The 57,671-nt window shown below is 34.6% G+C and carries 61 protein-coding genes (2 of these 61 cut by a window edge); 53 read left to right on the top strand and 8 right to left on the bottom strand.

The features are described 5' to 3' along the window. Both PF026_RS00290 and PF026_RS00295 read left to right on the top strand, forming a co-directional pair. Positions 1-405, top strand: partial view of a DMT family transporter gene (locus PF026_RS00290; protein ID WP_270860276.1) — the final stretch only. 489 nt of this gene lie to the left of the window's left edge; the window shows 405 of its 894 coding nt (coding positions 490-894); the start codon falls outside the window, past its left edge; its stop codon occupies positions 403-405. Positions 406-454: 49 nt separating this feature from the next. Then, complete coding sequence (locus PF026_RS00295; protein WP_270863053.1) at positions 455-1,141, top strand: aspartate/glutamate racemase family protein; 687 nt, start codon at positions 455-457, stop codon at positions 1,139-1,141. Between the two features lie 7 nt (positions 1,142-1,148). Here PF026_RS00295 and PF026_RS00300 read toward each other — a convergent pair whose 3' ends face one another. From PF026_RS00300 to PF026_RS00315, 4 genes are all read right to left on the bottom strand, one after another. After that, positions 1,149-2,294 (bottom strand): GTPase, encoded by a 1,146-nt coding sequence (locus PF026_RS00300; protein WP_270863054.1) that lies wholly within the window; start codon positions 2,292-2,294, stop codon positions 1,149-1,151. 160 nt (positions 2,295-2,454) lie between these two features. Next, positions 2,455-3,105 (bottom strand): tRNA threonylcarbamoyladenosine dehydratase, encoded by a 651-nt coding sequence (locus PF026_RS00305; protein WP_270863445.1) that lies wholly within the window; start codon positions 3,103-3,105, stop codon positions 2,455-2,457. 50 nt (positions 3,106-3,155) lie between these two features. Then, the gene (gene surE, locus PF026_RS00310) at positions 3,156-3,929 is read right to left on the bottom strand and encodes a 5'/3'-nucleotidase SurE (RefSeq protein ID WP_270863055.1); all 774 of its coding nucleotides are present in this window, start codon (positions 3,927-3,929) and stop codon (positions 3,156-3,158) included. Then, positions 3,930-4,424 carry a hypothetical protein gene (locus tag PF026_RS00315; protein ID WP_270863056.1) on the bottom strand — a complete coding sequence of 165 codons (495 nt, stop codon included), beginning with the start codon at positions 4,422-4,424 and terminating at the stop codon, positions 3,930-3,932. Positions 4,425-4,502: 78 nt separating this feature from the next. Between PF026_RS00315 and lpxB the strand changes: the two genes are divergently transcribed. The 32 genes from lpxB (at position 4,503) to PF026_RS00475 (ending at position 34,898) form a co-directional block, all read left to right on the top strand. Then, on the top strand, positions 4,503-5,558 hold the full coding sequence (lpxB, locus tag PF026_RS00320) for a lipid-A-disaccharide synthase (protein ID WP_270863057.1): 1,056 nt from the start codon (positions 4,503-4,505) through the stop codon (positions 5,556-5,558). A gap of 28 nt (positions 5,559-5,586) precedes the next feature. Continuing rightward, positions 5,587-6,078: a transcription elongation factor GreA gene (gene greA, locus PF026_RS00325; protein ID WP_270870380.1), complete on the top strand. Its 492-nt coding sequence runs from the start codon at positions 5,587-5,589 to the stop codon at positions 6,076-6,078. 9 nt (positions 6,079-6,087) lie between these two features. Then, on the top strand, positions 6,088-7,095 hold the full coding sequence (argC, locus tag PF026_RS00330) for an N-acetyl-gamma-glutamyl-phosphate reductase (protein WP_270863059.1): 1,008 nt from the start codon (positions 6,088-6,090) through the stop codon (positions 7,093-7,095). 3 nt (positions 7,096-7,098) lie between these two features. Continuing rightward, entirely contained in the window at positions 7,099-7,836 is a 738-nt protein-coding gene (locus PF026_RS00335) for a UDP-2,3-diacylglucosamine diphosphatase (protein WP_270863060.1), read from the top strand. Between the two features lie 28 nt (positions 7,837-7,864). Continuing rightward, positions 7,865-8,488 carry a phosphoserine phosphatase SerB gene (gene serB / locus PF026_RS00340; RefSeq protein WP_270863061.1) on the top strand — a complete coding sequence of 208 codons (624 nt, stop codon included), beginning with the start codon at positions 7,865-7,867 and terminating at the stop codon, positions 8,486-8,488. Next, positions 8,481-9,485, top strand: a complete 1,005-nt coding sequence (locus PF026_RS00345) for a transaldolase (protein WP_270863062.1) — start codon at positions 8,481-8,483, stop codon at positions 9,483-9,485. Before serB ends, PF026_RS00345 begins: the two co-directional genes overlap by 8 nt. A gap of 3 nt (positions 9,486-9,488) precedes the next feature. Next, the gene (locus tag PF026_RS00350; RefSeq protein ID WP_270863063.1) at positions 9,489-10,697 is read left to right on the top strand and encodes a type IV pilus twitching motility protein PilT; all 1,209 of its coding nucleotides are present in this window, start codon (positions 9,489-9,491) and stop codon (positions 10,695-10,697) included. A 499-nt stretch (positions 10,698-11,196) separates the two neighbouring features. Then, complete coding sequence (locus PF026_RS00355) at positions 11,197-11,781, top strand: hypothetical protein (protein ID WP_270863064.1); 585 nt, start codon at positions 11,197-11,199, stop codon at positions 11,779-11,781. Between the two features lie 587 nt (positions 11,782-12,368). Continuing rightward, positions 12,369-12,602, top strand: a complete 234-nt coding sequence (locus tag PF026_RS00360) for a hypothetical protein (RefSeq protein ID WP_270863065.1) — start codon at positions 12,369-12,371, stop codon at positions 12,600-12,602. A gap of 125 nt (positions 12,603-12,727) precedes the next feature. Further along, a complete protein-coding gene (locus tag PF026_RS00365; protein WP_270863066.1) occupies positions 12,728-12,877 on the top strand; it encodes a hypothetical protein in 150 nt (49 codons plus the stop codon). Between the two features lie 100 nt (positions 12,878-12,977). After that, a complete protein-coding gene (locus tag PF026_RS00370; protein ID WP_270863067.1) occupies positions 12,978-13,514 on the top strand; it encodes a 50S ribosomal protein L25/general stress protein Ctc in 537 nt (178 codons plus the stop codon). An 8-nt stretch (positions 13,515-13,522) separates the two neighbouring features. Further along, a complete protein-coding gene (gene pth / locus PF026_RS00375; RefSeq protein WP_270863068.1) occupies positions 13,523-14,185 on the top strand; it encodes an aminoacyl-tRNA hydrolase in 663 nt (220 codons plus the stop codon). Between the two features lie 2 nt (positions 14,186-14,187). Then, on the top strand, positions 14,188-15,249 hold the full coding sequence (locus PF026_RS00380) for an LptF/LptG family permease (RefSeq protein ID WP_270863069.1): 1,062 nt from the start codon (positions 14,188-14,190) through the stop codon (positions 15,247-15,249). Between the two features lie 46 nt (positions 15,250-15,295). Continuing rightward, positions 15,296-16,501, top strand: a complete 1,206-nt coding sequence (gene lysA / locus PF026_RS00385) for a diaminopimelate decarboxylase (RefSeq protein WP_270863070.1) — start codon at positions 15,296-15,298, stop codon at positions 16,499-16,501. Then, the gene (locus PF026_RS00390) at positions 16,498-17,280 is read left to right on the top strand and encodes an HAD-IIA family hydrolase (protein ID WP_270863071.1); all 783 of its coding nucleotides are present in this window, start codon (positions 16,498-16,500) and stop codon (positions 17,278-17,280) included. Before lysA ends, PF026_RS00390 begins: the two co-directional genes overlap by 4 nt. Further along, the gene (gene pheA, locus PF026_RS00395; protein ID WP_270863072.1) at positions 17,267-18,346 is read left to right on the top strand and encodes a prephenate dehydratase; all 1,080 of its coding nucleotides are present in this window, start codon (positions 17,267-17,269) and stop codon (positions 18,344-18,346) included. The genes PF026_RS00390 and pheA overlap by 14 nt, the downstream gene beginning before the upstream one ends. Continuing rightward, positions 18,343-19,443 (top strand): histidinol-phosphate transaminase, encoded by a 1,101-nt coding sequence (gene hisC, locus PF026_RS00400; RefSeq protein WP_270863073.1) that lies wholly within the window; start codon positions 18,343-18,345, stop codon positions 19,441-19,443. Before pheA ends, hisC begins: the two co-directional genes overlap by 4 nt. Then, on the top strand, positions 19,443-21,284 hold the full coding sequence (dxs, locus tag PF026_RS00405; RefSeq protein ID WP_270863074.1) for a 1-deoxy-D-xylulose-5-phosphate synthase: 1,842 nt from the start codon (positions 19,443-19,445) through the stop codon (positions 21,282-21,284). The genes hisC and dxs overlap by 1 nt, the downstream gene beginning before the upstream one ends. A gap of 71 nt (positions 21,285-21,355) precedes the next feature. Continuing rightward, on the top strand, positions 21,356-21,766 hold the full coding sequence (locus PF026_RS00410) for a Fur family transcriptional regulator (protein WP_270877192.1): 411 nt from the start codon (positions 21,356-21,358) through the stop codon (positions 21,764-21,766). A 57-nt stretch (positions 21,767-21,823) separates the two neighbouring features. Beyond that, positions 21,824-23,215, top strand: coding sequence for a CYTH and CHAD domain-containing protein (locus tag PF026_RS00415; protein ID WP_270863075.1), 1,392 nt, complete (start codon positions 21,824-21,826; stop codon positions 23,213-23,215). Then, positions 23,215-23,925, top strand: a complete 711-nt coding sequence (ubiE, locus tag PF026_RS00420; protein WP_270863076.1) for a bifunctional demethylmenaquinone methyltransferase/2-methoxy-6-polyprenyl-1,4-benzoquinol methylase UbiE — start codon at positions 23,215-23,217, stop codon at positions 23,923-23,925. The genes PF026_RS00415 and ubiE overlap by 1 nt, the downstream gene beginning before the upstream one ends. After that, entirely contained in the window at positions 23,926-25,089 is a 1,164-nt protein-coding gene (gene xseA / locus PF026_RS00425; RefSeq protein ID WP_270863077.1) for an exodeoxyribonuclease VII large subunit, read from the top strand. A 12-nt stretch (positions 25,090-25,101) separates the two neighbouring features. Further along, positions 25,102-26,178: a phosphoserine transaminase gene (serC, locus tag PF026_RS00430; RefSeq protein ID WP_270860250.1), complete on the top strand. Its 1,077-nt coding sequence runs from the start codon at positions 25,102-25,104 to the stop codon at positions 26,176-26,178. Between the two features lie 408 nt (positions 26,179-26,586). Then, positions 26,587-28,641 carry a TonB-dependent receptor gene (locus PF026_RS00435; RefSeq protein ID WP_270863078.1) on the top strand — a complete coding sequence of 685 codons (2,055 nt, stop codon included), beginning with the start codon at positions 26,587-26,589 and terminating at the stop codon, positions 28,639-28,641. Beyond that, on the top strand, positions 28,601-29,608 hold the full coding sequence (locus tag PF026_RS00440; protein ID WP_373566986.1) for a FecCD family ABC transporter permease: 1,008 nt from the start codon (positions 28,601-28,603) through the stop codon (positions 29,606-29,608). The genes PF026_RS00435 and PF026_RS00440 overlap by 41 nt, the downstream gene beginning before the upstream one ends. Beyond that, the gene (locus PF026_RS00445) at positions 29,605-30,378 is read left to right on the top strand and encodes an ABC transporter ATP-binding protein (RefSeq protein ID WP_270863080.1); all 774 of its coding nucleotides are present in this window, start codon (positions 29,605-29,607) and stop codon (positions 30,376-30,378) included. The genes PF026_RS00440 and PF026_RS00445 overlap by 4 nt, the downstream gene beginning before the upstream one ends. A gap of 5 nt (positions 30,379-30,383) precedes the next feature. Then, positions 30,384-31,175 carry an ABC transporter substrate-binding protein gene (locus tag PF026_RS00450; RefSeq protein ID WP_270863081.1) on the top strand — a complete coding sequence of 264 codons (792 nt, stop codon included), beginning with the start codon at positions 30,384-30,386 and terminating at the stop codon, positions 31,173-31,175. Then, positions 31,172-32,557: a radical SAM protein gene (locus PF026_RS00455; protein ID WP_270863082.1), complete on the top strand. Its 1,386-nt coding sequence runs from the start codon at positions 31,172-31,174 to the stop codon at positions 32,555-32,557. Before PF026_RS00450 ends, PF026_RS00455 begins: the two co-directional genes overlap by 4 nt. Then, entirely contained in the window at positions 32,554-33,069 is a 516-nt protein-coding gene (locus PF026_RS00460; RefSeq protein WP_270863083.1) for a flavodoxin family protein, read from the top strand. Before PF026_RS00455 ends, PF026_RS00460 begins: the two co-directional genes overlap by 4 nt. Positions 33,070-33,084: 15 nt before the next feature. Beyond that, on the top strand, positions 33,085-33,738 hold the full coding sequence (locus PF026_RS00465) for a MotA/TolQ/ExbB proton channel family protein (protein WP_270863084.1): 654 nt from the start codon (positions 33,085-33,087) through the stop codon (positions 33,736-33,738). Then, on the top strand, positions 33,731-34,135 hold the full coding sequence (locus tag PF026_RS00470) for a biopolymer transporter ExbD (protein ID WP_270863085.1): 405 nt from the start codon (positions 33,731-33,733) through the stop codon (positions 34,133-34,135). The genes PF026_RS00465 and PF026_RS00470 overlap by 8 nt, the downstream gene beginning before the upstream one ends. Continuing rightward, positions 34,128-34,898 carry an energy transducer TonB family protein gene (locus PF026_RS00475; RefSeq protein WP_270863086.1) on the top strand — a complete coding sequence of 257 codons (771 nt, stop codon included), beginning with the start codon at positions 34,128-34,130 and terminating at the stop codon, positions 34,896-34,898. Before PF026_RS00470 ends, PF026_RS00475 begins: the two co-directional genes overlap by 8 nt. A 41-nt stretch (positions 34,899-34,939) precedes the next feature. Here PF026_RS00475 and PF026_RS00480 read toward each other — a convergent pair whose 3' ends face one another. Beyond that, positions 34,940-35,677, bottom strand: a complete 738-nt coding sequence (locus tag PF026_RS00480; protein ID WP_270863087.1) for a HugZ family heme oxygenase — start codon at positions 35,675-35,677, stop codon at positions 34,940-34,942. Between the two features lie 147 nt (positions 35,678-35,824). Here PF026_RS00480 and PF026_RS00485 point away from each other — a divergent pair, with 147 nt between their 5' ends. Then, complete coding sequence (locus tag PF026_RS00485) at positions 35,825-37,048, top strand: MFS transporter (RefSeq protein WP_270863088.1); 1,224 nt, start codon at positions 35,825-35,827, stop codon at positions 37,046-37,048. On the opposite strand, the gene PF026_RS00490 is transcribed toward PF026_RS00485, so the two are convergent. Next, complete coding sequence (locus PF026_RS00490; RefSeq protein WP_270863089.1) at positions 37,045-37,416, bottom strand: HIT family protein; 372 nt, start codon at positions 37,414-37,416, stop codon at positions 37,045-37,047. The two genes, PF026_RS00485 and PF026_RS00490, sit on opposite strands and share 4 nt — an antisense overlap. 73 nt (positions 37,417-37,489) lie before the next feature. On the opposite strand from PF026_RS00490, the gene PF026_RS00495 reads away from it, so the two are divergent. Next, positions 37,490-37,873 carry a hypothetical protein gene (locus PF026_RS00495; protein WP_270863090.1) on the top strand — a complete coding sequence of 128 codons (384 nt, stop codon included), beginning with the start codon at positions 37,490-37,492 and terminating at the stop codon, positions 37,871-37,873. On the opposite strand, the gene PF026_RS00500 is transcribed toward PF026_RS00495, so the two are convergent. Continuing rightward, a complete protein-coding gene (locus tag PF026_RS00500) occupies positions 37,870-39,195 on the bottom strand; it encodes a sugar transferase (RefSeq protein WP_270863091.1) in 1,326 nt (441 codons plus the stop codon). The genes PF026_RS00495 and PF026_RS00500 overlap by 4 nt on opposite strands. 153 nt (positions 39,196-39,348) lie before the next feature. Between PF026_RS00500 and tagD the strand changes: the two genes are divergently transcribed. From tagD to polA, 16 genes are all read left to right on the top strand, one after another. Beyond that, positions 39,349-39,753 carry a glycerol-3-phosphate cytidylyltransferase gene (tagD, locus tag PF026_RS00505; RefSeq protein WP_270858741.1) on the top strand — a complete coding sequence of 135 codons (405 nt, stop codon included), beginning with the start codon at positions 39,349-39,351 and terminating at the stop codon, positions 39,751-39,753. Further along, complete coding sequence (locus PF026_RS00510; protein WP_270863092.1) at positions 39,750-40,991, top strand: Wzz/FepE/Etk N-terminal domain-containing protein; 1,242 nt, start codon at positions 39,750-39,752, stop codon at positions 40,989-40,991. Before tagD ends, PF026_RS00510 begins: the two co-directional genes overlap by 4 nt. A gap of 23 nt (positions 40,992-41,014) precedes the next feature. Further along, positions 41,015-42,253: an oligosaccharide flippase family protein gene (locus PF026_RS00515; RefSeq protein ID WP_270863093.1), complete on the top strand. Its 1,239-nt coding sequence runs from the start codon at positions 41,015-41,017 to the stop codon at positions 42,251-42,253. A 50-nt stretch (positions 42,254-42,303) separates the two neighbouring features. Beyond that, positions 42,304-42,633: a type II toxin-antitoxin system RelE/ParE family toxin gene (locus PF026_RS00520; RefSeq protein ID WP_270863094.1), complete on the top strand. Its 330-nt coding sequence runs from the start codon at positions 42,304-42,306 to the stop codon at positions 42,631-42,633. Then, a complete protein-coding gene (locus PF026_RS00525) occupies positions 42,620-42,910 on the top strand; it encodes a helix-turn-helix domain-containing protein (RefSeq protein ID WP_270863095.1) in 291 nt (96 codons plus the stop codon). The genes PF026_RS00520 and PF026_RS00525 overlap by 14 nt, the downstream gene beginning before the upstream one ends. Position 42,911: 1 nt before the next feature. Then, positions 42,912-43,901 carry a glycosyltransferase family 2 protein gene (locus tag PF026_RS00530; protein WP_270863096.1) on the top strand — a complete coding sequence of 330 codons (990 nt, stop codon included), beginning with the start codon at positions 42,912-42,914 and terminating at the stop codon, positions 43,899-43,901. A gap of 12 nt (positions 43,902-43,913) precedes the next feature. Next, on the top strand, positions 43,914-44,603 hold the full coding sequence (locus PF026_RS00535; protein WP_270863097.1) for a LicD family protein: 690 nt from the start codon (positions 43,914-43,916) through the stop codon (positions 44,601-44,603). 5 nt (positions 44,604-44,608) lie between these two features. Further along, on the top strand, positions 44,609-45,805 hold the full coding sequence (locus tag PF026_RS00540) for an EpsG family protein (RefSeq protein WP_270863098.1): 1,197 nt from the start codon (positions 44,609-44,611) through the stop codon (positions 45,803-45,805). An 18-nt stretch (positions 45,806-45,823) separates the two neighbouring features. Further along, entirely contained in the window at positions 45,824-46,816 is a 993-nt protein-coding gene (locus tag PF026_RS00545) for a Stealth CR1 domain-containing protein (RefSeq protein WP_270863099.1), read from the top strand. 8 nt (positions 46,817-46,824) lie between these two features. Continuing rightward, complete coding sequence (locus tag PF026_RS00550) at positions 46,825-47,646, top strand: glycosyltransferase (RefSeq protein WP_270863100.1); 822 nt, start codon at positions 46,825-46,827, stop codon at positions 47,644-47,646. 382 nt (positions 47,647-48,028) lie between these two features. After that, entirely contained in the window at positions 48,029-48,568 is a 540-nt protein-coding gene (locus PF026_RS00555; RefSeq protein ID WP_270863101.1) for a hypothetical protein, read from the top strand. Beyond that, positions 48,565-49,398 (top strand): prolipoprotein diacylglyceryl transferase, encoded by an 834-nt coding sequence (lgt, locus tag PF026_RS00560; RefSeq protein WP_270863102.1) that lies wholly within the window; start codon positions 48,565-48,567, stop codon positions 49,396-49,398. The genes PF026_RS00555 and lgt overlap by 4 nt, the downstream gene beginning before the upstream one ends. A gap of 62 nt (positions 49,399-49,460) precedes the next feature. Next, positions 49,461-50,180 (top strand): fumarate reductase cytochrome b subunit, encoded by a 720-nt coding sequence (locus PF026_RS00565; protein ID WP_270863103.1) that lies wholly within the window; start codon positions 49,461-49,463, stop codon positions 50,178-50,180. A 15-nt stretch (positions 50,181-50,195) separates the two neighbouring features. Next, positions 50,196-52,187: a fumarate reductase flavoprotein subunit gene (locus PF026_RS00570; protein ID WP_270863104.1), complete on the top strand. Its 1,992-nt coding sequence runs from the start codon at positions 50,196-50,198 to the stop codon at positions 52,185-52,187. Continuing rightward, a complete protein-coding gene (locus PF026_RS00575; RefSeq protein WP_270860225.1) occupies positions 52,180-52,911 on the top strand; it encodes a fumarate reductase iron-sulfur subunit in 732 nt (243 codons plus the stop codon). Before PF026_RS00570 ends, PF026_RS00575 begins: the two co-directional genes overlap by 8 nt. Positions 52,912-53,038: 127 nt before the next feature. Further along, complete coding sequence (gene polA / locus PF026_RS00580) at positions 53,039-55,678, top strand: DNA polymerase I (RefSeq protein WP_270863105.1); 2,640 nt, start codon at positions 53,039-53,041, stop codon at positions 55,676-55,678. 258 nt (positions 55,679-55,936) lie between these two features. Here the strand turns inward: polA and PF026_RS00585 are convergent, their stop codons facing one another. Next, entirely contained in the window at positions 55,937-56,848 is a 912-nt protein-coding gene (locus PF026_RS00585) for a methylenetetrahydrofolate reductase (protein WP_270863106.1), read from the bottom strand. A gap of 99 nt (positions 56,849-56,947) precedes the next feature. Here PF026_RS00585 and PF026_RS00590 point away from each other — a divergent pair, with 99 nt between their 5' ends. Beyond that, positions 56,948-57,671, top strand: partial view of an ATP-binding protein gene (locus tag PF026_RS00590; protein ID WP_270863107.1) — the start only. 1,562 nt of this gene lie beyond the right edge of the window; 724 of the gene's 2,286 nt are visible here — the first part of the coding sequence; the start codon lies at positions 56,948-56,950; its stop codon lies off the right edge, out of view.

The following is a 57,671-nucleotide window of genomic DNA, read 5'->3' on the forward strand; positions in this document are numbered from 1 at the left end:
ATTTTTTGTTTGCTTAGCGCAGTTTGTGTTTGCGTTTATAATCTTGCACCAAAAAAACTAAATCAAAAATATCCTGTTGTGCTAAATTTAGGTTGGGGTATGGTGCTTGGCGGAGTAGTTTTGGGTTTGTTTTTGCAAGTTTGGAATTTAAAAGGTATTAGCGATTTTAGCGGATTTTTAGCACTCATGGGCGTTGTGTTTTTTGGAACGGTTTTAGCATTTAGTTTTTATATGATTGGGGTGAAATTAATCGGCGCACCAAAAGCAAGCCTAATCGCCGCGATTGAGCCAGTTAGCGCAGCATTTTTTGCACATTTTTGGCTTAAAACGCAGTTTGTGTTTTTAGATTTTGTAGGCTTTGTTTTGATTATTTCGTGTATATTTTTATTAGCGAAAAAGGGTTAAATTTACCAAATTCGGTTAAAATTATCTAAATTTTTCAAGGAGATTTTTTTTGAAAACTATCGGACTAATCGGCGGAATGAGTTGGGAAAGCACGGCTACTTACTACAAAATCATAAATGAAGAGATAAAAGCTCATCTTGGAGGTTTGCATAGTGCAAAAATTCTGCTTTATAGTGTGGATTTTAGCGAGATTGAAGAGTGTCAGGCAAAGGGCGAGTGGGAGAGAGCCGGTCGTATTTTAGCTAGCGCTGCTAAACGCCTAGAACTCGCGGGAGCCGATTTTATCGCTATTTGCACCAACACAATGCACAAGGTTGAACCACAAATCAGTGCGAATTTGCAAATTCCCATTTTGCATATCGCCACAGCCACTGCTGATGAACTAAAAGCCCAAAATATCGATAAAACCATACTTCTTGGCACGAAATATACGATGACGCAGGATTTTTATAAAGAAAAATTAATCGAACAAGGTATAGAAGTTTTTATCCCAAATGATGACGAGATCGAATTTATAAATTCGGTCATTTTTAATGAGCTTTGTTTAGGAAAAATATTGTCATCTTCAAAAGAGAAATTTTTAAAAATCATCGATAGACTTGCGAATTTAGGGGCAAAAAGTGTGATTTTAGGTTGCACAGAAATCGGACTTTTGATTTCGCAAAATGATTTGGAAATTCCGGTATTTGACACGACGATAATCCACGCTAAAAAATGCGCCAAAATGGCGTTATAATGGGATTTTAATCTCCCATTATAAGCTTATTTGTGATTATATATTTAATCTTTTGGCGATTTAAATTTGAAACAGGATCGAATTCGCCCTCATAAATTCCATCGAAATTTTCGTCCAAATACCTAGTGTAAATTTCGCCGATTAACTTCGTCATTTTTGCCGCCACAGACGAATTTATAATCCCGTCAGTTAGCAAGTCATTAAACGGCGCAAGTCGCACAATATCGCCGTCGATTGATTTTATTTCAAATCCAACGCCGATAATACGGTCAAATTCAGAGAGAATTTTTAAAATATCTTCCCTTGAAATTTCTAGATTATAAATCGAAGTGATATACTCTATCATATATATTTGCACCGGCAAAAGTAGCGCAATATCCGAAAATGCGATGTTTTCAGCCGTCATACTGGCTGCTAAGACTGAGTGTTTTAGCGTGATTTCAAGCGCAACCGTTTTTTTAAGATTTTTATTATAAGTTTGAAATTTGGCAAACATAACCTTTTTACTGGCAGCAAGGCGTTGAATTTCAAAAGTTTTTGTAATCAAATCATCAATGCCGCTGATTTTTTTAATAATACCGTCATCATCTTCTACTTCCAATGCCCTTACTCGTTGTAAAACGGAAGTCGAAATTTCTAAATTTGATTTTACTATATCTGAAAATTTTTCTCCGTTGTAATCTTTGTCTTGTTGAGCTTTTGTGATAACGGCTATGATTGGTATATTTTTATCTTTTATCATATTAAATAGGCGTTTTTCTTTAACTTCCAAGCGCCTACCGCTTTCGGCGATACAAAACCAAACTATATGAATAGGATCTCTTGAATGGGCCTTTTGCTCTATAAAGCTCTTAATATCGTCAAGCGTAGCTTCAAAATTGCTCATTTCAAGCCCTTTTGTGTCATAGATACTAAAAAATTTGTTAATCTTGATTTCAACGATTTTTTTAGTAATAGGTTCGCCCGAACCAGTCCTAACAACATTTCGTCCAAAAATCGTATTTATAAGTGTGCTTTTCCCGACACCAGTTTTGCCGACAATGAGAACATTTAATTTGTCAAGTTTTTTTTGATTTTGGATTAGAAGTTTGACCTCCATAGGAACTTTTTTTTCGATTTCATTTAAATCTACAATTATATCTTCAACGCTCATTTTACACCTCTTAAATTTTTCATATAATTTTATCATAAAATAAAAGAAAATTTTAAAAATTAATATTAAATTAACAAAATTTAGTTAAAAAATAGATTTTTTTTGAAATTTTATAAATTTATTTAACAAAAAATTTATAAGTAAATTTTTGATGATATAATTACTTTTCTATCAAATTTCGCACCACAAAACTAGCGATAAATAGCCCAAAACTAGCCGTTACGCCCATAAAAGAACCTAGTTTTTTGCAGTTTGGCTCTTCTTCTGAAAAAACGCAAGGAAAATCGCCTTTAAAACCAGATTTTTTAAGCTCATAACGAAATTTTCTAGCAAACGGGTCGCTGTGGGTTTTCCAAATAGAAGTGATTTTAATTTTACTAGGATTTAGGCGCTTTGCCGCTCCAAGTGAGCTAATAAATTTGATATTTTTTTCACTGCATTTAACGGCAAGTGCGATTTTAGCGCGAATATCATCAACGGCGTCAATAACAAAATCAAATTTGCTAATATCAAATTTTTCTAAAAATTCATCATCGATTTTAGCAAAAATAGGCGTTACACCGTCAAATTTTTTCGCAAAAACTTCGCATTTTTTTTCACCCAAATTTTCGCTTCCAAACTGCCTGTTTTGATTTGTAATATCAAATTTATCGCAGTCAATCACGCTTAAATTTATTACGCCTGAGCGATATAGACATTCTATGGTAGCGCCGCCTACGCCGCCACAGCCACAAACCAAAACTTTTGCATTTTGTAGTTTTTCAAAACTTTCGCCAAAAAGCCAACGAGAGCGGGTAAATCTATTAATAATTTCTGTGTTTTGGCTTGAATTACGAAGCGATTTCGAGCAGGTTAAATCATCTATAATAGCCATTTTTCCACACTTTTTAGCTCATTATGTGCCGTTAAATTTAGACTTATTGGCGTTAGCGTTGCATATCCTTCGGTAAGTAAGCCAATGTCGGTATTTAAATTTAAAGATTTATCAAAATTAAAATCCGTTAGACCTAACCAGTGGTATTCCCAGCCACGCGGATTGCGATTTGTTTGGGCGTCGGTGGAGTAAAATTTATCTCCACAAGCAACGACTTTTAGCCCCTTAAATTCGGCTTTGCCAACAGCCGGAAAGTTTAAATTTAAAAATTGTTTTGACGGCAACGGAAAGCCGTTTTTAAAGATTTTTTCCACCAAATTTAGCGTGATTTCACAGGCCAAGTCAAAGCCGTATCTATCTAGGCTATCGTTCATATAAAATTGACTTACCGCTAATGATGGAATTCCTTGTAAAACGCCTTCCATAGCGCCACCACAAGTGCCGGAGTAGGTTATGTCTTGGGCGACATTTGCGCCGTGGTTTATGCCTGAGATGATGAGATCTGGTTTTTTTGCGTTAAAAAGCATTTCTAAGCCCAAATAAACGCAATCTGATGGCGTAGCGTCATCAAGCTTAAAAAATCCGTCATCAAGCTTGATAAATCTAAGCGGTTTTGTAAGTGTCAAAGAGTGCGAACAAGCCGATTTTTCCGAGCTTGGAGCTACGATTGTAACATTTGCGATTTTTTTTAGCGCACAAGCAAGTTCGAGCATTCCCCTTGCTTCGAAACCGTCGTCATTTGTGATTAAAATTTCCTTCATTTATAAACCTGCTTTAACGCAAATTTGCTCATCGACTTTTAGTTCAAAAACGGGACTTTGCGGGTATTCATAAAAATATCTATGCACTTCTCTTTGTCCGTGTTTTAGCGAATTTCGTGCAGTTTGCAAACTACAAACCCTACTAACTAAATCTTTTTCGGCAAAAGTCATAAATTTTTCTCTATCTTTCATCGATAAATTCGCATAAGCCGAACTTAATGAGTAGTTAAAAATCACATTTTCATTTTCGGCAAAAATCTCTTCAAATGTAACAAAGCCATCAATTTTTGTTCGCACTTTTGTTCCGCCTAGCTTTTTTGCGACATCTTCGACACTTAATTTGGCAACTTCACTTGGGCTTTTGCCTTTTATTAAATTTTCATAATAAGCTATTTCTTGCGGAGTTTGTTCTATTACTCTTTTTTCGTATTTTGGCTCGTTTGTGCAACCTATTAAAAGAAAGCAAGTTGCAATTAAAAGATAAATTTTTCTCATAAACTTTCCTTAAATTTAAAATTTAGCAATTTTAACATATCTTTGCTATAATTTCTGTAAAAAATTTATAGGAATTTTATGAAACGATACCTTGTTTCTTGTTTGGAAGCTTCGGCAAATTTGCATTTTGAGCAGGTTTTAAACGAGCTTGGCGAGTGCGAAATTTGTGGAATTTTTGATAAAAAATTTGAAAAATTTGGCAGCGCGATTTATGATAGCAAGGAATTCTCTGCAATGGGCTTTGTAGAAGTTTTACCACTTATTTTCAAAGCAAAAAAAGCGATGAAAAAAATGGTGGAACTAGCAGATACTTGCGACGGAGTTTTGCTGATCGATAGTCCTGCTTTTAACCTGCCATTAGCACAAAAACTTAAAGAGCAAGGTGTAAAAACGCCGATAACTTATTATATTTTACCGCAGGTTTGGGCGTGGAAAAAGGGCAGGGTCGCAAAAGTGGAAAAGTATTGCGATAATTTGGCTTCAATTTTGCCTTTTGATAGCAAATTTTATAATCGCTCGACTTATGTCGGACATCCGCTTTTAGATGAGATTAAAATTCAAAAAAATAGCTACGAAAAAAACGGAAATTTGGTTTTTATGCCGGGTTCTCGTAGAAGCGAAATCACGCGTTTAATGCCGATTTATAGGGAGCTTTCTCGCAAATTTGCAAATCACAAAAAAACACTTGTGGTGCCGAAATTTTTAATGCCAAATTTGGCTGAAATTTACGGCGATACTAGCTTTTTTGAGATTTCAAACGATACGATAAATTCACTAGTAAATGCCGAATTTGCCTTTATTTGCTCAGGAACTGCCACGCTTGAAGCCGCACTGATCGGCACTCCGTTTGTGCTTTGTTATAAGGCAAAGGCGATTGATATGTATATCGCTAGAAAATTTGTGAAGCTAAAATTCGCCGGACTTGCGAATATTATTTTTGATTTTATGGGCGAAAAACCACTTCATATCGAGCTTTTGCAAGATGAAGTAAGTGCGGAAAATCTGTATAATGCGTATAAAAATTGCGATTATGAAAAATTTAGTCGTGCATGTGCCGATTTAAGGGAGTATTTGAAATTTGGCAGTGCAAAAAATGTTGCAAATTTGCTTAAATTTAAACAAGAAAAAGTATAATTTTAAAAAATTTAATAAAGGAAAATTTATGGAACAAACCGAACCAATGACGCTTTATGGTTATGAAAAAATTACCGCAGAACTTAAAGATTTAAAAACAGTTCAACGCCCAAAAATCGTCGAAGACATCGACATCGCTAGGAGCCACGGCGATTTGAAAGAAAACGCAGAATACCACGCAGCAAGAGAAAAACAAGCCTTTATAGAAGCTAGAATTGCTGAAATCAGCGATATAGTGGCAAGAGCAAAGGTTATTGATCCTAGCTCATACGAGCATGATAAGGTCAAATTTGGCTCAACCGTTACATTTATGGATATTGAAACCGAGATTGAAGAAACCTATGTCATAGTCGGTTTTAGCGAAGCCGATGTTTCAAGACGGCTGATAAATATCAATACGCCACTTGCAAAACAGCTATTAGGCAAGAGCGAGGGCGATGAGATAACGCTAAATTTGCCAAACGGCAGAAAAGATATAGAAATTTTAAGCGTTTCATATAAACCTATCAAATTTGCATAAGGAAAAATGATGAAAAAAGTCGGAATTATCGGAATTAGCGGTTATACGGGTTTGGAGCTTATAAAGATTTTACTTCGCCACGATGAGTTTGAGATTTCTTATCTTGCAGCCACGAGTGAAAGCCAAATTTGTGAAATTTTCCCGCAACTAAGCGGTGTTTTGGATATGAAAGTCGAAATCGCCGACCCAAAAACGGCAGCACAAAAATGTGATTTGGTTTTTTTAGCCTTGCCGCACGAAAAAGCTATGGAATTCGCACAGACGATTTTGAGTTTTGACACTACAAAAGTTGTGGATTTGAGTGCGGATTATCGCCTTTCGCTAGAACTTTATGAGAAAAATTATACGACACATTTAGATCCAAAAAATTTAGCCCACGCTGTTTATGGTTTGGTTGAACTTAATCGCGAAAAAATCAAAACGGCAAATTTGGTGGCAAATCCGGGCTGTTATCCGACTTGTTCGATTTTAGGGATTGCGCCGTTTTTAAAATTTATGGATAATAAAATCGGCGTTTTTATCGATGCTAAAAGCGGTGTAAGTGGCGCAGGAAAGGGCTTAAAAGCTACAAGCCATTTTGTGAGCGTAAATGAAAACGCAAATGCCTACTCGCCAATTTCGCACCGCCACGCAGATGAAATCAAAGAACAACTTTCAATTAGGGCAAACACCGAATTTAACACGATTTTTGTGCCAAATTTGCTTCCATTAACGCGCGGAATGTTAGTTAGCGCATTTGGCGTTTTGAAAGAAAAAATCGACGCAATGGAAATTTTAAAAGAATTTTACAAAGATGAAGAATTTATCCGCGTTAGAAACGAACCAGTGCATATAAAAAATGTCGCAGGAACGCACTTTTGCGATATTTTTGTAAAAACCGACGGAGATAAAATTTGGATAAATTCAGCCATTGATAATTTACTAAAAGGCGCTTCAAGCCAAGCTGTGGCAAATGCGAATTTAATGCTTGGCATAAGCCAAAACATGGCATTGCCAAAAATCTCTCACGGAATTTAAAGCGTGGCAAGAATTTATAAAATTAAAAGCGGTGCGATTTTTTTAAGCGATGCCCACGCAAATACGAACAGAGCGAATTTTCGTGCATTTTTGCAAGAGTTAAATTCGCTTGAAAATGAGAATTTGCCAAGCCAAATTTTTATGCTTGGCGATATGTTTGATTTTTTGGCAAATACGACATATTCGCAAAGATTTTATGAATTTGAGATAAATTTGATAAATGAAATTTCAAAAAAATGCGAGATTTTTTATTTTGAAGGCAACCATGATTTTAATCTAGCAGAGATTTTTTCTGGCGTAAAAGTTTTTGCAAATAAAGAACAGCCCGTGAGTTTTAAAAGCGATATGGACGAAATTTTGCAAATTTCTCACGGCGATATTTTTTTACCAAAACAGACACAAACCGCGCTTTTGTTTTTGCGAAATAAAATTTTTTTAAAAATCGCAAATGCCCTTGATACAATGTTAAATTATGCTATCACAAAAGCTATTTTAAACGCTCAATCAAAGAAAAATTTGGATAGAAAAGCTGAAAATTTTACAAATTTTATAGAGCCAAAAATTCATAACTATACCGCTAAAATCGTGGTTGAAGGGCATTATCATCAAGACAGCGTTTTGGAATTTGGTAAAAAAATTTATATAAATTTAGCTTGTTTTGGCGTTAAACCAAAAATTTACAAATTTGATGATAAAACAAGTAAATTTGATGAATTTTGTCTAAATTTAAATTTAAAATAGTTATAATAAAGCTTTTAAAAGGAAAAATATGATTAAACTTTGTGTTTTTGATTTTGATAGCACACTTATGGACGGCGAGACTATAACCGAGTTTGCTAGAAGTGTCGGAAAAGAAAAAGAAGTTGCTGATATTACAAGAAGAGCAATGGCTGGCGAGCTTGATTTTTTTGAAAGCTTGGTTGAAAGAGTTGCGTATTTAAAGGGCGTTAAAGTAAGTGAAATAGAAAAAATCGCTAAGAATTTGCCTTTCATCACAGGCGCAAAAGAGCTTATAGCTTATCTAAAATCAAAAAATATCAAAGTCGTTGTTTTTAGCGGCGGCTACCACATAGCAACCGATCATGCCAAAAAAGTTTTAGGATTTGACGCTAGTTTTGCAAATATTTTGCACGAAAAAGACGGCGTCCTAACAGGGCTTGTGGGCGGAGAGATAATGTTTGGCTACTCAAAAGGGGCGATGTTAAGAGAGCTAAAATCGCTTTTAAATTTAAATTCAGATGAAATTATGTGCGTTGGGGACGGCGCAAACGATGTTTCGATGTTTCGTGAAGCTGGTCTAAAAATCGCATTTTGCGCTCACGAAATTTTGAAAAAAGAGGCAACGCATTGTGTGGATACAAAAGATTTAAGGGAGGTTATGAAATATGTATAACGAAAAGGTTAAATTTAGCCTTTGGTGCGACTTTTTAGAGCGTGATTTTATCGACGGCGAATTTAACGAGCTTATAAAAAACGGCACGATTAACGGAGCGACTTCAAATCCGTCTATTTTTAAAAACGCTTTTTTAAATTCCCCGGCTTACGCAGAAGCAAAGGAAGAATTTAAGAAAAAAGAGCCAAAAAAACTTTATGAAATTCTAGCTACGCAAGATATTAGAAGTGCGGCAGAAAGCTTACTTAAAAACTACATAAACGCAGATGACGGCTTTGTTAGTATCGAAGTCGATCCAAATTTAAGCAACAAAGCAGAAGCTACATTTAAAGAAGGCAAACATCTCTACGGTGCAATCGGTATGCCAAATGTGATGATAAAAGTCCCTGCCACAAAGGACGGATATGAAGCGATGAGCGAACTAATACGCAAGGGCATAAATGTAAATGCGACTTTGATTTTTTCGCCTGAGCAGACTAAAAAATGCCTTGAAGCCTTTGAAGAAGGCATTGCAGGATTTAAAAGATACTTTCCAAAAGCAAATTTACCAAAAGCGGTTATTAGCATTTTTGTTAGCCGTTTTGATAGAATGCTCGATGAAAAAATGGCTAACGCAGGTCTGCCAAAAGCAAAAGTGGGTATAATTAATGCTATGAAATGCTACAATATCATAAAAGAAGCGAATTTAAGCTTCGTTAAACCGCTTTTTGCTAGCACCGGTGTAAAAGGCGACGAATTAGCAAAAGATTATTATGTGAGCGAACTTTTGTTTGAAAACTGCATAAATACCGCTCCGCTTGATACAATAAAAGCGTTTATAAAAACCGAAAATTCGCCAAAGGTGCCACTAACAAACGAGCAAATCGACGAATTTTTCGAAAAGGTCAAAAACGCCGGAATTGACATGAAAAAGGTTTATAAAAAGTTGCTTGATGACGGATTGGAACAATTCATCATCGCATTTGACGATATAATCAAAGCTTTAAAGAAAGGATAGAGTATGCGAGGACTAGAAGGTAATGAAACCGTTGATTTAAACAACCTAAACTACGCTCAAAGAGATAGGCTAAACAAATACCTTGAATTTATGGTTCAAAACGGCGGTAGCGATTTGCATATCAAATCAGGTAGCGTGATTCGCGGTCGAATTAATGGCGAACTTGTCAAATTTAGTAAAAATATTTTTACGCAACAAGACGGCATTGAGCTTGCAAAAGTGCTTCTTAGAACCAGATTTAGCGATTTGATTAAAAATAAAAGCGCCGATTTTACATACGCATTAAATGAAAATTATCGCTTCCGTGTAAATATTTTCTTTCAAATCGACGGCATTAGCATGGTTTTTAGAACAATTCCTGTTAAAATTCCTACTATTGACGAGCTTGGACTTCCTGAATCGATTAAGAAAATTTGCGATGAGACTATGCGTGGTATCGTTTTGCTAACAGGACCTACTGGAAGCGGTAAAACAACCACAATCGCAAGTATGATAAACCGCATAAATCAAAGCAGAACGAGCCATATCGTAACTATCGAAGACCCTGTTGAGTTTGTTTTTAAAGATGATAAATGTGTCATAAATCAACGAGCTATCGGCGAAGACTGCAACACTTTTGCCGACTCAATCCGTGCAGCACTTCGTGAAGACCCCGATATTATTTTCGTGGGCGAGATGCGGGACTTAGAGACTATCGAAACAGCGCTTCACGCTGCTGAAACAGGACACCTTGTGTTTTCGACACTTCACACCGTCGATGCCAAAGAGACTATCGGACGGGTTATAACTATGTTTGAGCCAAGCGAACAAGAGCGGATTAAAATCACACTTGCTGCTGTTATCGAAGCGGTTATCTCTCAACGCCTTGCCAAAACAACGGACGACAAACGATGTGCGGTAGTTGAAATTTTGCGTAAAAACACTCGTATCAAAGATATGATACTCGAAGGTCGCGACGGCGAAATCCCTGATGCGATTGCCGACGGTCGCAACACTTACGGTATGCAAACATTTGACCAACACTTGCTTGATTTGTATAAAGAAGGACGCATTACAAAAAGCGAAGCACTAGATAAGGCTTCAAAACGAAGCGACCTTGACTTGATGATTAAAAATGCCGATTTAGCCAAAAAACAACAAGCGAATTTGGAAGCCGGAAAGGATATGAACGCCGGTATGGAAGACGAAGTCGTTCAATTAAAAGAGTTATAGAATTAAATTTAGCCTAGCTTTTTCGCAGGACGAGCAACGATAGACAAAAAAGTCTTATCTTATGCCCGTCCTGCGAAAAATCATCGGCATAAATTTATCCAAATTTAGTATCCGTAGGGTGGGCATTCTTGCCCACCATTTTATGCTTTAATCAATCAATTTGTTTCAATGTTGTTATTCTGAGCGAAACGAAGTGAAGCAAAGAATCTTTATTTAAATTTACTATTGAATTATTTTATCTTTTTTCGGTGGGCAAGGATGCCCACTCTACGATACTTTTTTATAAATATTATGTTTCATTTCATTATGTTTTATCACATGATTTTAATTTATCGTTAAAAGTCGTTCTATTTGTTGCGTAAATTTATAAAATCGTATTGCAATACATAAAATTTATCTTATAACATGTATCGCATTACATAAATATAGTATCGTAAGTATGAATTAGGTAAAAATTGAGTAGAATTCAAAGTTAGTTTGAATTTGGAAAGGTAAGAAGTTGAACTTACATAATCGTTGGTTAAATAGCTATATTTATTTGATTTTCTTTTATAGAATTTTTAAAAAACCAATATCAACTTTACATGCGGTTTTATGCATTATGTCGTATGGATTGATTTTTGCTTTTTTATATATGATATTCTTGGGCTATTTAAGCCAACAATCTTACAACCCAAAAACGCTAGAAAATCTCGACATTAACGAAGGAATTTTAAAAACTGTTTGGTATAAAGCAAAAGGAAGCAGTGGGACATTGCGTTTAGATTTAAGCGAAAAAGAACACAAATTTTATCAAATCAGAAAAAATGAGCGAGAAATTTACTACAATCTAAAAGGCAAAAAAATTAAAATTTATAGCGAACCAAACACTTTATTTTATCACGATAGAATTCTGCAACTCCAAGATGAAAATGGCAAAATTTACATAAAATACGATTATGAAAATAAACTCAAAGAACCGCAAAGACAAGACAAAACGACAAGTTTTTGCCTAAAAGGAAGCATATTTTTGTTATTTCTCATTTTTATTTCAAATTTAAAAGGCAATACGCCTGAAAATTTTAGAAAGGCAATTAAGGAATAAAATGGGCGAAATAGCGGTATTTCTAGGAAAAATTGGGGTTTTTTTCTGTGTAATTTCGCTTTTAATTTTAGGTCGTGCATTTTTTCATTTCCAAATCAATGTTAAAAATCTTTTTTGTTTTGGTGTTATCGATTTTGACGAACTTAAAAAAGAAATTCAAAAAATTCAAGAAAGATTAAAAACTAAAAATAAAGATAGTTTTTATCAATCGTTTAAATTTTGGTCTATAAGCATACTATATCTTTTTAGTGTTTTCATTATATTTTGTGCTTATATATTTCTTTATATCGGACTTATTTGTTTAAATTTAGGTTTGATATTAGTTTTGATTTATTACAATTTTTGATAGTTAGTATCGTAGGGTGGGCATCCTTGCCCACCATAATAGAATCTCCAAGAATACGCTCAGTGCGTAGTCAATGAAGCCGTGCAAAAGCAAAACGAAGTGATTAGGAAATTTAATTGCCGTGCAAGTGGCGAGAGTTTTTGTTATTAGGGATTTTAAGTTTGCAAATTTAAAAAATTTATTGAATTCACGCTTGAAATTTAGTAAAATTAAAATGTAAAATCATAAAAAAGGATTTATTATGCAAACTTTTAGTATCCAAACTGATAATATAAATGTTATTCAAGCCATACAAGCCCTTGCTAATCTCGATCCAAATACTATCATAACTTGTGAAAATGAACCCAGACATCTAAGCGAAAAAGATGAAAATGAGCTTCAAAAAATTTATGAAAAAAGTAAAAGTGGAAAACTAAAACTCCACACCGACGATGAAGTAAGAGAAAGATTAGCCAAAAAAGGCATTAAATGGTAATCAAATATAGCGATAAATTTATCGACGAAATCGAAGTAATCGTAAATTTTATATCGCTTGATAGCAAAGATAGAGCAAATGAATTTGCTATGAATTTAAAGAAATAGATTGATGATATTTTTCCTATGCCATATCGTTTTCGCAAAAATCAAAAACTAAATGATGAAAAGGTCAGAGATTTGATTTATAAAGGCTATGTTGTGCCGTTTTTCATATATGATGACCATATAGAAATTCTTGGAATTTTTAAAGAAAATTTGCACAAACTGGCATAGAATTTTATTTAATCAAAACGGCGATAAACAAGTGTAAATTCAACTTGTTTTTATAAATTTTTCGCTATACTCTCAGCCTATTTTTTACGAAAGGACAACGATGTTAGAAGGTATCGTTAGAGAGAGTATCGGTAAAAGGTCTTCAAAAGCCTTGAAAAGAGATGGTTATCTAATCGCAAACATTTACGCGAAAGGATTTGAAAATATAAACGCTGCGTTTAAATCAAATGATTTTATCAAAGCCGTAAGAGCCAAAAAAACACTTCCTTTTGAAGTAAGCGTTGGCGGAAAAACTTACAAAGTCGTAATCCAAGAGTATCAAAAACACCCTGTAACAAACGCTTTGTTACATGTTGATTTGCGTGTTGTTGATGACAAAGAAGTCAGCAAATACCTAATCCCTGTTAAAGTCGTAGGTATCGCAAAAGGTCTTAAAAACAAAGGTGTCTTGGTGCAATCAAAAAGACGCCTAGCCGTAAAATGCGCAGGAAAAGATATTCCAAATGATTTCACGCTTGATGTAACTGAGCTTGATGTGGGCGATTCTATCCTAGTTAGAGATATTGTGCTTCCAAAAGGCGTTAGCATTATCGAAAAAGAATCAGTCGCAGTTGTCGGAGTTTTGACAGCTAAATAAGGCGTAAAATGATACTTATCGTAGGTTTAGGAAACCCGGGAGATGAGTATAAAAATACAAGGCATAATGTAGGATTTATGCTGATTGACGAGCTTATATCGGGCGGCGGTTTCGACGCCGTCGGAAGCTTGTCAAAATTCAAAGGCGAACTTTATAAAAAAGGTTCGCTTCTACTTTTAAAACCACAAACTTTTATGAATTTAAGCGGAAATTCGGTCAAAGCCGTTAAAGATTTTTACAAACCTGAGCGAATTATCGTTATCCACGATGACATCGACCTTAAATTTGGTGCTATGAAGTTTAAATTTGGTGGCAGTAGCGGCGGACACAACGGCATAAAGTCAATTGATAATCTAATTGGCAACGAATACGAGCGAATTCGCATAGGCGTGGGACGAAGCGAAAATTCTTTGCCAAATTCGGCAAATTCTGCGAATTCAAAAAATTCAGCAAATTCTCCGCTTTCGCAAATTTCAAATTTATCAAGTCTAAATTTGCCAAGTTTTAAATCAAACACGGCAAATTTTGTTTTATCAAATTTCAATGCAAACGAAAAAGAGTGCTTAAAAGAGATTTTAAAATATGCTAAAAATGGGCTTTTAGAGCTGATAAAATCAAATATTAACGAAATTTCGGCAAAATTCAACACGAAAAACTGCTTGAAGGATTAAGTTTGAAGCTTTACTCGCGATATGTAGGCTATGTTTATTTTAAATATGTCGTTATTTTGTTTATCGCATTGGAGTGCTTTTATGTCGGTATCGATGTGCTGACAAATTTAAAAGACTTCCCGCAAAGCGCAAACACGGCTCTTTTATATATCGCATTAACCGCGAGTGTAGCTGTAACCTACACGCTTCCTTTAAGCCTGATTTTTGCGTTAATCATCACAGCTTTTAATATGATTCGTAGCAACGAATTTGTTAGTTTTTACGCGCTTGGAGTTAGTAAAAATTCATTTATAGTTCCGCCATTTTTGATAGCTTTAATCATAACGCTTATTTATATCGGCTTAAATAATACCCCGTTTGCATACTCGCTTCGTTTTCAAAAGAATTTGACGAATTTCTCGCAAATTTGGTCGCTTAGTAATGATATGTTTTTGAAATTTGAAGGCAAATATATCTACATAAAAGAGCTAAATCCGGGAGCGAAAGCCGCAAGCGATATTGCATTTTTTGAAGTTAAAGATAATGCTTTGATTTCAAAATCAAGTAGCCAAAAAGGCATTTATGAAGATAAAAAATGGCATTTTAGTGAGTTAAATACTACCATTTTGCCGAGCGAATTTGAGCTTGGAAAAGATGGTTTGAAATACGAAATCCAAAACGACATAACCGCTCTTGGCGGATTTGATCCAAATACAATCGAAAGCGTTTATGATTCTGCAAATGTTTATACCATTTCAGAAGCCGTAAAATCGATAAAAACCTTTAAATCACAAGGTATAAATGTCGGTTCAATTAAAGCAAATTTATACAATATGATTTTCTTTCCGCTTTTTGCACCGCTTATGGTTTTGATTTTGTATTATTATCTGCCAGTTACCGGACGATTTTTCAACCTTGCACTTTTGAGCTTTGGATTTTTTATTGCCACGCTTTGCATTTGGGGCGTTTTGTTTGTTTTGATAAGATTTTCCCTAAACGGCGTGATTATCCCTGAACTTGGTATCATAATGCCAATTTTTGCAATGTTTTTGTTTGCATTATATCTCGTTTTTAAGCACCGTTAAGCTTTTTTCGCTAGAATTTATAACTTTTTTATTTTCAAGGAATTTTATGAATTATAATGAAATAGCCACTAAATTTGGCACACCGCTTTATGTTTATGATTTTGACGCGATAGAAAAAAACTATTTAGCTCTAAAAAATTCATTTAACGCAAGAAAATCGCTCGTTTGTTTTGCCGTAAAAGCAAATTCAAATTTAAGCGTTTTAAAGCATTTAGCAAATTTAGGAAGCGGATTTGACTGCGTTAGTATCGGAGAGGTCAAACGCGCTCTTGAAGCAGGAGCAAATTCTTATAAAATCGTATTTTCAGGTGTGGGCAAACAAGATTTTGAGTTAAAAGAAGCCTTAGAAAACGATATTTTGATGATAAATTTAGAAAGCTATGCTGAAATGCTTCGCCTTGAAAGCGTGGCAAAAGAGCTTGGCAAGGAAGCTAGAATTTCAATTCGTGTAAATCCAAATGTCGATGCGAAAACGCACCCTTATATTTCGACTGGTCTAAATGAAAATAAATTTGGCGTTAGTATCGATGAAGCAAAAAAAATGTATATTTATGCAAAAAATAGCGAATTTTTAAACCCTGTTGGAATTCACTTTCACATAGGTTCGCAACTAACCGATATTGCCCCTATTATCGAAGCTAGTGGCATTGTAAGCAAACTTTTGCGAGAGCTTTTGGCACTAAAAATAGAGATTAAATTCTTTGACATCGGTGGAGGAATAGGCATAAAATATCAAAGCGAAGAAGAGATAAATTTATACGATTACGCACAAGGAATTTTAGCTAATCTTAGTGGTCTAGATGTAACAATCGTATGCGAACCGGGGCGATTTTTGGTAGGAAATGCCGGAATTTTCCTAACAAAAGTTTTATATGAAAAGAAAAATAACGAAAAACGCTTTGTCGTGGTCGATGGTGCTATGAACGATTTAATAAGACCAAGTTTATATGGCGCTTACCATGAAATAAACGCACTAAATTCAGCAAACTCTAATGAAAATTCGCCTTGTGATATAGTGGGGCCAATTTGCGAAAGTGGAGATTTTTTGGCAAAGGGCGTGGAGTTGCCGAATTTAAATAGCGGCGATTTGCTTTGCGTAAAAAGTGCAGGGGCGTATGGCTTTACTATGTCGAGTAATTACAATTCGCGTGGCAGAGCCGCAGAAGTCGCCGTGCAGGGCGGCAAAGCTAGACTTATTCGCAAACGAGAAAGTTTTGAAGATTTAATCGCACTTGAAAAGGAATATTTGTGAGCTTTTTGATCGATGTTCAAGGAACTTTGCTTAGTGATAGCGACAAAAGCCCGATAAAAGGGGCAAAAGAGCTAATAAATTTTTTGAACGAGAAAAATTTGCCCTATGTGGTTATCACAAACAACACAAAGGCAAAAAGTGATGATTTTTTAGCGAATTTAAGGGGTAAGGGACTAGATATAAAGGACGGCTCTTACCTTGATCCATTTTGCGTTTTAAATCGCTTTATAACTCCGTGCGATGCGGCACTTTTTGGGGCGGACGAATTTAAGCAAACTATGCAAAATTTGGGTTTTACGCAAAATTTAAAATCAAAAAATGCAGTCCTTGTGGCAAGCTGGGACGATTTTAAATTTAGCGAATTTGCAAATATGATTGAGCTTGTTTTGGGTGGAGCGAAATTTATCCCGCTACATGAAACTAGCATTTACAAAAAAAACGGACGGCTCTATCCGGGCGTGGGCGCGGTCGCAAATATGATAAAAACAGCCACAAACTGCGAATTTAACGCCATTGGCAAACCAAGTTTGGCATTTTATAACGAAGCGTTAAGACTATTAAATTTGCAAAAAAATGGGCTTAAATTTAGCGATATAACTATCATTAGCGATGATGCGCTTGGCGATTTAAAAGGCGCAAAAGCGCTTGGTATGAAAACGGCTTTGGTGCTTAGCGGAAAAGTTGAAAAGGTGGAAAATTCCGGCGTTGAGCCTAAAATTTTGGATTTTGTTTTTAAAAGTGTAGATGAGTTTTTAGGAGCGATAAGTGCAAAATATTGATGATTTGAGAAATTGCATAGATGAAGTCGATATGCAAATTTTGGAACTTCTTGATAAAAGAATGGATTTTGTCAAAAAAATCGGCGAGTTAAAAAACTCAACAGGAACGGCGATTTACAGACCTGAACGCGAAAGGGCGATAATTTCTAGGCTAGGAAGTGCAAAAACAAAAAATTTAAGCAAAAATGCGATCGAAGCGATATTTTTTGAGATTTTTTCGGTTTCAAGAAATTTGGAAAAACCGCAAGTTGTCGCATTTTTAGGACCTTTTGGAACGCACACTCATCAAGCAGCGCAAAGTCGTTTTGGTGCGGTTAGCTCGTATCTGCCGCTTTCAAACATAGAAGCAGTTTTTAAAGAGCTTATAAATGGCGGTGCTAAATACGGCGTCGTGCCGATAGAAAACAACACAGAAGGAGCAGTTGGCGTTACGCTTGATTGTTTGCGAAAATACGATAGCGTGAAGATTGTGGCTGAAATTTATATGGATATTCATCACTCATTTGCTAGTAACTGCACCGATATTGGCGAGATTAAGACGATTTTTTCGCACCCGCAAGGTTATAATCAATGTCGCAAATTTTTAGACGATCACAATCTAATAGGGGCTGAATTTATCCCTACAAAATCAACGGCATTAGCAGCTAAAACAGCTTCGCAAACACCAAATTCGGCGGCGATTTGCTCAAAAATAGCAGCGAATTTATACGATCTTCCGATTGTTTTTGAAAAAATCGAAGATAATTCGGCAAATCGAACTAGATTTTTTGTGTTAAGTGATTTTAAAAATCAAAAAAGCGAACATGATAAAACAAGCATTTTGGCTAAAACTGACGATAGACCGGGTGGTCTAGTCGAACTTCTTCAAATGTTTAGAAATGAAGGTATAAATTTGACTAAACTTGAAAGCAGACCGGAAAAAGCCAAAAATTTTAGATACGGGTTTTACATAGATTTTGAAGGTCATATCGATGATGAAAAGGTTAAGCGTGTGCTAGAAGATGCGCACAAAAGGGGTCACGAAATATCGTGGTTAGGAAGTTATATAAACGGAGAGATACAATGAAATTTAACGAATTTGTAGAAAATTTAAGTAATTACGAAGCAGGAAAGCCAATCGAGCTAGTCGTGCGTGAATTTGGCATCGACAAAGATGATGTTATCAAACTAGCAAGTAATGAAAATCCAATGGGAACGAGCAAAAAGGTTCAAAAGGCGATTGAAAAAAATGCACGAAATGCGCATTTATACCCTGATGATTCTATGTTTGAGCTAAAAGGGGCGTTATCTAAATTTTATAATGTCGGCGAAAAAAATATCATCATCGGTTCAGGAAGCGACCAGATAATCGAATTTGCACTTCATGCAAAAACGAGTGCGAAAACCGCCATTTTAACGGCAGGAGTTACATTTGCGATGTATGGAATTTACGCAGCTCACTGCGAAAGCAAAGTTTATCGCACAAAATCGCAAATGCACGATTTGAGTGAATTTTTAGAAATTTATAACGCACACAAAGATGAAATCGGCGTGATTTTTCTTTGTTTGCCAAACAATCCGTTGGGTGAGTGTTTGGACGCAAAAGAAGTTTATGAATTTATTCGCAAAATCGACGAAAATGTGCTAGTTGTCATTGACGGCGCTTATAACGAATTTGCGACATATAAAGATAAAAATAAAGAGATTAGACCTGAATTTATCGTTAAAAATTTCAAAAATGTTCTTTATCTTGGCACCTTTTCTAAACTTTATGGTTTAGGGGGCATGCGTATAGGATATGGCGTAGCAGATGAAAATATCATAAATGCTCTTTACAAACTTCGTCCGCCGTTTAATGTAACAACTATCAGCCTAGTTGCGGCATTAGCTGCGCTTAAAGATGAAAAATTTGTAAAAGAGACTTTGAAAAACAATTTCAAAGAGATGAAAAAATATGAAAAATTTGCCGACGAAAACGGCATAAATTTCATAAATTCATATACGAATTTTATCACTTTCGTTTTTGATGAAATGTTCGATAGCACGGCTATTTCAAATGCGTTACTTAAAAAAGGCATAATCGTGCGAAATCTAAAAGGCTATGGCTTAAACGCAATTCGCATTACCATAGGGCTGCCAAAACAAAACGATAAGTTACTTAAAACGCTTGAAAAGTATTTGTAATGGATATTAAAAACTATTCGCTAGATGAGTTAATCGAGCTTTGCGAAAAAATTCGCTCTCGCATTTTAGAAGTCGTTAGCACTAACGGCGGTCATCTAAGCTCAAATATCGGTGCGGTTGAGCTAATCGTAGCTATGCACTTCGTTTTTGATGCTAAAAAAGATCCATTTATCTTTGATGTTAGTCATCAAAGCTACGCTCATAAACTTTTATCGGATCGCTGGGATAGTTTTGAGAGTTTGCGTAAATTTGGCGGTATCAGCGGTTATACAAAGCCAAGCGAGAGCGAATTTGATTATTTTATCGCGGGACATAGCTCGACTTCGATTTCACTAGCTCTTGGAGCAGCAAAAGCCATAAAACTTAAAAACGAAGATCGAATTCCTATCGCATTTATCGGCGATGGCTCGATGAGTGGCGGGATAGCTTATGAAGCTATGAACGAGCTGGGCGATTTAAGACTTCCTTGTATAATCCTTTTAAATGATAATAAAATGAGCATTTCCAAGCCAATCGGGGCTTTGAGTAAATATCTAAGTCAGGCTATGGCAGGGGAAATGTATCAAAAATTCAAAGGCAAGGTTACGCAAATTTTATCTCACGCGCCAAAAGGCGCAACCTATATGGCTAAAAAATTTGAAAATTCTTTGCGTCTAATCATGCCCGGAATGTTTTTTGAAGAGCTAGGTCTTGAATATATTGGTCCAATCGACGGGCATAATTTGGTTGAGATTATAAACGCTCTTGAAGCGGCAAAAGCGATGAAAAAGCCCGTGGTGATTCATGCTCAAACCATAAAAGGCAAGGGTTATGAAAAAGCCGAAGGTTACGAAGTATCGTGGCACGGCGTGGGGCCTTTTGATCTGCAAAGCGGCGAATTTAAAAAAGGCGAAAGCCTAAAAAAAGCGACTGATATTTATAGCGAAGCTTTGTTAAATTTAGCCAAAAAACACGAAAATGTCGTAGGCGTAACGGCTGCTATGCCAAATGGAACAGGCATCGATAAGCTTATGGAAGCTTTTCCTGATCGTTTTTGGGACGCAGCAATAGCCGAGCAACACGCAGTTAGCTCAATGGCGGCGATGGCAAAGGAAGGCTTTAAGCCTTACATTACCATTTATTCGACATTTATGCAGCGCGCTTATGATCAAGTGATCCATGATTTAGCTATTATGAATTTAGATGCAGTTTTAGCAATGGATAGAGCAGGAATCGTCGGCGAAGACGGCGAGACGCATCAAGGCGCATTTGATATAAGCTTTTTAAATGCGATACCAAATATCTCGATGTGCGCTCCAAGGGACGAGCGAAGTTTTCATGCTTTAATGGAGTATTCTTACGCGCATAAGGGAGTTTTGGCAATTCGCTATCCGCGGGGAAGCTTTATTTTAGACGAATTTAAAGATAAATTTGCGAATTTAGAGATTTTGGATTTTACAAAAGCCTGTTTTTTGCAAGATAATAAAAACGCAAATGTCGCTCTTATCGGTTATGGAAACGCTGTGGGTAAGGCCTGCAAAGTGGCTTTAAATTTAGAAAATGAAATTCCTTGCGATGTTGTGGATTTGGTTTTTGCTAAGCCATTAGATAGTGAATTTTTACTAAATTTGGCTAAAAAAGATAAAATTTGGTATGTTTTTAGTGATAGTGCGAAAAAGGGCGGTATCGCTGAAATACTCGGCGGTTTTTTACAAGATAATAAAATTTATGATATAAAAATTTATAGTTTTGAATATAGCGATAAATTTATCCAACACGGCAATACTGGCATAGTTGAAGCGAATTTAGGACTTGATTACAATACTATTACAAATTTTATATTAAATAATAAAAAATCTTAATTAATATAAGACAAGTTTAAACTTATTTTTGCTATTATTCTTACGAAAATTATAAATTTAAGGAAAATTTAATGGATCACATTGATTTGCTGAAAAATTGCGGTTTAAAAGCTACTCCGCAAAGGTTTTGCATTTTAAAGGTTTTGGCTCATCACGAACACCCAAGCATCGAAAAACTTTATGAAGATATTAAGAAAGATTATCCGTCTATCTCGCTTGCAACGGTTTATAAAAACCTTAACACTTTACTTGATGAAGGCGTTGTGGTCGAAGTAAATGCGCCAAATCAAAAAAGCAGATTTGATATTTATGAAAAACCGCATATTCATGTAGTTTGCGAAAAATGCGGAAGTATCGAAGATTTGGGTATGGACGATGATACTTTAATCAAAGCAAAAGAAGAATTCGAAAGAAAAGCAAGAAACATTATCAAAAAATTCAATGTAGTTGCGACCGTTAGCGACTGCGAGTGTTGCAGATAGTTTGAAATTTAAGCTCTATTTTGGTAGGATACTCCACCTTATTTTTTGGAGTGGAGTATGCAAATAGAGCGTAAATTTTTGTTTAGCAAGACTGAATTTTTAGCTCACAACACTACAAAATTCCAAAAAGATAAAACACAAAAATTTTATATCTCATTAAATCCACAAATTTGCTATATCAAAAGTTCTAACGGCTGTTTTTTATCGCACAAAAAAGAGAATTTGCAAATTTTTACGATCTCAAAAGATGAATTTAAAATCGCACAAAAAGATAAAATTATTCCAAGCTTAAAATATGACGCATTTAAATCTCAAAATGCCGAATTTAGAATTTATAAAGGCGGACTTAGCGGAGTTTGCATAGCAAAAGTGCTTTTTGAAAATGAAAATTTAGCGAAAGAATTTGATACAAATTCATTTTTTAGCGATATGAAATTTAGTGAAATTTCAAATTTAAACGAATTTGATGAGTTAAATTTAGCTCTTTTTGGAACTCCGCTTGGCAAATTTGACACGAAAAAAGCATGGCAAATTTTACGCAAAAATAAAAATTTAACCTTTAAAATTCCTGCATATTTGGATAGTTTTGAAGCTATTATTTTAATTTTACGATTGATTTTTGATGATATTAAAAACTTTAAAAATGAGTTTTTAGACGATAAAAATGGTGAGAGTTTGCACAAATTTAGGATTTCTCTTAGAAAATTTAGAGCCGTTTTAAAACAAAGCAGAGAACTTTTTGAGCCCAATTTCTGTAATGAAATTTTAAAAATTTTAAAAATCATCGCAAACAAAACAAACGAAAAAAGAGATTTGGAAATTTTTCATAAAAAATTATCTTTTTTAAATACGCCAAATTTGCTACTTCAAACGCTAAAAACTAGCGAAGAAAAGGCTAGTTTAAAATTAGAAAATTTCTTTAAAAGCGAAAATTTCGAGCTGTTTTTAAAAACACTTGAAGCATTTTTGAGCGATGAAAATCGTCGTTTTGGCGTCAAAGAGTATGAAAAAAGAGCGAAAAAATTTATTGCAATTTTGCTTTTAAACGATATAAAAAAATTAAAAACTGAACTAAAAAATTTAAATGAAAATTCGCAGAATTCGGACTTTCACGCCATAAGAATAAAAATAAAAAATTTAAGATACGCACTTGAATATTTTACTTCAACTTTCAATCAAAAATCTCTAAAAGAGCTTTCAAAAATATCAAAGCGTTCGCAAGAGATTTTTGGAAATTTGCAAGATATTGATTTGTGGCTAAAATTTATACAAATTTATCAAAATTCACTGAAAAACCAAAATGAAATTTCTACATTTTTATGCAGTTTTGAAAGACTGATTTTAGGGCATAGTGTAAAAATAAAACAAAATATTTTGGAGAATAAGGCAAAATTTATTAAAATTTTAAACAAAAATATCAAATTTTTAAAAATTTATAAGGAAATTTAGTGGAAAAGCAAGAAAAAATCGTAGAAATGTTTAACGAAATCGCCCCTACTTACGACAAGGCAAACAGGGTTATTAGTTTTGGAGTTGATGTTTCGTGGCGAAAAAAAGCGGTCAGGGCGGTGTTAAAAAAATTTAAAAATCAAAACATAAAAATCGTCGATGTCGCTTGTGGCACGGGCGATATGATGGGGACTTGGGCGAATTTAGCAGGTGATTTTAGCGTTAAAATCGATGAAATTATCGGCGTTGATCCAAGCACGGGAATGCTTGAAGTGGCAAAGGAAAAGTTTAAGGATTTTAAATTTATCACAGCAAGTGCGACTGAAACGACGCTTTCAAGCGGGAGTGCTGATATTTTAAGCATAAGTTATGGCATACGAAATGTTGTCGAGCTTGATAAGGCTTTGGTTGAATTTAACAGAGTGCTTAAAATAGGCGGTTATTTAGTCGTTTTGGAATTTACAAAAAGTAGTAAAAAAAGCCTAGTTTTTAGAGCAAGAGATTTTTATGTCAATAAAATTTTGCCTAGTCTTGGCGGTTTTGTTTCAAAAAACAAGGAAGCTTACGAGTATTTGCCAAATTCGATAGGAAATTTTTTAGATACAGCTGAATTTAAACAAAAGCTCGAAAACAGCGGTTTTGAAGTTGAAATTTCAAAAGGTTTTAGCTTTGATGTTACTACGCTTTTTGTCGCAAAAAAGGTGCGTTAAATGACCGTTAGCGAACTAAACGAACAGGCAAAAACGCTTTTAGAGACATCTTTTTCGCTTGTAGAAGTTGTCGGAGAGATCTCAAAATTTACCAAAAACGCAACCAGCGGGCATTGGTATTTTACGATAAAAGATGAAAAAAGTGCGGTTGATTGCGCTATGTTTAAGTTTGCAAATTCACGACTTAAATTTCTTCCAAAAACCGGCGACAAGGTCGTTATCACGGGCAAAGTTAGCCTTTATACTCCAAGCGGAAGCTATCAAATCATCGCTTCAAATTTGGCGCTTCAAGGGGACGGCGAACTTGAAATCGCCTTTGCAAGACTTAAAGAAAAACTAGCTAGCGAAGGGCTATTTGAGCTAACACGAAAAAAACCACTACCAAAATTTCCTAAAAAAATCGCTTTAATCACAAGCCTAACTTCGGCAGCATACGCAGATATGAAAAAAATCGCATTTGATAAAAGGGCTTTTTGTCAAATTCACGCCTACGGTGCACTAATGCAGGGCGAAAATGCAGCATTTAGCATTATAAATGCCCTAAAAATCGCCGATAGCAAGGATTATGATGCGATTGTTATAGCCAGAGGCGGCGGTAGCAAGGAAGATTTATGGTGTTTTAATGACGAAAATTTAGCAAGAGCGATTTTTGCAGCAAAAACGCCCGTGATTTCAGCAATCGGACATGAGATCGATTTTAGCATTAGCGATTTTGTTGCCGATCACAGAAGCCCCACGCCGACGGCTGCGATGGTTGATCTACTTCCTGACGGAAATGAACTAATGCAAAATTTAGATAACATGGATAGATATTTTAACGATTTTATAAACGATAAAATTGTAAAATCAAAAAATTTAATAAATACGCTAAATTTGGAGTTAAAAAGCAAAGCCGTAGGCGAAAAAATCAAGCGTTCGCTTTTAAATTTAAACGCTTTAAAGCTTAAATTTGATAATGCTATAAATTTGAAATTTACAAATTTAAAAGCTGAAATCAGACTAAAAGATGAAATTTTAGCCGGGAGAGCGAAATTTTTTGAGATTACAAAAGATTTGGTCGCAGTTTTTAAAGACGGAAAACTTACAAATTTAAGCGATTTAAAAAGCGGCGATAAAGTCATTTTATCATCGCAAAATACGCAAAAACAAGCAACGATAGAATAAAAAGGAGAAAAAATGCAAAGAGTTATAAATTTTAGCGCAGGTCCTAGCACGATACCGCTAAGTGTCCTAAAACAAGCCCAAGACGAGTTTTTGAACTATCAAGGACGCGGATATTCGATCATGGAAATTTCGCACAGAACGAAAGTTTTTGAAGAGGTTTTGCACCAAGCTATGGATAGAGTAAAATCGCTTTACGGATTTAGCGATGATTATGCCGTGCTTTTTTTGCAAGGGGGTGCTAGTTTGCAGTTTGCGCAAGTGCCGATGAATTTATGCAACGGCGGTGTCGCAGAATACGCAAATACAGGTAACTGGACAAATAAAGCGATTAAAGAAGCCCAAATTTTGGGGATAAATTACAAGGTCGTAGCAAGTAGCAAAGAGAGCAAATTTGATCATATCCCTGTGGTTAAATTTAGCGACGATGCCGATTACGGCTACATTTGCTCAAATAATACGATTTACGGAACGCAGTATAGTGAGCTTCCAAAATGCAAATGTCCGCTAGTCGTGGATAGTTCGAGCGATCTTTTTTCTCGCCCTGTGGATTTAAGTAGCGTTGGACTTTTTTACGGCGGAATTCAAAAAAACGGCGGCCCGGCAGGCGTAACGCTTGTGGTGATTCGCAAAGATTTACTTGATCGCGTAGAAAATACAAAAACGCCTTTGATTTTGCGGTATAAAACGCAGGTTGAAGCTGATTCTATGAGTAACACGCCAAATACTTTTGGCATTTATATGCTAAATTTAATGCTTTCTTGGATTGAAAATTTAGGCGGATTAGGCGAAATTCACAAACGAAATGTCGCAAAAGCTGAGCTTTTATACGGCACGATTGACGAGCTTAGCGATTTTTACAAAGGTCATGTAAAAAAAGATAGCAGAAGTCTTATGAATGTGGTTTTTAACATCGCAAACCCTGAACTTGAACCGCTTTTTGTCAAAATGGCAGAAGCTAACGGCATGATAGGACTTAAAGGACACCGCGTTTTAGGCGGAATTCGCGCTTCGATTTATAATGCTATAACGCTAGATAATGTCCAAACTCTTTGCGAATTTATGAGAGAATTTGCGAAAAAAAATGGGTAGATTATTATACTAAATGGCTTAAATTCGCGCTTTTAGGCTTTGCGCACACAAACCAAGTGCGTTTTGCTTAAAAGCGTGAAATTTTTTAAATTATTACGCCTATAAATTTGCAAACTCTACAATTTAAATATAATCTAATTTTAAAAATTTACAAAATTTAAATGCTCAGTGTCGAGTGTCTGGCTAAATTTGTATAAATTTAGCACAAAACTAGCAAAAAATACGCTTAAATTTACAATTCTTTTTGAAAATAATTTTTATTTTATCAAGATAAATAAATTTATTGATTTTAATTATTAATTAAGATTAAATTTGATAAATTTTCGCAATTTTAAATTTTAAATCATTATATATAGTTATTTTAAACTTTATATTTGATTATAATTATTATTTAATAAAGGAGAATTTATGCTTAAAAAAGTTATATTTTTAAGCTTGTCGGCTAGTTTAGCTTTGGCAAATTCTATCGAATTTGATGAGATTGTCGTAACGGCAACCGGATTTGAGGGAAAACTAAGCGATGAGGTGCGAAATGTCTATGTTTTGGGCGAAAATGAAATCCAAGAACGCGGATATAGAAGCATAAAAGAGGCATTAGAGAAAATTCCTAGCGTTGAGTTTATCAACACAGGCGGTATCGGAAATAAAATCGATATGCGTGGTCAAGGTGCTCGTGCAAATACTGCCGTAAAAGTGCTTATAAACGGCGTTCCTATGAATATGATTGATTCGGCTCACGGAATCGTGCCTTACGAAATGATAGCAATCGAAGATGTCGAACGCATAGAAGCTATGCCGGGTGGTGGAGCCGTTCTTTATGGAAGCGGCACAAGAGGCGGCGTTGTAAATATCATCACAAAAAGAACCCAGCGAGATTTTTACGCAAATATCGGCACAAAATGGGGTAGTTATGATTATAAAGATTTTACGACAAATGTCGGCGGAAATGCAAGTGAAAATTTGTTTTTGAAATTTGGAGCCAAAGTCTTTGATACGGACGGCTATACGCGTGATTTTCACGAAAAAGGATATTTTCTAAACGGCACGATGGATTGGCAAATCAGCGAAAATCAAAGCCTATTTTTTATGCCAAGTTTTTACAAAGGCAAAATAAATTCGCCGTTTGAAGGGCTAACATTGGCACAAGTTTTACAAGATCGCCGTGCAAATCCGTATCCAGGTTTTACGGGCGATGAAGATATGAAAAGAGTTGATCTGACATTTGATTACAAGGCTAAAATCGGCGATAACTTTACGCTAAATGTTTTGCCGTATTATCAAAGAGTAAAGATTAAAAATAATAGCGATTATGCCAAAGCCTACGGAAGTCCATATTTAGCCTATGAAACTAACGGATTGTTTGGTGATACAAAATACGGACTAAATATAAAGACAAAATTTGATTATGATAGCGGAGAGTTGATTTTAGGGTATGATTATATTTTAAATAAAGGCGATAGAGAATCTCACACATTTTACAAAGTCGATATGGGTAGAATGCAAATGTCTCATCATATTGACACGGTTTTGGGGCTAGATAAAACAACACATGCCTTTTATTTTATGGAAAAACAAGAATTTGGCGATAAATTTGATCTAAATTTTGGAGCGAGATTTGAAAGGGCTAAATTTGATATAACTAGAAACACAGCCCAAGAGATGAGCGCTACTATACCAAATCCAGCGATGAATACCAAAACAAATGCAATCCATACCCAAAAATCAAACCAAAATAATTACGCACTTGAAATCACGCCAAATTTCAATTATTCATCTAGCGGAAATATCTATGCGAAATTCGAAAGGGGCTATGTTTCGCCATCGCCAAATCAACTAACCGATAAAAATCCAACCACAAAAGAGTATAGTTTTAACGGGATTGATAGTGAAATTTACAAAACCTATGAAATCGGCTTAAAAGATGAAATTTTTGGCTCATTTGTGAGTGCGACTCTATTTTACACAGATTCAAAAGATGAGATTATCGAAGTGATGCTTGGTGGTCATGGCGATGGTTGGCGATACTACAACCTTGATAAAACTCGCCGTTACGGGGCTGAGCTTTTTGCAAGTCAAAAACTGTTTGATAAATTTAGCATAAGCGAAAGCTACTCTTTTGTCGATAGCAAAATCAAAGAAGGCAATAACGCAGGAAAAGAAGTTCCGTTTGTATCTAAACACAAATTCGTTCTTGGGGCAAGTTATGAGCCGATTAAAAATTTGAAATTTTGGAGCGATGTGAAGTATTATTCGAAAAAATTTGATAGCAATTATGAAAGAATTCCTGCAAAAACGATTGTAGATGCAGGATTTAACTACAAATTTGCAAACGGATTTAGCGTAGGTGCTGGTGTCAAAAATCTTTTCAATAAAAAATATTACGAAGCACAAAGCGTAAAGCAAGATAGTTATTATCCTGCCAATGAGCGAAATTACTATGCCGAATTTAAATACGATTTCTAAATTTAGCTTTATTTCGGCTTTTTTGTTTGTGATTTTAGCGTTCCTATCTTTGATGATAGGAACGGCTAATATAACTTTTAGCGATATTCTTGCCTGTATTAGCGGTAACCAAATCGATGAAATGAAAAAGGTAATTTTATTTCAAATGCGGCTTCCGCGCCTAGTAATGGCACTTATAGTTGGTATGCTACTAGCGACTTCCGGCGTGGTTGTGCAAAGCGTGTTTTTAAATCCTGTTGCAGATCCTTATATTATCGGTATCGCTTCGGCAGCTACTTTTGGAGCGGTGATAGCATATTTGCTTAAAATGCCAGATATTTTTTACGGAATTTTTGCATTTTTTTGTGCGGCGGGTTTGTCGTTAGTTATTTTTAAACTTGCTAAAAAAAACCGAAGTATCGCAACGCTTTTGATTATCGGTATGGCGATTTCAGCTTTTCTTGGTTCATTTACGGCATTTGCGACATATCTCATCGGCGAAGATAGCTTTAAAATCACGGCATGGTTAATGGGATACATAGGCTCAGCTTCGTGGAGCAAAATTTTGATTTTGCTGCCGCCTTTAATGGTCGTTATGATATATTTTTACACAAAAAGGCATGAACTAAATATCATTTTAAGCGGCGATGAAGAAGCCAAAAGTCTTGGCGTAAATGTAGAAAAAAGCAAGAAAAATTTACTCATCGCTTCATCTTTGCTTATCGGATTTTCGGTCGCATTTACAGGCATGATAAGCTTTGTTGGCTTAATCATACCGCACACTTTAAGAATGCTACTGAAAACTTCGAGCAACGCTATTTTAATCCCGACATCTGCCGTTGCCGGTGGGATATTTTTGATATTTTGCGATTTGATTGCAAAAAATATTTTAAGCCCGATCGAAGTGCCAATCGGCGTTGTAACTGCATTTTTCGGTGCGCCGTTTTTTCTATTTTTAGCGTTAAAATCAGTCAGGGGCATAAGATGAGCGTTTGCGTTAAGGATTTGAAATTTGGATACGGTGCAAATTTAACACTTGATGGCGTAAATTTGGAGCTAAAAAAAGGCGAATTTGTTGGAATTCTAGGACCAAACGGCTGCGGTAAATCAACGCTTTTAAAAAACATAATGCGAATTTTGGATTTAAAAAGCGGTTATATCGAAGTGGTGCAGAAAAATTTAAAAGAGTATAGCCTAAAAGAGTTAGCCAAAATTTTGGGCTTTGTTCCGCAAAAAACAGCATTAAGTGTGCCGCTTAGTGTGGAAGAGATTTTGCTTATGGGGAGATTTTGTCATTTAAAAAGCGAATTTAGTGGTTATGAAAGGCAAGATTACGAAAAAGTTAGCGAAGTTATGGAGCTTTTAGATATTTCTAAATTTGCAAAGCGAAATGCTTATGAGCTAAGTGGTGGCGAATTTGGACGAGTTTTGATCGCAAGAGCGTTAGTTAGCGATCCGCAAATTTTGCTTTTAGATGAGCCAACGAGCGCACTTGATTTAAATTATGCGCTAAGTATTATGAAAATTTGCAAAAAACTAACTAAGGAGCTAAATTTACTAAGCGTTATGGTTATTCATGATTTAAATTTAGCGGCACTTTTTTGCGATAAAGTTTTTATGCTACGAAGTGGCAAAATTCGCTATCAAGGTAGCCCAAAAGAGCTTTACACAAAAGAAATTTTGCGTGAAATTTACGATTTAGAGTGCGAAATTTTATATCACAAAAACGATCCATTTATCGTTTTATCAAAGGAGTAAAAAAAATGAAAAAATTATTTTTAACGCTGGTTTTAGGCGCCTGTGTTTTAGGGGCAAAAAATTTAGTCGTGCTTGATCCTGCGGCAGTAGAAATTTTATATATGCTTGAAGCAGAAAGCCAAATTTCAGCCATTTCAAGCACAACGATGTCAAAAATTTATCCGGAAGAAAAAACGGCAAATTTGCCAAGTGTAGGAACATACATAAAGCCAAATTTGGAAAAAATCGTTGAACTCAATCCCGATTTAATCATCACTAGTTTTCACTCGGCAAATGCAGGAAATGATTTGAAAAATCTAAATTTCCCCTCAATGGAGCTAAAAGCCGATAGCCTAAATCAAATTTGCCAAAATACAAAAAAACTCGGCGAAATCACAGATAAAAGTCAAAAAGCAGACGAGCTTTGTGTGGGCGTGGAAAAAATTTTTGAAAACAAAACGGCTTTGAAAGATAAAAGTGCGATTGCCTTTTTTTCGGCAAATCCGATGATGGCTTTTACTGATACGACATTGCCCGGCGATATTATCTCAAAATTTGGCATGAAAAATCTTGCAAACTCACTTCAAGGCTCAACGCCGATAATTTCGAGCGAATTTATACTTTCGCAAAATCCCGATTTTATCATTATGGTTGGGCTTAATTCTGATTTGGATAGCTTTTTAAAAAATAATCCCATTTTATCTCAAAGCAAAGCCGTAAAAAACGGCAAATTTATAGTAGTTCCTAGCACGATACTTCGCGGAAGCCCTAGAATTAGCATTTTAATAGAGCAAATTTATGGAGAGCTTACAAAATGAACGGCGAAAAAAACGGCTTAAATTTGGCAAATTTACCACAAGATATTCGTGAAAAACTTGAAAAAAGCGGTATGGATTTAGAAAATTTGCCAAAAGCTATGTTAGAAAAACTACAAAAAATGTCTTCACATGGTGGCGGCAAAGAGATAAACATGGATAATGAAAATCCGTTTAAAGAGCGCATAAAAACGCACCATAATGAGCGAATTTTTCCGCCTGTGGTAGCTAGCGAAGATGAGCTATTTAAAGCGTTAAATTCGCCAAGTGGAAGCGAAGATTGTGTGATTTATTTTCATATACCATTTTGCGATAATATCTGCTCGTTTTGTTCGATGAATCGCACGAAGTTAGCCGACGAACTTGATAGTTACACTGAATTTTTACTTGGCGAAATCGCTAAATTTGGCAAGACGGAGTATCTAAAAAGCAAAAAAATCAAAAGTATTTATTTTGGCGGTGGCACACCGACAACGCTGAAAGAAAACCATTTTGAGCGAATTTTCGCTGCGATTTTTGAGAAATTTAGCGTCGATGAAACCTGCGAAATCAGTTTAGAAAGCACTTTGCATAATCTAAGCGTAGAAAAAATAAAATTTTTACAAAATATCGGCGTAAATCGTTTTAGCATAGGGATTCAAACTTTTAGCGATCACGGACGAAAGTTTTTAAACCGCGTTTATAACGGCAAAGGGGCGATTAAAAAACTAGCAAATTTGCGTGAGAATTTTGACGGACTTCTTTGCACCGATATAATCTACAACTATCCAAATCAAAGCTTAGATGATGTTAAATTTGATGCAAAGCAAATTTTAGATTTAAATATCGATAGCACGAGCTTTTACTCGCTTATGTATTTTGATGGCGCAAAGCTTTCAAAAGACGGCAAAGAATTTGAGTATGATTTACAAACCGATTTAAATTTGCATAACGAATTTGCAAAAACTCTGCTTGAAAGTGGAGAATTCGAGCTTTTGGAGCTTACAAAACTTGCTAGAAAAAATCGCGATACTTACGAATATATTCGCCACACGCACAAAGGCACGGATATTTTGCCTTTGGGAAATGGCGCAGGTGGCAAGATAGCCGGTTTTGGTATGTTTGGTATGGCAGGGCGAAAAATGATAAGCAAAATTTCGCCAAAACAAGCTGAATTTGAGAAACTTTGTAATCTTTTTCAATATGATTGCCTAAATTTGAGCGAATTTAAAAATTTGAGCGAACAAACCTGCAACGAGCTTTTTGAATTTTTAAAAAAATGCGAAAATTTAGGCTTGGCAGAGCTTTTTTGCGGCAAATTTAGACTAAATTTAAACGGAGTTTTTTGGGGAAACAATATCGCAGTAAATTGCGCAAATATCATTAAAAAGGAGTTTATAAAATGAGTAAAAAAATTATTATTTATTCATCACTTACGGGAAACACGGCAAAAGTTGCAAACGCAATCGCAGAAGAAATCGGTTGCGAGAGTGTGAGTTTTAGCGAATTTAAAGGAAATTTGGACGAATTTGATTTTATCGGCGTTGGCTTTTTTGTCGATAAGGGCGGAGCAGATACAAAATTTACTAAATTTTACAAAGAAAATATCAAAAACAAAAAAATCGGCGTTTTTATGACTTTGGGGGCAGAGCCAGAAAGCGAACACGCTAAAAAATCTTTGCAAAAAGTAGAAGACGAGCTTATGGAAAACGGTTGCGAAGTCCTTTGCGATTTTGCATGTCAAGGTGCGATTGATCCAAAACTAATTGAGATGATGAGAAAAATGGCAGAAAAAGGAAATTCGCCCCACCCTATAACTCCCGAGCGCGAAGCAAGGTGGGCAAATGCGGCTTCTCACCCTGATGAAGCCGATTTAGCCAATGCAAAAAAGGCATTTGAAAAGATAAAAAATTTATAAATTTGGGAATTTAAAATGGAAATTTCATTTTTATCGCTTTATCAAAATGCTCATATAGTCGTTAAAATCGTTATTTATATTTTAACGCTTTTTTCGGTTATTTCGTGGTGCGTTTTTGTTGCTAAGGTTATTGGCTATGAAAGACTTGCAAAAAGCATAAAAAAACAAAGGCAAACGGCAAAAAACCTAAAAAGCTTATCAAATGCAAATTTTGAAAAAAACAGCCTTGGCGAAGCTTTTGTCAAAGAGATAAAAAGCGAAATCGATATGTCTATGCCGAATTTGGATTTGGATATAAAAGAACGGATTAAAAATCGTTTGGAGATAAAAACGGCGTTATTTGTATCTGAGTCTAAATTTGGAAGCGGAGTTTTAGCTAGTATCGGTTCATCAGCCCCTTTTATAGGGCTTTTTGGCACGGTTTGGGGTGTTATGGATAGTTTTATCGGTATTGCTTCGCAAAATAGCGCTAGTTTAGCCGTCGTAGCTCCCGGAATCGCAGAAGCACTTTTTGCTACTGCTATCGGCTTAGCAGCTGCGATTCCTGCGGTGCTTTTTTATAACTATATCATCAAAAAAAATGCAAATTTGAGTGTCAAAGTGGGCGAAATAGCAACGCTACTTTTAATCACCGCTAGTAGAGATATTTCAAAGGCAAAAAATGATTAAGGTAGAAAATGAAGTAGAGCTTAGCGATATAAATGTAACGCCGTTTATCGATGTTATGCTTGTTTTGCTTGTCATTTTTATGGTTGTTACGCCGCTTATGACAAGCTCTGTTAAGGTTGAACTTCCAAAAGCAACAAATTCAAAACAAGACATAGAAAACAAACCGATAATTTTATATCTAAACCAAGACGATGAGATTATCATTTCGCAAAAGGTTGTAAATTTGGAGCAAATCGGCGAAAATTTGGACGAATTATCGCAAAATGATAAAGAAAAAACGATTTTTTTGCAAATGGATAAAAGCACAAATTACGAAAGATTAATGCAAATCGTGCAATCGGTTAAGCAAAGCGGATACAATAAAATCGCACTTTCAATGGAGATTAAAAATGAATAATTCAAAAATTTGGTCATTTTCTCTGGCGTTATCGTTTTTGTTTCACAGCAGTGTTTTTGCCTTTTTTTTGATAAATAAAAAGCCAAATGAGAATTTTTTAGACGGCATTAACGCGCAAATCGGCGAATTTGCAAGTGTAAATTTTGTGGCAAATGTGCCTGTGGGTGAGCTAAAAACCATCTCCGAAGAAAGCGTAGAGCAAGTCGTTGAAGAGACGCCAAAAGAGATTATAGAAGAAAAAATCTTGGCACAAGAAGATATTCAAAGTCCTGTGGAGATAAAAAAAGAAGAGATTGTAGAAGAAAAGCCAAAACCCATAAAAAAGCCAAAACCCGTGAAAAAACCGGCAAAAATAGCGAAAGAAAAATCCGAGCAAAAAGTTCAAAGCACGGCTAGTGCGCCTGTTTCTAGCCAAAATGTTGGCGAATTTAAAACCCAAGTGCAAGGAAATGAAGCAAAAGCTCTAAAAGCTAGCTGGCAAGGGCTAATAAAAAGGCATATAAATAAATTCAAAAAATATCCACAAAAAGCGCGTAGAATGAGAAAAGAAGGCGTTGTTGCGATAAGCGTAAGTATCGATAAAAACGGAAATGTTTTGAGTGCAAGTATCAAAAAAAGTAGCAAATTTGCCGACTTGGACGAAGCAGGACTTGAACTTTTTAAAAAGGCTTCCCCGATACCTGCACCGCCTAGCGAAATAATAGGTATGAATTCGCAAATGACATTTAATATGCCGATTAATTATAATTTAAAAGATCGTTAAAAAATAGTTTTTAAAGGAATTTAGGGCATTTTGCCCTAAATTTATTTTTCCATTTTGTGTGGCATTTTTCCGCCGACACGAGAGATGACTTTTAGGGCGTTCGTATCGAACGCAGCGCCAAAGCCATTTACAAGGCGACCTTTGCCAAGAGTGAATTTAACAATATGAAAATCGCTCATTTTTTTAATCATTTCAAATGCGCTTTCGTTTTTAAATTTTTCTTCGAATTTAGCTAGAATTTCATCGTTTTTTGGGGTAAATTCGGCACTAGCGTTAAAACTAACTCTACGCCTTGCAAAAATCGTTTTGGCTTCATTTTCATTTTGCAAGAAAAGAATTTGCACCTTGTTCGGCGCATTTTTTATCGATTTAAAATGTTCGGCGATTTCTGAAAGTAAAACAAAAATTTCGTCTTCAACCCGCACAAACGGCGCATACGAAGCGGTGCAGTGTTCGCCAAGGTCGCTAGAAATGATAACGCTTTGAAAGCTATCAATAAATTCAACCATTTCCGAGCTTATTTTTTCAAATTCATCGCCTAAATTTAGACTTTTTAAAACTTCCATTATCGCAAAGCGATAGCCTTCGCCTTGTGTGTTTGCAGGGCGTAAAAATGGCACTTTTACTACGCCTTTATCGCAAGAAATTTCCATGCCGTTTTGATTTATTGCTATAAGCTTGACATTTTGTGGATTTTCAAATTCGCTAAAATGTTTGCAAAATTTTACTAAAATATCGTGATGATCTGCGTTCATGTGGTCTATTGCTCGTTTTTCCATTGTAAATTCCTTAATAAAATTTTGCGTAATATTATCAAAAAAGATTTAATACAAAATAAATCTTAATTAAAATAAAATTTGCAAATTTAGCTTCAAATTTAAACGAATTTAACAATTCGCTTTGCAAAATTTAAGTATAATTACTTTATGAAAAATCCATTTTTGTCGTTAAAATATCGCAATTTCAGAATTTATTGGGTCGGAATGAATTTATCCTTAATCGGCTCGTGGATGCAGGTTATCGCGCTTCCGTGGCTGACGCTGATTATCACAAATGACCCATTTAAAGTTAGCCTTGTAGCGACCTTGCAGTTTGCGCCGGCTTTGCTTTTTACACTTTTTAGCGGTGCGATTTTGGATAGATTTAACAAAAAAGCGGTTTTGGCGTTCGCGCAAATCGGTATGATGATAATCGCTTTTATTTTTGCATTTATGGTTTTTACCGATTCTTGCTCGTTTGAAAAGCTTCTTATTTTTTCTTTTATCAACGGCGTTTTTAACAGCATTGACGCGCCAAGTCGCCAGTCGATGGTTTATGATCTCATCGATGATAGAGAAAATTTGCCAAATGCGATTGCGCTAAATTCGGTATCTTTTAATACAGCGCGAATTTTAGGGCCATCTTTGGCTGGGATTATAATGGCTGTTTTTGGCGTTGGGTATTGTTTTTTATTTAACGGCGTTAGTTTTTTTGCGATTTTAATTTCGCTTTATTTTATCAAGCTAAAAACCGAGCAAAAGACGCAAAATTCGGAGCCTTTGCATATTTTTAAATCGATTAAAGAAGGTTTTATTTATGTTACGCACAAACAAATTTTAAGCGAAGTTTTGCTGATTTTGCTTATTATCGCCACTTTTGTGCCAAATTACAATATCACGGTTTCTGCCTTTGTCAAATTTGTTTTGCAAGGCGGCGAAAAGACATTTGGTTATATGATGGCGTGTTCGGGCGTGGGTGCGTTTGTAGGGGCATTTTTCGTGGCAAGTTTTGGCAAATTTGAGATAAAATATATAAGAATTTTATCTGTTGTTTCAGTCCTTTTGCTAAGCTGTATCGGGCTAGTAAGCAACTTTTATTATGCCTGTTTTGTTCTGGCTTTGACAGGATTTGCCTTTCTTTTGACAGCGTCAAACATCAACTCGACCTTGCAGCTAAATACGGCAAACGAATTTCGCGGTAGAGTGATGAGTATTTACACGCTTGTTTTTCAAGGAAGCACGCCGTTTGGTGCTTTGTTTGCTGGATATTTTACTGATAAATTCGGTGCGAAATTTGGTTTTATTATGTGCGGCGTTGTGGCTGCGATTTTACTTTTGGTGCTTTTTAATCGAAAAAGATTAAGAAGAAAAATCAAAACTTGCTTAAATTAAGCAAATTTCTTTTTCAAATTCGCATTTAAAATCTCGCAAAATTCGTTAAAATTTGGCAAATTTAGATCTGCATTTCGCTGTTTTTTGCCCCACATACTCTCAGGGAAAAAGCTATCATTTTTAAAACGGGCTTGGATATGAAAATGCACCCTTGGGACATAATTTGCAAAACTTGCGATATTGATTTTATCAGGATTATAAAAGCTTCGCATAGTTTTTTCACACTCTAAAATCGTCTCAAAAAGCCGTTTTTGCGTCGCTTCGTCGCAATCACTTAGCTCTTTGAATTCGGTTTTTGTAAAGATTTTTATCCACGGAATTTCGGCAGTTTCAGGCTCGATAAAAATCAAATTATCTTGGTAAATCATAATTTTTCCTTTGTTAGATTTGATTAAATTTTAAAGCAAATTTGATTAAAATCAGCTCAAAAAAAGGAAAAAAATGCGGATTGCGATTGTGATTTATGATAAATTTTCTTTGTTAAATTTAGCTATGATTTGCGAAAAACTGCACAAAATGAGCGAGTGTGAGATAAAAATTTGTTCATTAAATGAAAGCGTAAAAGATAAATTCGGTTTTTTTGTAAAACCTGATATTTATTCTGCTAGCTTAGACGGATTTGACGGCGTGATTTTATGCGACGGAGAAAATGAAAATATCGTTTATGATGAGATTTTTTTAGGCTGGATACGAAGTGGTTTTTTTGCAAAAAACAAAATTTCTTTTGGCAAAAGCGGAGAAATTTTTGCCAGAGCAGGGTTTGAAAATTTTGTAAATTTAAATGAATTTGACGAGAGCAAATTTAAGCAAATGCTATCTTTTTAACTTGCCCCGTCGCGTTTTAGAACCATTTTTATAGTTTTTAGTATGATTACAAAATCCATATAAAGTGTCCAGTTTTTGACATAGTAAATGTCGATTTTATTTCTAGTTTTAAAGTCTGCATTATTTCTAAGTGTAGATTGCCAAAGTCCGGTAATTCCTGGTTTTACTTTTAAAATAATACTTTCTTCTTTTTCAGTGGTTCCACCAAATTTATGTTCTCCTGGTGGAAGTGGTCTTGGTCCTACAAGACTCATGTCGCCTTTTAGGACATTTATGAGTTGAGGTAATTCATCAAGCGAGGTTTTTCGCATGATATTGCCGATTTTTGTGATACGAGGGTCGTTTTCGTATTTGTGATATTTGGCGTAATACTCGACTTCATGCGGATTTTCTTCGAGATATTTTTTCATAAGTTCGGCGCTATTTTCACGCATACTGCGAAATTTTAAACATTTAAAAATTTTCCCGTCTTGTCCGACACGATCTTGACCAAAAAATATACTTCCTCTTGGCTCTTCTAGCTTCATCAATACAAAGATTACGGCAAAAACAACTGCTAAAAATGGCAAAGCAATCAAAACAATTGCAATATCACTTAAAGTTTTAATAAAGCGATTAAATGGCTTCAAAAGCGAATTTTCAAGCATTAGCAAACTTGTGCGAGAGTTAAAAACGCTGAAAATTTCAGCTTTTGAGTAGTCATATCCATCTAGTGCTGGGGTAAAAATGATCTCTTTATTTGATAAAATATTACTCTCAACAAGCTTGTGTAGTTCATTTAGGCTTAGATTGTGATTGTGTATGAAAATGGTTTCGTAGTCGTTTGTGCGAGTGAGTTTGTAGCCTAGATAGTGGTTTTTGAAAATTTCTCGTCTAAATTCGCGTGTGCCGTTGATGACTTTGGCTTTTTTTTGCCAAAAACCTGCGTTGTAAAGGGCTTTTTTTAGGAAAAATTTAGAAGCAGGTATCAAAAACGCCATCAACGCAAAGCTTAAAATCACCGCTATACGGGAATTTGTTACATTTTTATTAAGTGCAAGATAACAAAAAATCAAAACGCACGCAAACACGCACGAGCGAAAAACTAGCAAGCTCTCATGCCAAAAATCGTATCTTTTAGTGTAAATTCCGTTATAAATAAATGAAAAAATGACAACAATATAGATAAAATAAAAATTTATATAGTTGCTATAATACTGCGGTGCGTTTGGATAGTTTGGCAAATTTAGCGAATTTCGTATCCAAACGGCAAGTAAAAGTGATAAAAATATGCAAAAAATATCACACGCCAACAACACCAAAATAGAAACTTGTCTTTTCATAAAATTCTTTCGTTTTTAATCTTATATTCAAGCAAATTATATTAAGATATGATTTAAAATTTGCTGATATAATGGACATTTTGCAAAAAAAAAAAAAACGATTTTTGATTGCGAAATTTTAACAAAAAATTTGCGAAAAATTAAGGATAAATTTTGAAACGAGTTATAACTTATGGCACATTTGATATGCTTCATTACGGGCATATAAATTTGCTTCGCCGTGCAAAAGCACTTGGCGATTACCTTATCGTGGCACTTTCGACTGATGAGTTTAACTGGAACTCAAAGCAAAAAAAATGCTATTTTTCATACGAAAAACGCAAACATTTGCTTGAAGCGATTCGCTATGTGGATCTCGTAATCCCCGAAAATTCATGGGAACAAAAAAAAGAAGATGTGCATCTATATCATGTCGATACTTTCGTCATCGGCGATGACTGGGAAGGCAAATTTGACTTTTTAAAAGACGAGGGCTGCGAAGTGGTCTATCTAAAACGAACGCCAGAGATTTCAACAACGCAGATAAAAAAAGATTTAAAAGACAAGGAAAACAAATGAGCGAAAATTTAATGAATTCAGCCAATTCGCAAAACGATGAAATCGATATTTTTGAGTTACTAGGCAAAATTTGGAAAGGCAAATTTAGTATTGCTATGATTACACTAGCGTTTTTTGCTTTGGGTGTTTTATATACTATAATCGCCACGCCGTGGTATGGTGCAAAGGCTAGAATTTCAGTGCCTTACTACAAAAATATAAGTGAAAACAAAAAAGAGCTTTTTGCTAATGCGGATATGATAATAAATAAAATCCAAAGCAAATATATTGACACAAAATCAAGCGAACCGCAAAGTGCAGTGGTTAAAAAAGTCGCTCCCGCGAAAGTAACGGGAACCAAAAATAACCTAAACGACTTTTTCGACATCGAAGTTATGGGCAAAAGCAACGACGAAGCCGTCGCTTTGATAAACAAAATCGTTAAAGAAGAGCAAGAAATTTATAAACCAAACATATCTTTGCAAGAAAGTCGCATTAAAAACGCTCTTTATAATGCAGACGCGAAAATAAAAACTTTGCAAAATAGTCTAAAAAATAGCGAAATTCAAATAAGTCATATCCAAAATATGCAGCTGCCTAAACTTGAAAATCGCATAAGGCAGATAGAAGAAATTTTTATGCCAAACAAAGACAAGGAAATAGCAAATTTACAAAATATAGTCTTGCCAAATGACAAAAAAGCTTATGATGAGCTTATAAATAATGTAATTCCAAAACTGGACGCAGAAATTCAAAGCATAGAAAAAGAGCTAAAAAATCCAAATTTAAATCAAAATAACGCAATTATTTTGAAAGAGCGGTTAAATGATTTGCGAAATCGCTATATGAGTGCGACCACGACGACAAAACAAAAATTTGAGCACGATTTGCACGATAGTGAATTTGTAAAAATTCCTAATCTTTTGAAAGATAAAGAAAATTTGCTTGTATCACAAACGGATTTGCAAAATCAAATTCAGACTAAAAACGACGATATAGTTAAAATTCAAAACTCCATAGATGAGAAAAAAGATGAAATTTCAAAACTAGAAAATCAAAAAGAGATTTTAAAGGCGAGTTTAGAAAAACAAAATTTAAGCAATGTCATCATAAAAGATGACATTATCATAACTAGCAAATCCCCTGTGAAGCCTAAAAAACTTTTAATCGTAGCAATCGCTACATTTTTAGGTGGTGTTTTGGGTGTATTTTGGGTTTTGCTAAAAAGCGAAATCTCAGCTAGGAAAAAGCAAATTTAAACAATAAAGCTAAAAGCAATAAAATGGCAATAAACCCTAAAATAGTAAAAAACATAGCTTGGCTTCTTTGCGAACACGGAGTTAGGATAGTAATGGGATTAGCCGTTACTATGATTTTAGCTCGTGTGCTAAGCGTAGAAGAGTATGGAAATTTTCAATATATTTTGGGTTTGGTTGTTATTTTTTCGGCTCTTTCATATATAAATCCAGCTGAAATCGTCGTTCCGCGTCTAACAAATGCTGACGCCGTAGAGCGCAAAATAATAATGGGAAATGGTTTTGTTATAAGATTTGTTTCATCTGTTATCGCATATATTGCACTTTTGGCTTTTGTATATTTTACAGACGATATAAAGATATTTTATTTAAGTATTGTTATGGCTTCATCTATCTTGGTAAATGAAGCATTTGCTATTATAACGGCATATTTACAGTCGCAAACTATGATAAAATATAGAGTAATTTTGACAATAACTACTCATATTTTTAATCTTTTAATGTTTTTAACTCTTTATTATTTAGATGTTACAAATATCTATGCTTATGGCTTTGTAACCGCATTTGAATGGTTTTTGATAGCATTTGGGCTTTTGGTGGTTTATAGAATTTTAACAAAAGAATGGTTTTTTACATATGATAAGGCTCAAATTTTCAAATTTTTAAAACTTGGTTTGCCGTTTTTTGCTGGGATTATTTTGATGATAATTTGCAGGCGAGTTGATCTTATGTTTTTAAAGCATTTAGGCGATGATTTCTCTCTTGGTCTATACGCTTCCGCCATGTCACTTTTAAAAGTTGCAACAGCGATTGCACCGATTGTTTCAATCTCATTTGCACCACTTTTTGTATATAAATTTGATGATATAAAAATCATAAAATCAAATGTCTTAAAACTTGCATGTGGTATATTTATCGGAGCAATTTTAACTAGTGTTATTTTATATTTTTTAGCTCCATTAGTTATAAATTTGATTTTTGGAGCTAAATTTAACGGCACTATTCCAGTTTTTAAATTTTTACTTTTAGTTTTGCCATTTATTTTTTTAGATACGGCTTTGAATATCTATATCATAAAAATGCAATTTGGTAAAATTTTAATATATAAATGGGCTTTGGTTTTGCTGTTTTCTAGCCTAGGCTATATAATTTTTATACCAAAATTTTTGACTTATGGTGCCATTATAGGGTATGGCTCAGGATACTTAGTAGCGTGTTTATTTGGGCTTTGGGTTATATTTAGGTATAAGAAAAATGGTCGTTAAGTTCAAATTTATACCAAATATGATATATTTTGGTAGTAAAAAGGGCGAAAATGTGGAGCGTAAGTTTTGCTAGTGAAAGCATAGAAGAAGAATTTTTGGAATTACCAGAAAATCTTAAAGCGAAAGGTTTGAGAATTTTTAAGTTACTAGAAACTAGGGGCAATACTCTTGGAGAACCATATACCAAACAATTAAGCGATGATTTGTTTGAAATTCGTATGATAGCAAGTGGAAATATCGCTAGAAGCGTATATTGTTATGAGAGTGGTAGGCAGATTATTATATTGCTTACATTTGTGAAAAAAACGCAAAAAACGCCAAAAGCTATGTTGGAATTAGCTAAAAAAAGGTTAAAGGAGTATAAAAATGGCACTTGTTAATATAAATTCAACACTTGAAAAATGCCTTAAAAATCCTGAATTTAAAAAAGAATACGAAGCACTGGATGATGAATTTAGGGCGATAGAGGCGTTGATAGATGCAAGATTGAAAGCTAAATTGACACAAAAAGATGTCGCCAAGAAAATGGGCGTAACTCAATCAGCAGTTGCTAGGATAGAAAGCGGTGCGTTAAATATCCGCTATAAGACCTTGCTAAACTATCTCAAAGCTTGTGGTAGCGAGATAGTATTTAGAAAATCGAAAGTGGCTTTGTGAAATGAAATCTTACGCAGTTAGTATAATAGTTCCTATTTACAATGTAGAAAAATATATCGCCAAGTGTGCCACAACGCTATTTGAGCAAGATTTTGACAGTATTGAGTATGTTTTTGTAAATGACTGTACGCCCGATAATAGTATGCAAGTTTTGCAAAGCGTGATAGAAAAATATCCTAATAGAAAAAATGATATAAAAATTATAAATAATGCTCAAAACAGCGGTTCTAGCCTAACTAGAAAAAATGGCTTAGATAATGCTAGTGGCGAGTATATACTTTTTATAGATAGTGATGATTGGGTGGAGCTTGATATGGTAAGCTCTTTATATAAAAAAGCAAAAGATGATGAAGCAGATATAGTTTGTTTTGATAATTATTTAAATTTTGAAAATAAGCAAAAATATGCGAAACATATAAGAATAAATGGTTTAGAAAATATTGATAATGCTATGCAATATGCAAAATACATACTTGCTATATATGTTTCTACTGCTGTGTGGAATAAAATGGCAAAAAGAGATATTTATAGATATATTGAATTTCCAAATTTTCAGTATTCGGAAGATATGTATATTACATTTCAGCTTTTTTTAAAGGCTAATAAAATATCACATATAAATAAAGCTTTTATCCATTATTCACAGATAAATATTAATTCTTTAAGCACAATTACAAATTCTACGAGAGTGATAAGTGATTATTCTACATTGTCTTTGAAAATTCATAATTTGATTGATAAATATAACCTTGATTATTCGTATAAAGAACATTTTTATATGGGGCTTTTAACCGTTGTTATTCCTAATACAGATTATAATTTTAAAAAAATGATAAATAAAATATGTCCAAATGCATATAAAACAAAATACATAATAAAAAATAGAAAATTATCACTATTGGCAAAAATTAGCTTTTTATTCGTTTTTTTTAAATTAGAATTTATTACGATTTTTATTAAAAAAATTCATAGAAAATTAAAAACTTTATAAAAAGGAGAAATTATGATAAACAAAGCAAAAAAAATAATTCGTAGCAATAAAATTCTTTATTCTATGGCTTCAAAAATTTTATCTAAAAAGCAAAATCGTGATTTTAGAAAATTCGGTAGAGAAACTTTAATAGATTTTCAAAAAGGTTGCAATGAAGCAGGAATTCAAATTTGGCTTGATTTTGGCACACTTCTTGGTGCGGTAAGAGAGCATAATTTCATAGCACATGATTTTGATATAGATACTGCTACACTTATGGAAAATTACAATCCAAATTTAAAAGATATTTTACAAAAATATGGTTTTAAGCAAAAAAGAGTGATTTTGGTCGATGATGGAGATTATGCCAGAGAAGAAACTTATCGCAAAAACGGTGTAAATATTGATATTTTTTATTACAAAAGAGCTGAAAAAACTATGTCGTGTTGTGCTTTCATACCGTTTCCGCCATATACTACCTTACGGGCTAGTTATGAAAATCTAAATAAAGTAAAAGTTTTAGAACATACTTTTCCGATAACTAAAAATTTAATTCCATATGAATTTTTAAATCATAAATTTTATATACCAGAAAATTATGATGAACATTTAAGAACACACTATGGAAATTATATGGTAAAAGATAAAAATTGGCATTTCAGAAATGCACCAGATGCTAAAATTTTAGAAGATAAAGTCGGAAAAGTCGCTTTATGGATTTAAAATAAATGAGAAGTGCGATTTTAAATTTATCACTTTTGGTAAACCCAATATTATCGGTTTTTACTGCTATTTTTTTGAAAATAGATTTTAAAAAACATTATATTTTTGTTGCACTTTTTTTTGGTTATATCGCTATGCTTTTAGAGCCATCTCTTGATTGGATTGGAGATAAAACACCAGATGTATTAAGACACTATGAAAGATTTATGGAGTACGATTTAAGACTATCGCCTTTTGAATATATGACTTTAAATAATCAAAAAGATATATTTATTGTGTTTGAATACTACTTTGGAAACATTTTGGGCATAAAAAAAGAAATTTTGCCATTTATTTCAGTGTTTATTTCATATTATTGTATTTTAAAAATTTTTAATATTATTTATAAAGATACAAAAATTAATCATATAAATATTTTATTTTTAACACTTTTTTTAATTATCAATTTCAGGGGTGCTGCTTTTGGCATTAGAAATTATTCTGCTATATATATTATGATTTATGCCATATTTACATATTTTTATGAAAATAAAATTTTAAAAGCTATCTTGCTTATGTTTTTAGCAAATAGCATTCATATAATGACAGCCTTAATAACTTTGTTATTTTTTGCATTTATATTATGTAAAAAGGTCTTAAAAATAAAATTCTTATATTTTTTATCTATGATTGGTATTGTTATTTTATTTATACCAAATATCTCATCATTTATAATTTCTTTTGTTTCTCCGATATTGCCATTTACAATAAATTCCTATACAGATGGTGTTTTTGCAGGCGATTATCTTACCACAAAAACTCTAAAAGGATTGATATTTTATTATATACCCTTATACATAAAACTTTTCTTTGTAATTTTTACTAGTGTTTATTTAAAAAATAAAAATAGTGTAAAAAACATATATAAATTTTATTTGATTTGCTTTTTTATCATTTGCTTTATGCATGATTTTGCGGTTATGTTTGAGAGATATTTGGCATTTGAGTTTATATTTGCTATGATTCTTTGGCTGATATATTTCAAAAAAACTGGTATTATAAATTTGAAAATTCTTAAATTTATCTTGCTTATGGTTGTATTATTTTTTATTTTTGATTTTTATGTTATGAGATTTATTTTGCCGGAAACACTACCAAAATTATTTTATCCAACTATTTATAATCTAATTTTTGATAGCATTCCGTATGAGAAATTTTTGTAAATTCAAGAAAGGTAAAAAATGGAAATAGATGTTGTAATTCCTTGGGTAGATGGAAGCGATCCTGAGTGGATAGAAGAATTTAATAAATATTGCCCAAAAAACAAACAAATAGATATAAGAAATATCAGATATAGAGATATGGGACTATTAAAATATTTTTTTCGTGGTGTGGAAAAATTTGCCCCTTGGGTGCGAAAAGTGCATTTTATCACAAACGGGCAAAAACCACAGTGGTTAAATTTAGGCGCACCAAAACTAAATTTTGTTAAGCACAGCGATTATATTCCAAGTGAATATCTGCCGGTTTTCAGTGTAAATCCAATCGAAGATTATATGTATAAAATAAAAGATTTGTCTGAAAATTTTGTCTATTTTAACGATGATTTCTTTTTAACTGATTTTGTAAAAAAAGAATTTTTCTTTAAAAATGGCTTACCTTGTGATTGTGCTGTTTTAAATTTGCCAAGAGCCGATTTTTTTAACCATTTGGTTTTAAACGATATGATTGAAATTCATAAAAATTTTAGTCTTTATAAATCTATAAAAGAAAATTTCTTTAAATGGTTTAACTACAAATACGGCTTTGAAATTTTAAAAACTTTAATCGTTTTGCCGTATGAAAAAACACATAGATTTTATGTTTTGACAAATCCGCATTTACCACAACCTTTTAAAAAATCTACTTTTGAAGAAGTTTGGCAAAAATGTGGCGATGTTTTAGAATCTACAATGAATAATAAATTCCGCACAACAGGCGATATTAATCAGTGGCTATTTAGATATTGGCAAATTTATAGCGGAAACTTTTATCCACAAAGCATGAAGGGAAAAAAAATATTTAATCTCACAAACGATAGCAATATCGATGAAATTTGTAATATTATAAAAAATAAAAAATACAAAGAAATTTGCATAAATGATGGAGAGATAGATGATTTTGAAGTGAAAATGAAAAAAATAGCAAATGCTTTTGAAAGTATTTTGCCAGAAAAATCTCAATTTGAGTTATAGGATAAAAAATGAATTTCTCTGTTTTAATGTCTGTTTATATCAAAGAAAAAGCTGAATTTTTAGATCGTGCTTTAAGAAGCATTTATGATGAACAAGAAGTCAAGCCAAATCAAATCGTGCTAGTTGAAGACGGCGAACTTACCGATGAACTCTATGCGATGATAAAAATTTGGAAAGACAAATTAGGCGAAATTTTAGAGATTGTAAAACTTGAAAAAAATATGGGGCTTGGTGATGCACTAAGAATCGGACTTGAAAAATGCAAATTTGAAATGGTTGCTAGAATGGATAGCGATGATATTTCGCTTCCAAATCGTTTTAAAAAACAGCTCGAAGTTTTAAATAAAAATCCAGATATAGATGTATGTGGTTCAAATAGTGCAGAATTTACACTAGATGAAAATTCTATTTTTGGTTACGCAAAATTGCCAGAGAAACATAGCGAATTGATTAAATTTTCAAAAATTAGATGTCCTTTCAGACACCCAAGTGTGATGTTTAAAAAAACATCGGTTTTAAAAGCTGGGAGCTATCAAAATTTTCTATTTATGGAAGATTATTATCTATGGGTAAGAATGATTTTAGCTAGTGCAAAATTTTATAATATACAGGAACCGCTTATAAAAGTAAGAGCAAATCATGAGCAATTAATTCGTCGTAGCGGTCTAAAATACGCAATTACTGAATTGAAAGTCCAAAGAGAATTTTATAAGCTTGGATTTTTAAATTTTTATGAATTTTTGCGAAATGCTAGTGTCAAATTTACTGTTCGTTTGCTCCCAAAAGCGATTTTATCAAAAATTTACTCATTTTTGCGAAGTAAAAATTAGTTTCATTTTGCGACATTTGCAACATTTGCAAAAACGGCAACTGCGAAAGAGTAATAAAAACTTTGCGAAATTTAGGGATTGATTTGCAAATTTTTAAGTGTAAAATTTAGCTTTTATGAAACAAAAGTCGAATTATGTAATTCTAATTTAATTACAAAATTACATTAATGGAAAATCACATAAGTTTAAATAAAACTTAAAAAAATAAATTCTGTTTTTTCAATTAAGTGAAAATTTATGCACTATTGTCAAAATGAAATATTTTGAAATCGGGCTTTTGCATTAAATTTTTCTATAAAAAAATTTTATCTTTAAAAATAAAATCAATTTTTAAAGTATAATTTGATAAAATTCCCAAATAAGGACTATTAAAAGGAATTTTATGAAACTTGGTGAGCTTTACTCGGTCATCTGCATTATTTTTGCTACAAATTTTAAAGGAACGATAAACGAAGAAACTTTGCGAAAACTCGGTAAAAACTGGATTATCGTAAATCAAAATGAAGAAAATGTTGCAGGTCAAAAGCTTTGGAAAAATGCTTTAAATGAAGATATTTCGGTTATCCAAAGCGATTTTGAAAATTTAAAAAACGCTTTTGAAATTGATTTTTTCAAGCTTGTTAGCGATACGGATTTAAAACTATTTTTTGAAAAAATTCGCTATCAAAAGCCTTTTGGCGAACTCAAAGCTTCGCATAGCGCAAATATGCTTGGTTGCTTGTCTGCGATTTTTAAGCAAGATACAAACGAGAAATCTCACATTATGCTTGGTCTTTATTTGACTGATTATTTTATGCCGTCATTTAGGGCTTTGGCGAAGTATTTGCAAGAAAACGCAAAGAGCGATTATTACAAATCTATGGGCTATTTTTTGGCGGATTTTTGTCTTGTTGTAAAAAATAGTTTGGGGCTTAAAATTTGAGTTATTGGAACGAAATTTACTCGCATTTTGACCCCGTTGCGTTTAGAGTTTTTGGGCTTAGTGTGCATTGGTATGGCATTATGTATGTTTTAGCCTTGCTAATCGCACTTTGGATTGCAAAATGGTTTGTAAAAAATGATAAATTTCCATTTAGCAATGCAACCTTGGAAAGCTATTTTATTTGGGTTGAAATAGGCGTTATTTTGGGGGCTAGGTTAGGTTATATTTTGATATATTCGGGAGAGCAAATTTATTATTTAACGCACCCGTGGCAAATTTTTAATCCATTTGCAAACGGCGAATTTGTCGGAATTCGTGGTATGAGTTACCACGGCGCAGTTGTAGGATTTGTTATCGCTACCATTTTGTTTTGCAAAAAGTATAAAACAAATTTGTGGCTACTTTTGGATTTGTGTGCTTTAAGTATCCCGCTTGGCTACATTTTTGGGCGTGTGGGAAATTTTTTAAACCAAGAGTTAGTTGGTCGTGCAACTGATATTAGCTGGGGAATTTTAGTTAATGGCGTTTTAAGGCACCCTAGCCAACTTTATGAAGCGTTTTTGGAAGGCTTTGTTATATTTGTGATTTTGTTTTTTTATCGCAAATTTAAGAAATTTGACGGCGAGTTGATAGCGTTATATGCTATTTTATACACTTGTATGCGTTTTGTGAGCGAATTTTTTAGAGAACCTGATACGCATATAGGATTTTTGGTTTTTGGTTTTAGTTTGGGTCAAATTTTATCGATTTTTATGTTTGTTGCCGGGGTTAGTTTGATGTTATACCTAAAAGCAAGTGTCAAATTTGAAACAAACAAGACGCCTGTTTAAGGCTTAATTGGCTATAATGATGGTTTTAAGTTAGCAAATTTTAATAGAAAGGAGCTTTTTTTATGGATAAAATTGAAGGTTTTCTTGGAAAAAGCGTAGAAGGCAAAAAAAGTCGCGTTCCTGCTCGTTTGGATTTAATCCAAAGCGGCACAGGGCTATTTTTGGGGCTTTTTATGTGGCTTCACATGCTTTTTGTATCTACAATTCTTATTAGTAAGGAAGCATTTGACGGCGTTGTGGCTATGTTTGAGCTTAGATTTATTTCTGATTCTCATTTCATGAGCTATTGCACATTTGTTGTGGCGGTTGGCGTGTTTATTATTTTCTTTATTCATGCTGCACTTGGCATGAGAAAGATGCCTATAAATTTCAGACAATGGCAAGTTTATAGAGCTCACACGATTAGAATGAAACACGAAGACACTACGCTGTGGTGGGTTCAGGCTTGTACTGGATTTATTATGTTTTTTCTTGCTTCTGCTCATCTTGTTATCATAGCAACTAGCCCTGTGCTAAGTGCCGATGTGAGCGGGAATAGAATGTTTACGCACCTAATGTGGCTATTTTACTTAGTTTTACTTTTTAGTGTAGAACTTCACGGTGGTATTGGTCTATATAGACTTTGCGTTAAATGGGGTTGGTTCGAAGGCAAAAACTACAAAGAGACAAGAGAAAAACTAAAAAAAGCAAAATGGGTTTTGAGCGGATTTTTTATAGTTTTAGGACTTTTAAGTATGGTTGCTTTCCTAAAAATAGGCTACCATAACTTCACCGCTATGTAGGATTGGGAGTTAAATATGAATGTAAAATATTATGATGCATTAGTAATAGGTGGTGGTTTAGCAGGTCTAAGAGCAGCTGTCGCCGCAGGAGAAAAGGGTCTAAGCACCGTAGTTTTGAGCCTTTGTCCTGTAAAAAGAAGCCACTCAGCAGCCGCACAAGGTGGTATGCAAGCAAGTTTAGGAAATTCTAAAATGAGTGAAGGCGACAACGAAGATGTGCATTTTGCCGACACCGTAAAAGGAAGCGACTGGGGTTGTGATCAAGAAGTAGCTAGAATGTTTGCACAAACTGCACCAAAAGCTATTAGAGAACTTGCTAGCTGGGGCGTTCCTTGGACTAGAATTACAAAAGGTAAAAGAAGCGCTGTTATAAACGCTCAAAAAACAACTATTGAAGAAAAAGATGAAGTCCATGGGCTTATCCATAGCCGTGATTTTGGCGGAACAAAAAAATGGAGAACCTGCTTTACAGCCGATGCAACAGGTCATACGATGCTTTTTGGCGTAGCAAATGAAGCTTTAAAACACAATGTTGAAATTCACGACAGAAAAGAAGCAATCGCTTTGATACATGAAAATAATCGCTGTTATGGCGCTGTTGTGCGTGATTTGGTAACCGGCGAACTTACTGCTTATGTCGCAAAAGGCACACTTATAGCAACAGGCGGATATGGTAGAATTTACAAACACACTACAAATGCCGTTATCTGCGAAGGTATTGGAGCTGCGATTGCTCTTGAAACTGGTATTGCAAAACTAGGAAATATGGAAGCAGTTCAATTTCACCCAACTCCGATTGTGCCAAGCGGAATTTTGCTAACTGAGGGTTGCAGGGGAGATGGCGGAATTTTACGCGATGTTGATGGATACCGCTTTATGCCTGATTATGAGCCTGAGAAAAAAGAGTTGGCAAGTCGTGATGTCGTAAGCCGAAGAATGATGGAACACATTAGAAACGGAAAAGGGGTAAAAAGCCCTTATGGTGAGCATGTTTGGCTAGATATTAGCATTTTGGGTCGTGAGCATATCGAAAAGAATTTACGCGATGTTCAAGAAATTTGCCAAATTTTCAACGGCATTGATCCAGCCGATGAAGGTCCAAAAGGTTGGGCGCCGGTTCTTCCTATGCAACACTACTCAATGGGTGGAATTCGCACAAAACCAACAGGCGAAAGCCCAACTCTAAGTGGTTTATTTAGCTGTGGCGAAGCTGCATGTTGGGATATGCACGGATTTAATAGACTTGGCGGAAATAGCGTTGCTGAAACCGTTGTTAGTGGTATGATTGTGGGTGATTATTTTGCTGAGTATTGCAAAGCTCACCAAATAGATATTCAAACACAAACTTTGGAAAAATTTATCGATAAAACGGCAAATTATCTAAAAGAACTTACAGAGAAAAACGGCAAATATAATGTTTTTGAAATCAAAAACAAAATGAAAGACATTATGTGGGAACATGTTGCTATTTTTAGAACAGGCGAAGGTCTAAAAAAAGCCGTTGATGAGCTTGAAGAGTTATATAAAGAATCTACAAATATCAATCTTCAAAATAAAGATCTCTCAGGCGGCAACCCTGAACTAGAAGAAGCTTATAGGGTTCCTATGATGCTAAAATTAGCTCTTTGCGTTGCATGGGGTGCATATTTAAGAACCGAGAGCCGTGGGGCACATTATAGAGAAGATTTCCCTAAACGAGACGATCTTAACTGGTGCAAACGAACGCTTACAAGCTGGAAAGACGGCGATACAAGACCTGTTGTAGAGTATGAAGAGCTTGACATTATGAAAATGGAAATGCCACCTGCTTTCCGTGGTTATGGCGCTAAGGGAAATATCATCGAAAATCCTTTGTCTGCAAAACGCCAAGAAGAAGTCGATAAAATTCGTTCAGAAATGGAAGCAGCAGGAAAAGGTAGATATGAAATTCAAGAAGCCTTAATGCACTATGAATTACAACCAAAATATAAAGCTAAAAATGAAAGGGTAGGTGTAGGCTATGAGTAGGAAGATCAAAATAAAAGCATTTAAATACAATCCGTTAAGCAAAATTAGTAAGCCACATTTTGCCGAATACGAGCTTGAAGAAACAGACGGAATGACGCTATTTATTGCTCTGAGTGTGATTAGAGAAAAATTCGATCCGGATTTGCGATTTGATTTTGTATGTCGTGCCGGAATTTGCGGAAGTTGTGGTATGGTAGTAAATGGTGTGCCAAAACTTGCTTGTAGAACGCTTACAAAGGACTATCCTGACGGTGTTATCGAGCTTATGCCACTTCCTGCGTTTAAGCTTTTAAAAGATTTAAGCGTTGATACGGGAAATTGGATGAATGCGATGAGTAAGCGAGTTGAGAGTTGGATTCATACTTCAAAAGAAACCGATATTTCTAAAATGGAAGAAAAAGCAGATCCAGAAGCTATCCAAGAAACTTTTGAGCTTGATCGCTGTATAGAGTGCGGAATTTGCGTGGCAAGTTGCGGAACTGCACTGATGAGACCTGATTTTATCGGTGCTGTTGGTTTAAACAGAGTTGCTAGATTTAAAGTTGATCCGCTTGATGAGCGAACCGACGAAGACTTTTATGAGCTCGTTGGCGATGATCAAGGCGTGTTTGGTTGTATGAGTTTGCTAGGTTGCGAAGATAATTGCCCTAAGCATCTACCTTTGCAAAGCAAAATCGCATATATGCGTCGAAAACTTGCAACTATCGATTGTTGTAAAAAATAATAAATTTAGGCGAATTTTTTCGCCTAAATTTAACTTTGTTTAACTCTCCAAATTTTTAAAAAACCAAATTTAAAGCAAATTTTGGCTAGAATTTCGCATTAAATTTATAAAAATTCAAGGAAATTCTATGCCAAACGAAAATAAAAAAACTATCACTATTATCGATACTTTCGGCTTTTTTTTCAGGTTGTATTATGCGATGAGTGGCTTAAAAAGCAAGGATGGCAAACCTAGTGGTATGGTTAGCGGATTTGCAAATTTTATCGCAAATTTAAAAAATGAATTTGCAAGTGATTATATAATTTTTGCACTCGATAGCAAGGGAAAAACTTTTAGAAGCGATATTGATCCAAATTATAAGACAAATCGCCAAACCCCACCCGAAGCACTTTTAGAGCAACTTCCTGTTTGCATAGAGATGATAGAAAAAATGGGGCTTTACTCGTTTTCAAAAGAAGGTTTCGAAGCCGATGATGTCATCGCAAGTGCCGTAAAAAAGCACAAAAACGACTTTTTAATCAACATCGTAACGCACGATAAAGATTTGTATCAGCTAATAGATGAAAATGTTCGCATTTACAGCCCCGCAAAAAAGGCGCTTTACGACCGCGATGGCTGTTTTGAAAAATACGGCGTTTTTCCTGAGCAAATTAGGGATTTTTTAGCCATTTGCGGCGATAGTGCAGATAATATCCCCGGTATCAAAGGTATCGGTGATAAGGGTGCAAAAAAACTGCTTGATGAGTTTGGAAGTTTGGAAAAAATTTATGAAAATATCGACAAACTCCCACAAAATAGGCAAAAAGAGTATCTCATCGCTGACAAAGATAACGCATTTTTGAGTAAAAAACTAGCTACGCTTTATGATGAGCTTGAAATTCCGCCTTTGGAAATGGCGAAATTCCCGACTTCAAATCCGCTTTTAAATATCAAGGAAATTTTGAAAGATTACTCGCTAAATCGCCTTTTAGACACGCTTGATTTGCAAAATGAAAAAAAAGATTTAGCTTTTCAAGCCGTTTTGGTTACGGACGAAGATGAACTTTTGCGTTTGGTTGAGAGCATTGACGAGCAAACTATCGTTAGTTTTGATACCGAAACAACCGGCGTTGATAGCAAAAACGCTAAAATCGTGGGCTTTTCGTTTTGTTTTAACGAGCAAAGGGCGTATTATGTGCCGCTAACTCACAACTATCTTGGTGCGCCAAAGCAAATTTCGCTAAATGTCGCCAAAAGGGCAGTGGAGCGAATGTACAGCGGTTTTGTCGTGGGACAAAATTTAAAATACGATTTTCGCATAATCCAAAATAATCTTGGCTTAAATCCGCCAAAGCACTATGCCGATACGATGATAATGGCGTGGCTAATTAACCCTAGCGAAAGCGTCGGTATGGACGCTCTTGCGCTTCGTTATTTCAACTATAAAACGATTAAATTTGAAGATGTGGTTAAAAAGGGCGAAAATTTCGCAAGTGTCGATGTGAAAAATGCCACAAACTACGCCAGTGAAGACGCTTGGATAACTTTGAAGTTTTATTTTAAATTCCAAAATTTGCTTGATGAGAATTTGCTAAATTTGGCTAAAAATTTGGAATTTCCGTTTATAAAAGTGCTTTTTGAAATGGAAAACGAAGGCATTATGGCGAACAAATTTAGGCTAAAAGCGATGATTGAGAGCAATGCCGAAAAACTGCGAAGCTTGACTGCCGAAATTTACGAGCTGTGTGGCGAAAATTTTAACATAAACTCCACAAAACAGCTTGGAGAAGTGCTTTTTGAAAAGTTAAAGCTTCCTAGCAAGAAAAAAACCAAAACAGGTTATAGCACCGATGAGAGCGTTCTTTCGGAGTTGCTTGACATGCACCCGGTTATTGCCAAATTGCTTGATTATCGCGAAATTTACAAACTTCAAAGCACATATTGCGAACCGCTTCTAAATTTGGCTATGCAAGATGAAAATAACAGAATTTACTCAAATTTTTTGCAAACCGGCACCAGCACGGGTCGCCTTGCTAGTAAAAATCCAAATTTGCAAAATATCCCTGCTCGTGGCGCAATGGCAAAAGATATGCGAAACTGCTTTGTCGCAAAAAGCGGATATAGCCTGATTTCGCTGGATTATTCGCAGATTGAGCTAAGGCTTCTAGCGCATTTTAGCAAGGATTCTGCCTTGATAAAGGCGTTTGAAAACGATGAAGATATTCACGCAAGGACGGCTATTAGCATTTTTGGAGAAAGCGATAACGGAAAAAGGGCGATTGCAAAAAGCATAAATTTTGGGCTGATTTACGGCATGGGAGCAAATAAGCTCTCAGCCGAACTAAAAATCCCACGAAACGACGCAAAAAACTATATCGAAAGATACTTTGCGGCATTTTCGACGATTAAAAATTTTTTAGAAAATATCAAAAATAACGCCAAAAACGACGGCTTTACAACTACGCTTTTTGGCAGAAAAAGGTATTTTGACTTCGCAAATGCCACGCCAATGCTACTAGCGACTTATGAGCGAGAAGCGGTAAATACGAAGTTTCAAGGTTCGGCAGCAGATATTATCAAAAAAGCAATGTTGGAAATTTCGCCGTTTTTGGGTGAAAGTGCAAGTATGATTTTGCAAATTCACGATGAGCTGATTTTTGAAGTCAAAGATGAATTTGTAAATACTTTTAGCCAAAAGGTGCAAACGATAATGGAAAATGTGGTTAAGCTAAATGTTCCGCTTAAAACAAGCCTAAGTGTAGCCAAAAGCTGGGGCGAGTTGAAGTAATAATGCTCGTAAGCACGAAAAATCGTCGGCATACGCATATTAAATTAAGTTGAATTGTTTTTAAATTTCAAATTTTGCTTCCATTGTCATTGCGAGACGGCAACGCCGTCGAAGCAATCGCCAGTGTTTAAATTTACGATTTGCTAATTTACCCTTTGATTATTAAACTTTGGCGATTGCTTCGTTTTTGCTTTGCAAAAACTCGCAATGACAATGGAAGCGATTTGCAAATTTTCGCAATAATAATGAAAGCAAATTTTAAATCCCGTTTTCCTTTTTTTCGATGATTTTTTTAATATTTTTTAAAAGTTGCAGTGAAGCTTCGATTTCAACTTTTCTAGTGCTTACGCTTTCGACATTTGCGCCCACGCTTACGCCTTTTGCAAGGGCGTATTTGTATAAAAAATCAAACATTTCAGCGCACAACGCAACCGAGCTTTGCAAAATATCAACGCTGTTTTTAAGCCGATTTTCCAAAAATGACGGCACCGAAATGCCAAGCCATTTCATAAATTCAAGCGTTTTTAGACTTCCGCACGGTGTAAAAGTAAAGATTATCGGCACTTTTTTGGCATTGAGTTTTGCATAATCATCTATAAAATTTTTAGCATTTTCAGCGTTATAAACTGCCTGAGATATGAAAAATTCGCACCCTGCGATACTTTTTTGAGCTACTTTTAAATGCTCGTTTTGTTTTTTCTCATGGCGTTCGGGTATGCAAATTCCACCTAAAATCAAATTTGGAGCAAACTTATTTTTGATTTTATACGCTTCATTTAGCGGTGTAGAAATTTCTTGATTTTTCGAACTAGCACCTACAAAAACGCTTAAATTCGCACCGGAATTTGATAAAATTTGTTTTAATTCATCTTTGCTGTATTTTCCCACAGCCCTGTAAATAACGCTATCAACGCTAGTTTTTAAATAATCTTCATAATAAATTTGTGGATCAAGCGTTTTTATAAATTCAAATGTCCGTTTCTCGCCGGTTCTAGCACTTTCATCTTGTAAATCATAAATCACAACCCCGTCAATGCCTAAATTCTCAATGCGGTTTTTATGAATTTGCGAAATTCGCTCTATCTCGGTAGTTGCTAAGTTCGCTTTTGGCGGAACGATTCCGTAAAGTAAAATTCCGCTTTTGTTCGCTTTTATTTTCTCTTTTAACATAAAAAATCCCAAAAAATTTTCGGCAATTCTATCAAATTTAAAATTAAATTACGAAATGTTATAATTATAAGTTTGAATTTGCGAATTTAAGGAAAAACCATGAAAACTCTACAAGAAAATCTAAAAGTATTTTATCTAGGCACTGAGGGCGATGAGCCGTATTTGTATAAAAACAAAGATCTAACAACCCACGCACTTATCATAGGAATGACAGGAAGCGGTAAAACAGGTCTTGGCGTAACGCTTTTAGAAGAAGCTTGTATCGACAATATCCCGTCAATCATCATCGACCCAAAGGGCGATTTGACAAATTTGGCTCTAAGTTTTCCAAATATGCAACCAAGCGATTTTGAGCCGTTTATCGACCCAGATGAAGCAGCAAATAAAGGGCAAAGCGTGAGCGAATTTGCTAGTGCGACTGCAAATTCGTGGCGTGAAGGAATTGAAAATTCTTACCAAGATTTGGATCGTGTAAAATTATTCAAAGAAAGTGCCGAAGTGCGAATTTACACGCCAAAAAGTAGTGCAGGGCTTGGAGTGAGTTTGCTTAGCGATTTTGAAGCACCACGGGATTTAGATGATGAAGCCCTAAATAATTATATTTTATCAATCACAAGTGCCGTTATGTCGCTTGTGGGGCTAAAAACCGATGATATGAACTCGCCTGAGAGTTTGCTAATCCAAACGATTTTTTTGACAAATTTTAAAAACTCAAAAGGCGTAAGTATCGCTGAGCTCATAACGCAAATCGCAAATCCGCCGTTTGAAAAAATCGGCGTTTTTGATGTAAATTCGTTTTTCCCAAGCGATAAACGCATGAATT

Source organism: Campylobacter sp. CS_NA3, assembly GCF_027797495.1.
Lineage (GTDB): Bacteria > Campylobacterota > Campylobacteria > Campylobacterales > Campylobacteraceae > Campylobacter_B.

Coding starts and splice junctions, on each gene's coding strand:
- PF026_RS00520 (WP_270863094.1), top strand. CDS start 42,304: ATGTGGAGCGTAAGTTTTGCTAGTGAAAGCATAGAAGAAGAATTTTTG.
- PF026_RS00535 (WP_270863097.1), top strand. CDS start 43,914: ATGATAAACAAAGCAAAAAAAATAATTCGTAGCAATAAAATTCTTTAT.
- PF026_RS00415 (WP_270863075.1), top strand. CDS start 21,824: ATGCAAATAGAGCGTAAATTTTTGTTTAGCAAGACTGAATTTTTAGCT.
- PF026_RS00350 (WP_270863063.1), top strand. CDS start 9,489: ATGCGAGGACTAGAAGGTAATGAAACCGTTGATTTAAACAACCTAAAC.
- PF026_RS00565 (WP_270863103.1), top strand. CDS start 49,461: ATGGATAAAATTGAAGGTTTTCTTGGAAAAAGCGTAGAAGGCAAAAAA.
- PF026_RS00525 (WP_270863095.1), top strand. CDS start 42,620: ATGGCACTTGTTAATATAAATTCAACACTTGAAAAATGCCTTAAAAAT.
- PF026_RS00490 (WP_270863089.1), bottom strand. CDS start 37,416: ATGATTTACCAAGATAATTTGATTTTTATCGAGCCTGAAACTGCCGAA.
- lpxB (WP_270863057.1), top strand. CDS start 4,503: ATGAAACGATACCTTGTTTCTTGTTTGGAAGCTTCGGCAAATTTGCAT.
- PF026_RS00575 (WP_270860225.1), top strand. CDS start 52,180: ATGAGTAGGAAGATCAAAATAAAAGCATTTAAATACAATCCGTTAAGC.
- PF026_RS00465 (WP_270863084.1), top strand. CDS start 33,085: ATGGAAATTTCATTTTTATCGCTTTATCAAAATGCTCATATAGTCGTT.
- surE (WP_270863055.1), bottom strand. CDS start 3,929: ATGAAGGAAATTTTAATCACAAATGACGACGGTTTCGAAGCAAGGGGA.
- serC (WP_270860250.1), top strand. CDS start 25,102: ATGCAAAGAGTTATAAATTTTAGCGCAGGTCCTAGCACGATACCGCTA.
- PF026_RS00315 (WP_270863056.1), bottom strand. CDS start 4,424: ATGAGAAAAATTTATCTTTTAATTGCAACTTGCTTTCTTTTAATAGGT.
- PF026_RS00485 (WP_270863088.1), top strand. CDS start 35,825: ATGAAAAATCCATTTTTGTCGTTAAAATATCGCAATTTCAGAATTTAT.
- PF026_RS00445 (WP_270863080.1), top strand. CDS start 29,605: ATGAGCGTTTGCGTTAAGGATTTGAAATTTGGATACGGTGCAAATTTA.
- hisC (WP_270863073.1), top strand. CDS start 18,343: ATGAAATTTAACGAATTTGTAGAAAATTTAAGTAATTACGAAGCAGGA.
- PF026_RS00300 (WP_270863054.1), bottom strand. CDS start 2,294: ATGAGCGTTGAAGATATAATTGTAGATTTAAATGAAATCGAAAAAAAA.
- PF026_RS00510 (WP_270863092.1), top strand. CDS start 39,750: ATGAGCGAAAATTTAATGAATTCAGCCAATTCGCAAAACGATGAAATC.
- PF026_RS00570 (WP_270863104.1), top strand. CDS start 50,196: ATGAATGTAAAATATTATGATGCATTAGTAATAGGTGGTGGTTTAGCA.
- PF026_RS00475 (WP_270863086.1), top strand. CDS start 34,128: ATGAATAATTCAAAAATTTGGTCATTTTCTCTGGCGTTATCGTTTTTG.
- PF026_RS00585 (WP_270863106.1), bottom strand. CDS start 56,848: ATGTTAAAAGAGAAAATAAAAGCGAACAAAAGCGGAATTTTACTTTAC.
- PF026_RS00545 (WP_270863099.1), top strand. CDS start 45,824: ATGGAAATAGATGTTGTAATTCCTTGGGTAGATGGAAGCGATCCTGAG.
- PF026_RS00360 (WP_270863065.1), top strand. CDS start 12,369: ATGCAAACTTTTAGTATCCAAACTGATAATATAAATGTTATTCAAGCC.
- PF026_RS00370 (WP_270863067.1), top strand. CDS start 12,978: ATGTTAGAAGGTATCGTTAGAGAGAGTATCGGTAAAAGGTCTTCAAAA.
- PF026_RS00550 (WP_270863100.1), top strand. CDS start 46,825: ATGAATTTCTCTGTTTTAATGTCTGTTTATATCAAAGAAAAAGCTGAA.
- PF026_RS00470 (WP_270863085.1), top strand. CDS start 33,731: ATGATTAAGGTAGAAAATGAAGTAGAGCTTAGCGATATAAATGTAACG.
- PF026_RS00555 (WP_270863101.1), top strand. CDS start 48,029: ATGAAACTTGGTGAGCTTTACTCGGTCATCTGCATTATTTTTGCTACA.
- PF026_RS00440 (WP_373566986.1), top strand. CDS start 28,601: ATGAGCGAAATTACTATGCCGAATTTAAATACGATTTCTAAATTTAGC.
- xseA (WP_270863077.1), top strand. CDS start 23,926: ATGACCGTTAGCGAACTAAACGAACAGGCAAAAACGCTTTTAGAGACA.
- dxs (WP_270863074.1), top strand. CDS start 19,443: ATGGATATTAAAAACTATTCGCTAGATGAGTTAATCGAGCTTTGCGAA.
- PF026_RS00460 (WP_270863083.1), top strand. CDS start 32,554: ATGAGTAAAAAAATTATTATTTATTCATCACTTACGGGAAACACGGCA.
- polA (WP_270863105.1), top strand. CDS start 53,039: ATGCCAAACGAAAATAAAAAAACTATCACTATTATCGATACTTTCGGC.
- PF026_RS00515 (WP_270863093.1), top strand. CDS start 41,015: ATGGCAATAAACCCTAAAATAGTAAAAAACATAGCTTGGCTTCTTTGC.
- argC (WP_270863059.1), top strand. CDS start 6,088: ATGAAAAAAGTCGGAATTATCGGAATTAGCGGTTATACGGGTTTGGAG.
- PF026_RS00530 (WP_270863096.1), top strand. CDS start 42,912: ATGAAATCTTACGCAGTTAGTATAATAGTTCCTATTTACAATGTAGAA.
- PF026_RS00410 (WP_270877192.1), top strand. CDS start 21,356: ATGGATCACATTGATTTGCTGAAAAATTGCGGTTTAAAAGCTACTCCG.
- PF026_RS00345 (WP_270863062.1), top strand. CDS start 8,481: ATGTATAACGAAAAGGTTAAATTTAGCCTTTGGTGCGACTTTTTAGAG.
- PF026_RS00450 (WP_270863081.1), top strand. CDS start 30,384: ATGAAAAAATTATTTTTAACGCTGGTTTTAGGCGCCTGTGTTTTAGGG.
- PF026_RS00540 (WP_270863098.1), top strand. CDS start 44,609: ATGAGAAGTGCGATTTTAAATTTATCACTTTTGGTAAACCCAATATTA.
- serB (WP_270863061.1), top strand. CDS start 7,865: ATGATTAAACTTTGTGTTTTTGATTTTGATAGCACACTTATGGACGGC.
- PF026_RS00365 (WP_270863066.1), top strand. CDS start 12,728: ATGCCATATCGTTTTCGCAAAAATCAAAAACTAAATGATGAAAAGGTC.
- PF026_RS00500 (WP_270863091.1), bottom strand. CDS start 39,195: ATGAAAAGACAAGTTTCTATTTTGGTGTTGTTGGCGTGTGATATTTTT.
- pth (WP_270863068.1), top strand. CDS start 13,523: ATGATACTTATCGTAGGTTTAGGAAACCCGGGAGATGAGTATAAAAAT.
- PF026_RS00480 (WP_270863087.1), bottom strand. CDS start 35,677: ATGGAAAAACGAGCAATAGACCACATGAACGCAGATCATCACGATATT.
- PF026_RS00495 (WP_270863090.1), top strand. CDS start 37,490: ATGCGGATTGCGATTGTGATTTATGATAAATTTTCTTTGTTAAATTTA.
- lysA (WP_270863070.1), top strand. CDS start 15,296: ATGAATTATAATGAAATAGCCACTAAATTTGGCACACCGCTTTATGTT.
- PF026_RS00455 (WP_270863082.1), top strand. CDS start 31,172: ATGAACGGCGAAAAAAACGGCTTAAATTTGGCAAATTTACCACAAGAT.
- greA (WP_270870380.1), top strand. CDS start 5,587: ATGGAACAAACCGAACCAATGACGCTTTATGGTTATGAAAAAATTACC.
- PF026_RS00435 (WP_270863078.1), top strand. CDS start 26,587: ATGCTTAAAAAAGTTATATTTTTAAGCTTGTCGGCTAGTTTAGCTTTG.